This is a genomic window from Candidatus Omnitrophota bacterium (genome assembly GCA_040755155.1).
GTDB lineage: Bacteria > Hinthialibacterota > Hinthialibacteria > Hinthialibacterales > Hinthialibacteraceae > JBFMBP01.
This window is the reverse complement of record JBFMBP010000056.1, coordinates 25217-73570: the sequence shown is the minus strand read 5'-3', so window position 1 is coordinate 73570 and position 48354 is coordinate 25217. Positions and strand designations below refer to the sequence as shown.

Genomic DNA, 48354 nt, shown 5'->3' with positions numbered 1-48354 from the left:
CAAGTTTACTAGAGTCTTATTTTCCCGTACGTTTTTAAATTCGACTTTTCAAATTCGATCGTTTCCGGCGATAGCGTCAAGCGTTTCGAGAAAACGCTTGGCCCAAAAAGAAGCCTTGCAAACTTTTCCGGGATCAATTTTAAGAAGGATATCGAAAGAGTGTTTGCCTTTGCCATAAGGGGCTTTTGTTTTGCATTTGGATGAAGCCTTATGCAATCCATCATAAATATCCTTCTTAGAAATGGCTTCAATTTCGGAATTCTGAGGTAAAGCCGTCTCGTTGAAGCCTTGGCCGAAATAACTTATAAGCGCTTCCTTATCCGCAAGAAACCATGATTCCATACAAACAACCATGAAATGACAATGCTCGTCAGTGGCATTTTCCGGTTTGGTAAATCCATCTCCTGACGGGTTAGCCAAATGCATCCAGGGGGAATCGCTGGCTACGAAATCTTCGCTATCGATCAATAACAAACTGGTTTCCCCTGATTCATTCGAGGTTTTGAAATGATCGTAAGCCGCCAACCTTCCGCCGCAGGCCACGATGCGCGGCATTCGGCCTTTGAATCCGGCCTTTTCCAGAAAAATTCTGAAACTCTGGCGACAGAGCCTGTGAAGCGAATCAGAATCGCCGCCGCCCTCGACGTACAGTTTGATGGTTACCAACGGTTGCCTCCAATCTCGCCGCTGGTCCAAAGGGCGCCGAGACGATATTTTTCGAGCCACGGGGCAAGTTGTTCCTTGTCAAGCCGCTTCATATGGGAGCACCCCTCCAATTTCTCGCAAACCAAGATGATCTCTGGTTCGTCGGTGAAGGCATCCACTAAGTCTGTTGAGTGCGTTGTAACGATTAATTGAGTATTCTGGCTGGCATAACGAAGAGCGTCCGCGATGTGATTGATGAGGTCGGGATGCAAGCCAAGTTCCGGTTCGTCAATGCAAACAAGCGGTGGCGGCGATGGATCGCATAGAATCGCAAGCAGGCACAAATAACGCAGCGTTCCATCGGAAAGACGGGTGGCGGGAACGTTAAATCGATCCTCTTGAACGAATATCTGGACGGTTCCTCCTTCGATCATGACATCGAAGTCCTGAGCTTCGGAATATATCGCCTTGAACATCTCAAGGAGTCTCGATTTGGTTTCCATATTCCGCTTCAAGCGGTTCAACACGAGTCCTAGATTGCGCGCATTTTCTTCAAGCCACAAATTGGGAAGATCCGCAGGCTGCGGCAAGCGAGGCGGCGTATATCGTCCCAATGACCAATCTCGATAGATGCGTATGGAAGCAAGAACCTCTGCCAAACGAGTAATTTCAGGATAGGAATCTGGATCGCGGCGTTGGGCGAGAATAGATTTTTCTGGATCCACATCTTCGCGTCGAAGGGGTCTTGGGAAAGATGTTGCATCGCTGGCGGATTTTACATTAAGGACAGGGTGATTATTCTCGTAACGATAATAGAAATAAGGATCATGATGACCTGGCCATGCTTTAGCATTCTCTATTAATTCGTCCACTATTTCAAACCGCCCAGCATTTTCTGTGAAATCGAAGCGGTATCGAATTAAATTCGATTTGGCTTTGGGAAGTATATCGTCAACAATAATCTCCAAACTCGCGTTAACGGATTTGTCCGATCCCTTCCACAACCAATCTCGCACGCCTCCTCCTTCACGGATAGGTACATTTAATTGACTGGGAGCCGATTGCATTAATGCGATAGCTTCTATCAGATTGGATTTGCCGGAACCATTCGGACCAACAATCAAATTCAATGGTCTAAGAGGAATGGCTTCGCTCTCTGGGCCAAAAGAAAGGAAATTTTTCATTTGAATCTGTTGAATCAACATGCTATCGCCTCCTACTCATCAAATCGTTTGAGGCTAATTCTTTTAGGGAATAATTATCCTTAAGCGTTGAGACTTCGTTTTATAAACTATCCGGCCATACTGCTAGCGATCCCCATTCCTTCGTCATCGTTTCGGAATAGGCGGAGAGGCCGAAGACGCCGCCGGTGTGGATGAACAAGACCTTCGCCCCTTGAGGAATGTCTCCCTTCTCGATTTCTCCGAGAAGGCCGCAAAATGCCTTGCCTGTATAGACGGGATCCAGAATCAGCGCTTCTTGTTGGGCGATGTGGCGGATTAACCGCAGTTGCTGCGAATTCGTGACGGCATAGCCGCCGCCGATATAACCATCAACTAAATGGATGGAACTTTCATCCACATTCGTTTCCAATTGGTATTTTTCAATGGAACCTCGAATATCGCGCAAAACCTTTTCTCGGAAATGCTCCACTGTTCCGCAGACGAGAATTCCGAGAACCTTGGTTTGTATTCTCCGCAAAAGGGTCCCCAGCAGCAATCCCGCATACGTTCCGCCGGAACCGACGGCGCAGACAAGGAAATCCGGATTCCATTGCTGTTCGGCGCATTGTTCGTCAATTTCCGCCGCCGCTTGGACGTAGCCCATCAAACCGACGGAATTGGAGCCGCCGGTAGGAATGACGTAGGGATTTCGTCCTTCCGCTTTCCACTGATCCGCCGCTTGCTGAAGAATATTGTCAATGCGGTTGGAATATTCCTCTTTCGAAATATAACGAACTTGCGCGCCCGCCAGCAGATCGAGTTGCAGGTTGCCCTCCGCCGCCTTCGGTTCGTCGCCCGCCAGGATGAGCAGAGAATCCAATCCGATTTTACGCGCGGCGATGACGGCGGCGCGGGCATGGTTGGAAGCGACGGCGCCGCAGGTGATGATGGAATCGCATCCTTTATTGAGGGCGTCGGCCAGTAAATATTCGAGCTTGCGGACTTTGTTTCCTGATAGCGCCGATCCCGTCAAATCGTCTCTTTTTACGCGAAGATCGGCGCCGAATTCGCGGCTTAATTTTGGCAGCGGCTCGATAGGTGTTGGAATTTGAGCGAGAGAAATTCGCAAGGGGGATTGGGGCATTTTGTCACCTAATAAATAGAAATGGAATTTCGTGGCATCGAATGACGGCGGTTGATGAATAGTAAAATCGGCGGAAAGACTTGCTTAAAAAATAAAACGTCTCCCTTCTCACCGAAGGGAGACGGAATGATGGTTCGATTAAAAAAAGTTCCCAACCGGAAAACGATGGATTATTTGCCCTTTTTGTCTTCTTGTTGTTGGGGCGATTGCGATTTGTCGTCCGGTTTAACGGGTGGTTTGGGCGCTCCTCCGCCTCCGCCGGCAGGGGCTGACGTCTTAGCTTTATTGTTCGGTTGAACATCGGATTTGCCGACGAAGATGACGCCCTCTTCGATTTTCAGCTTGGCGGCGGTAATATCGCCCCTCAATTCAGCGGAACTGCGCAATTCCACCAGTTCGTTGGCAACGATGTTGCCCGTAACTTTTCCCTCGACAATTATACTGCCAACCGCAATTTCGGCCGTCACGTGACCGGTTTTTCCAATAATCAGAATCCCCTCGGACGAGATGTCTCCGTTGAATTTCCCTTCGATCTTAAGCCCATCCTTGAAACGAAGGGTACCTTCGAATTGGGTATCTTCGCCCAAGGTTGTATAGGGATTCTCATCGAAGCGTTTCGGTGGAGCCGCCGGTGGGGATTGTGGTTGACTGGATGGTTGCCCCGAACGTTCATTCCGCAGGATGTCCACAGCCATTTTCCCTCCACTAACAGGTTTTTACGATTTACCCTTATTTGCTTCAAACCGAAAAAAGGCTTTCGGCTCGAATATCGCTCATTTTTGCTTTCCACCATACCAATCAAAACGTCTCATGTCAATTATCATAGCGCAAACAACGCCCTTATTTTTTACTTTTCGTAAGAGATTTTTCCCGCCGATCTTCCAAAATTCCAAAAACGGCAGACCGTCCCGGCAAAAAAGCCCTATGAGGACGATCGTTGTAAGAGTTCGCGGGCGTATCTCTGAGAAGCGGCGGAGTCTTCGCGGCCCAGCATTCTGGCTAGTTCCAGTTCTCGTTCCTTGCCTTTGAGAAGAGTTACGGCGCTGACGAGTTTCCCGTCTTTTTCCAGCTTTTCCACCCGCATATTCCGATCCGCCCGGCTGGCGATTTGGGGAAGGTGGGTAATGCAAAGCACCTGCTTGCGCTTCGCTAGGCTGGCCAGCCGTTCCGCCACCGCTTCCGCCGTTTTGCCGCCCACGCCCACATCGATTTCGTCGAAAACCATCATCGCTACCGGATCCACGCGGCTTAAGGCGCATTTCAACGCCAGCATAATCCGCGAAATTTCGCCGCCGGACGCCACTTCCCGCAAGGGCCGGGCGGGAAGATCGGGAATCGTTGTCACCATATATTCCACGTTATCGGCGCCTTCCGGCCCGTATTCCGCCGGAAGAGGCGCTCCTTCCGCTTTATTCTCCCGAAATTGAACCATAATTTCGAAGCGCGCCTGCTTCATCCCCAAAAATTCCAGTTCGGATGTAACGCTGGCCGAAATATCATTAGCCGTGACGACTCTCGCTTCATGAAGCTGTTGCGCGAGGGGAAAAAGATCGCTTCGGATTCGTACTTCCTCTTGCCGGCATTTCTCGCATTCTTCCTCGAAATTTTCGATTTCGAACAGGTCTTTCTCGATTTTGTCCCGGTAATTCAATACGTCTTGGATATCCGCGCCGTATTTGCTTTTGAGGGTTTTGATGAGAAAACGGCGCTGATGGAGTTTTTCCAACTCATCGGGATCGAATTCTAATTTTTGCGAGTAAGATTGAATCTCGCGGGCGATTTCCTGAATGGAAATCATGGCGCTTTGCCAGGAATCGATGAGAGTGGAGAGCGAAGGATCGAGGCGGCTCATCTCATGCAACAGGCCATCCAGGCGATCTAATTCGTCCAACAAGGAAGGTTTACTGGATTCGCTTTCGTTAAAAGAAGCCTCCAAATCGCCGCAGCATGCGCTCAACCGTTCGGCGTGTTGGATGATGCGCATTCGGGCTTCGATCTCTTCCTCCTCGCCCGGGATTAAACCGGCGGCATCGATTTCCTCCCGCTGGAAACGGAGGGCTTCCAGAAGACGGCGGCGTTCGCGGTCGTCGTTTTCCAGACGATGCAGGCGGTCGAGGATTTGAGTCCATTCGCGGTAGGCGCTGCGGTAGCGCTGCAGCGTCTCGCCGTAATCCCCGAAATCGTCGAGCAGCGGGCGATAACTGCTTTTGTCGAGAAGAGATTGATGCTCGTGCTGGCCATGAAGATCGACGAGCAGCGCGCCGACGGGACGCAAAATTTTTAGCAAGCATTGAGTATTATTGATGAAGATGCGGTTACGCCCTGAGGGGGAAAGGCTGCGAGAGAGCAGCAGCGTCTCCTCTTCGGCGGGAATGCCGGATTCTTCCAAAAGACGCAGGATGGTTTTCGTATTGGGAGAAGCGGGATCGAGTTGAAATTCCGCCTCTACGAAAGCGTCGCGCTTGGCATCGCGAGCCTTATCGGGCGATCCGCGCTCGCCCAGCAGGAAATTCAGCGCATCGGCGATGATGGATTTCCCGGCGCCGGTTTCCCCCGTCAACGCATTTAAGCCGGAATGAAAATCGATCCGGCAATCGTCGATCAAAACGAAATTGGCGATGCGAAGAGAGAGCAGCATGGAAATTTAGTCTCGATTTTTCGATCGGCGCTATTTCAGTTTTTTGGAAGCGTCATTGACGTAGACGTCTTGAATATACTTTCTCGCCCCGCGCGCAAAGTCGACGACTTCTTCTTCGGAAACCTTGAAAAAGCAGGCGGAGCGTCTTCGTTTTTCCGGCGTGCTGAAATTAATCCTATCCCATTCGTACGCGCGTAAAACTTCCAAGTCGAACGGGGCGAATTCGCCGGTCAGAATATACCCTTTCGAACAACCCGAATAAGCGGAGAAATCGAAGTCGGAGGTAAGATAATTTTCCGCGACCGCCGTCTCGTAAAGGCGGGTTTTGGGCAAGGGAGTGGCGATGGAAAAATGGCAATAGACGTCCAATTCCTCCGCGAAAGCGAAGGTGCGGCGGATTTCGTCCCATGTTTCCCCCGGATTTCCAACGACGAAAAGAGCGGCGCAACGAAAACCGAGTTTTTTGGAATAATCGATCTTGCTTTTGATATCTTTCGTCGTAAGCGGTTTTCCCATGATTTCCTGCAATACGCGATCGCAAGCCGATTCTACCGCGAAGACCATGTTTGTAAAACCCGCCTCTTTCATTAAGTCGATCATCTCTTCGTCGAGGCGATAGACGGCGATATTCGCCGCTTTGAATTTCAGATCGAAATGGCGTTCGATAATTTTTCTGAATAATTGCTTGGCTCGATTTTTTTCATAGATAAGGTTGTCGTCATAGAAAACGATCTCCTTGACGCCGTAACGGTCGATCAACAATTCAATTTCCTTAATGACGCTCTCGCAGGATCGGTAGCGGAATCGTTTTCCCATTATGCTTTCCACAGCGCAGAAATTGCAGCCGGCGGGACAGCCGCGAGAGGCGTAGATCTTGGCGACAGGGACGGCGTCGCGAGTGTTGCTAAAACTGAATTTATCGTCAACGTAGGCGTATTTTTCGAATTGAACCAAATCGTACGCCGGTAAAGGAAGAGCATCCAAATCGGAAATATATTCCTGTTGAGGACGAATCGTCGCTGCGCCGTTGGTTCGAAACGCCACTCCATCGAGGCGTTCGGGCGGCGTATGGGCATCGATGCAGCGCAAGAGTTCTTCAAGGACTTTCTCTCCCTCTCCCAGAACGCAATAATCGATGCATTCGTCCTCCATCGCCATTTCCGGAAGCAACGTGCAATATACTCCTCCAAGGATGATGAGGGAATGGGGGAGTTGTTTCTTGATTTCCCGGCTTAATTCCCGGATGCTTTTCGAATATTCGACAGCGAGACAGGTAATGCCGATATAGTCGTAACGCCCGGATTTTATTCTTTCGACGGCGGCGTCAATAGACAGATCGTCTACGTTGGCGTCGAGAATTTCGACATCGTACTTTTCGCGTAAGACGGCGGCGAGCAAACATAAATTGTAGGGGAAAACATCCCAACTTTGCGTTCCGCCCCAACGGCTATTCGGCTGCACCAGCGCCAATCTCTTCATATCTTGTTTCTTTCTTTTTTCGTTTACGGAAAGACGGCGTCTCTCTCTAGTAAAACTCCAAAACGCTAAAAGTAAGGATTCGGCGTCAAATTTCGATTTTCTTTCAGATACTTGAGAGCGTCAAGCGGTCATAGAGTATACGAGATAAACAGCAAGGGACGGCGCCTGTTCTATTCGATCGGCTGACGGCGTTTCGCGGTTGTCTGAATTTTCAACAAGCCTGTCCATTAATTGAGTGATGCGAAGATCATTGAAGGGCATCAACGCGGAGGATCAAAAATCCAGTCTCTTTTGTTAAGAATTTAATTCCCTTGAATATAACTGGTACCTAACTATTATGGGTTTCATGCGCGGATTATGGTATTTTTAACAATGGCATTGGAAAGGGCGGAATCTTTGTTCTCGAAGGCGAGACGCGTTTCTTGTAAACTTATTCCTAAGCCGATCAACGACTGGTGGTATAAACGGAAAAATATATTGGCAGGCGCGGCGCGGAAGTGCATGGAAGCGCCGATGAGAATACGAGCCATCCTCGCCGCTCGGCGCGCTTGTCGCCGTCCCCGCGTTTCTCGATTAGCCGTTCTCGTATCCGATTTTCCGAGATCGCGGGAAGCCAAAATCGCCTATGGATTGCAACAAAATGGGTGGAAAGTGGTTTTGTTGCATAAGGAGGAGCCTACTTTCGATCCAGCGCAGTATTGCGCGGAACATCGATCATACCGCAGTTCTTGGGAGGCATTGTTGTTGGCCTCTCAATATAGTCCCGTTGTTTATCATGTATTTTCATGCTGGAACTTCAATACGGCCGAATTGTTTGTCCGGCATCGTCCCGGAAAGATCGTCTTTGACGATTACGACGTATTGGCGGGGATGGTGGACGAGGAGCGCCTCGAATCGAAATATCCCAAACAACTTAATAAAGAACGATATTGCCTAGAGAATGCGGACGGTTTGTGTTGCCGGAGCATCGAAACGCAATACGCCAAAAGACATCACGGCTATAAGTATTCGGGATCAAGAATTTTTTTCCCCGAAATGTGTTGGAATACGGATTTTCATACTCCAAAGAAAAATGATTTTGATAAGTTTTGCGTTGCTCTCGTGGGGAATCTAAGCATTAATGCGGATGAAGAAATTAATCATCCCAATAATTATCACCTTCAAATGGCGTTATATTTATCCCAATACAGCGTCTATGTTCGAATGTATTGCCCAGTAATCGACAAGAATGAACCATTCCTACAACAGCTTATGCAAACCAATTCGTTCATTTCTCGTCATTGGCTATCCCCGGATCGTTTGATTCAGGATATGTTTTTCTTTTGTCATGGCGGAATGCTATGCTGTCCTTCTGTGGAAAGCGATGCGATGTATAGAAGAACCAAGAGGAATTATGGAATAGGCAACAAAGTATTCGACTTCATCGATGCGGAATTGCCCATTTTTTACGAAAATAGCGGTCGATTCATGGATTGGCTTCTCTATCGATATCGGCTTACTGCGGATCTGAGCGATTTGCTATCGAATCCTTCCGCCGCGGTTTCGCAAATGCAGAATCGATTTTCGGCGAATGCGGAACATATCAAAAAACAGAAACGCCATTTTTCCATTGTCGAACGAATAAAAAGATTGATCGATTTTTACGAAAATGTCTGACATTAATCCCTCGTTCAAAATATTCGATTTGACGGAAGATTGCGCCGAATACGATCGCCTCGCTGCGGGAATCGCCAATAAGAGCGCATTTTTTCTTCCTTCCTACTTAAAATGCGCGCAATTGGCGGATCGCTGTCCCATAAAAATTATGGCGCTTTTCAAGGGCGATCGATATGCGATGATCCCCTATGCCATGCGCCAAATTCGCGATATCCCGCTCTTTCGAGAAATTCCTCAACCCTATCGGGACATAACGGCTCCTCACGAATTTTACTGCGTCGTCAGCAACGCCGATTCTTCCGCCGAACACAATGATTTGGCGAGTGAATTATTCGCTTCCATCGAGCATTATTGCCGAGACCGGCGGATTGTCTCCGAATTCGTCCGATTCGATCCATTTCTAACAGACGCCGAAACGGTCCAGAGGACTCATCTATGCAGAAAAGTCGGCGATAATATATATGTGGATCTAAAAAAAGACATTCAACAAATTTACGACGCTTTCGATTATTCGGTCAAGAAGAATCTACGAAGAGCGCAATCCTCTCGATTATCCTTTCGCCGCGCCGAAAAATGCGCGGAAAATAGTGAAATATTTCGGCTTCTCTACTGGGCCTCCATGGACAGGTTGAAAGCGAACCCTTACTTCTACTTTTCCCACGATTATTTCGATCGGCTGATAATGGAATGCGAGGGATCTTCGCTTTTCATCGTTTCGGACAGCCACCAGCGTCCTATCGCCGCCTCTATCGTTCTCCATCACGACAACGTGTGTTATCATCATCTGACGGGAAGCGATCAAGAAGCGGCGTCGCTGCGGCCTAACGATTTCATGATCTATTCGCTCATACTTTGGGGAATATCGAATCATTATGAGATTTTGCATTTGGGCGGCGGCGCGGAATCGATATGCCGCTTCAAATCGAAATTTTCCAAAGATAAAATTCCCTATTATGTAGGCGCTCGAATCCACGACCAGAAATCTTACGAAACGCTTTGCGAAATAGCGAAGAAAAGTGGGATTTCCCTTACAAATTCTACTTATTTTCCCTTATATCGATTAGGATTGTAAACAAATGGATGCAATAGTCGCTCATACGAAGCCGTCTTTGGACGACAGGGAAATCGCCGCCGTAATGGGCGTGTTGAAATCCAGACTCGTGAACGAGGGATCTTTGGCGAGTCAATTGGTTCGCAGTCTGGTTGATATTGTCGGCGGGTATGACGGCGTTCCCGTCAGCGCGGGAACGCTTGGATTGCATTTGGCGTTAAAATCTCTCGGCGTAGACGATGAAAAGGACGAGGTGATTGTTCCCGATTTCGCCTGCCGATGTCTTTACGATTGCGTGAAAACCGCAGGCGGAACGCCGATTTTTTGCGATATCAATCTCGACGACATTAGTTTGAATATCGACGACGTCCGATTGCGGGCGCATGAAAATACAAAGGCGATCGTATTGCCCCATATGTTTGGTTGCCCTGCGGATTTGCAGGATTTTTTGTCCTTGAACATCCCTCTAATCGAAGATTGCGCCCACTCCGCCGGCGCCGCCTATCGCGGTCAAAAAATCGGATCGTTTGGAGACTATTCCTGCTTCAGCTTCGAAGGAAGCAAACTTCTCGCCGCCGGGGAAGGAGGAGTCGTATTGTCGAATAATCCCCAGAGATTCGAACGGCTGAATAACTTGCGATACGGTCTTAACGATTCTCCCCAATACCATTACCGATTAAGCGATGTCGTCGCTTCCATTGCGTTGGCGCAACTCGAAAAATTGCCCGCGATGATCGCAAAGCGAAATTCCATTGCCATGACCTATATGGAAGAACTGCGCGGACTGGAAATTGACGGAAAAATAACGCTGCCGCATTCGTTCGGCGACCGCGATAGGACATTCTACCGCTTTGTCGTTTTGTGCGGCGAGGAGTCGTCGCCTTTGATCGAATTTTCCGCCCGGAAAGGCGTACTGATCCGCAAGCCTCTTCCAAGCGGTTGCTTGTCGGATCATTTTGGCCATAATATCAAGGAAAATAAAAATTCGCGCTTGCTTTCTGGAAATGGAGCCTCGCTGCCAATTTATCCCGACCTGAACGATGAAGAGATAAGAAGAGTAATAGAGGCGATCTACTCTTATTATAAAAGAGAATGACTAAATTATCATTTTCCCGGACGCGGCGAAACGATCGGCGAATAATCTGCGTTAAAAAAACAGTTCGGGAATTATTCCCGAAATGAAGGAGCGGAAAAATGCACCGTTTAAGTTTCGATAAAGTTTACTATCATTGGGATCATCTTTATCCCTATTTAAAAACTGGCGATTGTTATCCCATTCATATGATTGTCGGTTTGACGAACCTGTGCAATCACGCTTGCATCTGGTGTTATGCTTATGACGCCATATCCAGCCATTATAATGAGAATAATTTCGCCTCGAAGGATATGATTGTCAACTTAGTGGAAGAAGCCGCGCGGCTAGGTTTAAAGGCGATTACCCTCGTAGGCACTGGCGAACCGACGATGCATCCTCATTTCGTCGAAATCGTAAAGGGAATCAAGAACGCCGGCGTTGATTTGGGGCTTTTTACGAACGGCTCTCTCCTGAAAGGAGACAAATTGCAGGCGATTTTGGATACTCACACCTTTATGAGAGTTTCCGTTTCTGCAGCCACCGCCGAAGAACATAATCACATCCACCACTCCGGTCGTCAGATTAACGATTTCGATAAAATTGTAGAAAACGTTAAAACCGCTTTGAATAAACGGAATTCCCATTCCTTCCCCACTGTGGGCGTACAATTTTCCGTTAACCATCATAATTGGAAATCGTTATTATCGGCCTGTAGTTTATGGAAAGAGATCGGAGTGGATTATTTCGAAATTAAACCCGTTTATAAAAATCAGAATGTCGAGGAGCATGAAGAAAATCTGATCCCGTTGGATGAAGTCTTGGAGTTGATGAAAGAAACCCAAAAACTGGAAGCCGAAGGCTTCGCCGTATATGCTAAATACGCGCAGTTTAATAAAGTGGTCGGCGCCCCTGCAAAGAATAATCGAGGATATCAAAAATGCCATGGACAATCTTTTTCTACCTTTTTCGATCCCGACGGCAATCTTTACATCTGCGGTAATTTACACGGCCAGGAGCGATTTTGCATCGGCAATATCCTGAAGGAAGGTTCTTTTGAAGCGGTTTGGAACGGAAAGCAACGCAAAGAATTGTTAGAAAATCTCGATGTCAATCAATGTCCTATCGGCTGCCGGTTGGACCCCCTCAATTTGATTATTGAAGATATGATAAATCCTGACGCGAAGATTCATCCCAATTTCGTATAAGACAAGAATAATGCGCACGATCTATTTTGGCCATAATCCGGGGTATGTTTCGAAATGTCATGAAGAAACCGATTTAGCGGCCGTATTTTGGCATAACAGTACGGGCAATATGGCTGAACGCGCCAAAGAAATGCTGGAATATTGCAACCAGAAAAAAATTATTGCGATTCATCACTTTCGCTTGGACTCGATAATCCATGATATCGTTTCTTCCCTTGCGCCCGATTTGATTGTTATCGGCGAATACCATTTTCTGTTCAAAAAAAACATCATCGATATTCCTCGCTTCGGCGCAATCAATATGCACGGCGCTCCGTTGCCGCGATATCGCGGCGCTCACCCGATTAACTGGATGATTATAAACGGCGAAACCGAGGGCGCCGTTACATGTCACTATATCACAGAAGGATTAGATAACGGCGATATCATTGCGCAATATCCTTTTCCTATTCTCGAAACAGAAAGCGCTTACGATGTGCGTCCTAAAATCGAATCGGTCGGGCAGCGATTGTTGGCGGACGTCTTACGCCGATTCAAGACCGAAGGAAAAATTAACGGCATCCCACAAGATGAAAAAAAGGCGCTTTATGTTCCTCCCCGCAAACCGGAAGATGGATTAATTAATTGGAATCAATCTCCTAAAGATATTTATAATTTCGTTCGCGCGCTCTCGAAACCTTATCCTGGGGCTTTTGCATGGTTGGGCGACAAAAAAATATTCATATGGCGTTTGAAAGTGCCCGGCGAGGAAGCAGATCAATCGGCCATCCCTGGCGCTGTTATGTCAAAAGGGGATGCAGAATTTAGAGTAGCTGTGAAAAAAGGAACCGTAGACGTCATTGATTGGGAAATTGAAGGCCGCGACATTCAAATAAATGATCGCCTAACCGGAAAACATGTTTGCTAAGATATATTTATATTTGGCGGGAGTAAATTATGCACATCGACTTTTTTCAAAAATTACCCGTTACGCAGCGAGGCGAACGCATTCAAAAACGCTTGAATTTGTCTCCTCAAGAAGTCGCCGCATTGAAAAAGTATGGCTATGAGTATTTCGACGGCGAACTGGGATATGGCGGATATTATTATGACGGGCGCTGGAAGCCCGTCGCAGAAGAGATGATCGCCCATTATGGTTTGACACCTGAATCGAATGTGCTCGAAGTGGGCTGCGCCAAGGGATATTTAATGTACGAATTCTTTAAATTGGGAATCCAAAACGTATACGGTTGCGACATCAGCGAATACGCTATTTCCCAAGTTCCATCGGAAATCGCAAAAAATTTTAAAGTCGCAAGCGCTGATTCCTTGCCTTTTGACGACGCTCAAATCGACTTGGTCCTAAGCATCGATTGCATCCACAATCTATATCCGGACGGCGTCGATCGTTCGATTCAAGAAATGATGCGCGTTTCCAAGAAGGATATATTTATCCGCGTTGGCTCGTTTGTAACCGATCATCAATTGGAAACCATCAAAAAATGGGCCGTTACCAGCTTAACCTTTGAAAATACAGACCAATGGTTGGCCCGATTTCAACGCTTACAATACTCCGGCGATTGGTATTTTCGAATAATGGATGAATTGAAATAAAGAAATCTATAAGTGCCTGTATTGGTACTCAATCTCCCCATAAGGATTATGAAACCGCTTCACCCATGAGACTGGAGTTTCCACAGCGCCGCGTAGCGTCCGTCCTTGGCGAGCAGTTCCTGATGCGTTCCGTGTTCCTCCAATTGGCCGTTTTCCAGCACGAGAATCCGGTCGGCGGAGGAGATGGTCGATAGGCGGTGGGCGATGATGACGATGGTTCGTTCTTTCCTGATCGATTCCATCGCCTGGCGGATTTGATTTTCGGAATCGCTGTCCAATTCGCTGGTCGCCTCGTCGAAGACGATGAGGGGAGATTGGCGCACGAGGGCGCGGGCGATGGCTAGCCGCTGGCGCTGGCCGCCGGAAATCGACTGTCCCCGCTCGCCTACCAACGTATCGTATCCGCAAGGGAACTGCATGATGAAATCATGAGCGTGGGCCAAACGCGCCGCCTTCTCGATCTCTTCCTGCGAAGCATCTTGTTTGCCGAAGGCGATATTTTCCCGAATCGTCGTATTGAAAATAAACAAGCCTTGATCGACGAGGCCGATGCAACCGAGCCAGGTTTTGCGATCCAGTTCTCGCAGATCTACGCCGTCCACAAGGATGCGGCCTTGCGTAGGATCGTAAAACCGCAACAGAAGGTTGAGCACCGTCGTTTTTCCCGCTCCGGAAGTTCCCACAATCGCCGTCATACCGCCTTTGGGAATCGCGAAGGAAAGGTTTTTGAGCGCGGGTTCCGTCTTCCCCTCGTAAATGAAACTAACGGCGTCGAATTCTACGGCGTTTTGAAGCGTTGAGACCGGCATCCCGCCTTCGGGGATGTATTTTTTATCGTCTTCCCGCAGAAAATCGGCTACGCGGTTAAGATACGGCAGCGCTTTGGCGATTTGAGCCAAACTATTGTTGATGGAACCGGCGCGAGGCATCAACCGGTACATTACAAAAATATAGACGGCGATTTGCGGGTAGAGGTTTTTGTTGGAGATATCTAAAAACACGGAACAAATCAGAATCAACAAAGCCAGGCAGATCACGGTGAGGGATTCCACCAGGGGAATGATTGTGGCTTCCCATGTTAATCCCTTGCGAGTTTCCGCAATGAAAGAGGCGGTGGATTGGCGATTGCGCTCGATGGCGAATTCTTCCTTGGCGAAGGAACGAATCAGCCTTATGCCTTGATAGTATTCCAGCAATTGAATATTCAAGGCGATAGTCGCTTTGACCAATTCCCGCGCGGCGGCGCGTATATAGCGGATGATCCGATTCAACAAAAACGAGAGAAAGATCAGCGTCGCCGCCGCCAAGAGCGTCATCGGCCAGGAAATCCATAAGAGTACGCTCACGTAGCAAAGAATAATGGTGAAGTCGGAAACCAACAAATTCACGCCGCCCAAAAACGGAACGAACATATCCGCTTGAAAGGCGTAATTGGCCATATCCCCCGCTTTGAAATCCCGCAATTCGCAATAGCTCAAACGCATAAATTGGCGGAAAACCCGTGCGCGCAATTCGCCATTGACGCCGGCCTGCAAGTTCGCCGTCGCCGATTTGGCGAAAAAAATCATGCCGCTCTTCAATATCTGGCTGAACACCGCCAGAAACAGCAATAGGAAAAACAAATAGTCTACGCCAAGCCATTCTTTCCAGCCCAGTAATAATTTGCCAAGACGCCCCGCATCTTGCGAAGTGGAGGCGCTGGCATCGCCGATGCGCACATCTAACGCCAAGAGGAGAAATCCGAGGGTTACGCCTTCGAAGGCGGCGGCCATCAGGTTGAAGAGAGGAGTAAGCGCGAGAAAAAATTTAAATCGGCGGCATAAATCTTTGAGCAAAGCCGCCGTGCTGGGATTGTCGCCGATCAGGCGATAGGCGAGAAAGCAAATCGGCCTGCGCAACAGAGTTCGAAATAGATTTTTCATGCAAAAACCGTTTTGGATGTATAGGACGGCGGCGGAACTCGTTTACTCCGTCCCGCATGGTCTTTTAATAATACGAATATTACGAAGCCGACATGTTGCGAAAATCGGCGATGAATTGATTGACCGCCTCGTCCGTTTTGGGGTGGGCGACCAATTGCGGGAAAAATTTCGGCGGAACGGTTACAATATGCGCGCCTGCCATAAAGGCGTCGTTCACATCGCACAAATGCCGAATGCTGCCCACGATGATTTCAGAATCTACGCCATGTTGGCGGAACGTTTGCGCCGTTTGCTCCACGACGAGGCGGCCATCGTAGCCAACATCGCGAATGCGGTTATAGAAGAGACTCACGTAATTGGCGCCCGCCGCCGCCGCCATTACGGCCTGGTTATAAGACATGCAGCAAGTGCAATTCACCCGGACGCCCCGTTGGCGCATATTGTGTATCACCCGCAGTTCTTCCCAGCCGATGGGAACTTTGATGTTTAACGAATCGTAAGCGAATGTCTGCATGAAATCTTCCGCCTGCCGGATCATTTCCTCCGGATCGGATGTGAAAACTTCAACGCTCAAGGGAACTTCTTGTTTATAACGGCGCAACAAGGCGATCAGTTCGGCGATATGCTGTTTGAAATCGATCTGTTTTTCTTTCGCTAAGATAGAGGGATTAGTAGTTACGCCGGAAACGAATCCCCTCTGCAAAGCCGCTTCAATATCCGATAAATTGGCCGTATCGATAAAGATTTTCATAACGCCTTCTTCTCCTCTTCCAACAATTGCAAAATGAGGGAAACCGCTTCCGGCAAATCGTTCACTCGATAATGAGGATTCGCTTCGCCATTATAATCCCGTTCGATGAGAAACGTCAGACATCCGGCAGCGTTTCCGGCGCCGATATCCCGCCAGCGATCGCCCACCATAAAAGAACGCTTAAGATCGATATCCCACTTGCAGGCTGCTTCTAGCAACATGCCCGGCAGCGGTTTGCGGCAGGAACAGCGGTCTTTGTCTTCATGGGGACAAACGTAAATATCGTCAATCGCCATTTGTTCCTTCAATAGGCGGTGCATGGCATTAAGATCGTTTTGGGGACATACGCCTCGAGCAATCTCCGGTTGGTTAGTGACGACGATCGCCAACAGTCCCGCGCCGTGAAGCTTCTCCACCGCTGCTTTCGCTTCGGGATAAATCTCGAAATCCTCGAAGCGTTCCGGCGCGTGCGCCGTTGCGCCTCGGATGATGGGGCGATTGAGCACGCCGTCCCGATCCAAAAAAACCGCTCGCTTCACGGCGCCGGCTCGTCTTCCGCGCGCCGTATTTTTTCCGCCAGGCAGAACGCCGCTAAATGATGCAGCACAACATGGAAAGATTCGACGTGGGGAGTAGTGTTATAGGGAACGACGACGCAAGCGTCCGCCATATCCTTCATGGGGCCGCCGTCGAAGCCGCTGAATCCAATCGCCGCGCCTCCATGTTTTTGGGCGTAATCCATCGCTTTCAGCAAATTTTGCGACCAATTCCCCGCCTTGTCTTTTCCCGATCCGCCATGCACGCTGAAAGCGATAACGACGTCGCCGGGACGGAAAAAGTTTTGTAGTTGCTCCACGTAGACGTTTTCCCACCCGTCGTCGTTGGTGAGCGCGCTCATGAAGGGGATATTGTCCACAAGGCTGAAAACGCGCATCCGCGGTTTTCCCGGAACAATGGTCATTTTGTTCAGATCGGCGGCGAAATGGGTGGCGGTGCTCGCCGAGCCGCCGTTGCCGACGATGAAGACCGTTTGCTGCTTGCGCCAGGCGTCAAATAGAATTTCTATAGCCCGGTCAATGTCGGCTACGGAGATCGTCTTTGAGATTTGAATGACGCCGTCCAGATATTTTTCGATATATTCTTTATTTTGCATTCTCTGTCTTTACTCCCAACGGCGAGGATGGAAATTGGAATATTCTCTTTTTATATCGTACAAATATTCCCAAACAAGGGAATTGAAATAATGAGTTGCATTTCGTTGCGACTTCTAGCATTGACTGACGCCCATTCTCTCCAACACGATCCCTTCGTAATGGCTTTGAGACAAAACGCCTACGCAATCGATGACGACCGGCCGCTTCATCCGTTCGTGCGCAGCTTGGGCGTCTAAGGTTTGAAACTCCTCCCAATCCGTTAAGATCAGCAGGCAATCAGCGCCCGTCAGAGCTTCGTATTTATCGGCGTAAGCCGTAACGCCTTTCCTTGGTTCTTCAAGACGAACTACGGGATCGTAAATCCGGATTTCCGCTTTTCCTTGCAAGCGGTCGAGAATTTGCAGTGAAGCTGAATTCTTGGTCGACGCCGTCCCTTTCTTGTAAGCCAAACCCCATATGCTGATTACGGGCGAGCGGCTTTGATCGAACACATGTTTTTGCAATTTTCGGTTCACCCAATTCAAGCGATCCCCATTGTATCGAATGATCGTATCGATGAAGCGGGCATCCACGCCATTTTTTTCGCTTAGTGTATTTAGAGTGATGAGGTCTCTTTCGAGATTTCCCCCTCGGATGCCCAAACTGGGCCGGATATAGGCGAATTTGCCGATGCGGCGGTCGAGTTGCAGCGCCGGGACCACTTCCGACCAATTCGCCCCAACCGCTTCGCAAAGATCGGAAAGCGTATTGGCGTAGGTTACCGAACTGCAAAGATAAAGGTTAATAGCCGTCTTCGTCAGCTCGGCGCTTTCATAGATCATTGGCAGCAAGGGGCAGCCGTAGCGTTCCATCGCGATTTGAAATCCCCCTGGAAGAGGGCGCGCCGCGTCTTCCACGCCCAAAATCATGCGTTCGGGCTTGAGGCAGCGCTCCACGGCGTTTCCGATAATCAGCGTCTCCACCCAGTAAATCAGTTCGATGGAGGAATCCGGTTTGAGATCGCGAATCCGTTGGCGCAAACGCCGCGAATAGCCGACAGGAACCTGGCTCATTAAAACCAACGTAGCGTTATTTTTAAGATGAGGAATGGCGCGGTCGATCAAAACGTCCAAAATCGACAAATCGCTTTCGTTCTTCTCATTCGTGGGTACGTCGCGGGAAATGACGACGAGCGGGCATTCCGACAGGAGCGAAAAATCGGTAGAAAATTCCATTTTCCCCCGATGTTGCAGAAATATCTCTTCCAATCCCGGTTCGACGATGGGAAGCCGGTTCTCATTCAAGGAAGAAACTGTCCTATCGTCGACGTCCACGCCGACGATATTCTGTTGGAACGAAGCCCAACAGATGCTGGAAACCAATCCCAAATGCGACAGACCGATAAATCCCGTCATAGGAATGGAGGAATTCATTCTTTCACCTCAAGCGATAATGTCCATTTGCGTTATCTCGCCATGCTAACGCCGCGCGCATCATCCTTTCTTTTTGGCGGCGCTTAAAGCGGCGCTGAGCGGGTCGTTGGGAAGATGCGCCAAATTGATCCGGCGCATGGTGTACAATTCGGAGCGGTTGATCTCTTCGATCCGCTCTTGAAATTCGGGCGCAGACCAAGGATCGAAACTGGCGCTCAGTGTTTTGCCGGTCAATCCGTCCGCCTGTTCGGATAAGAGAAAACGGACGCAAGCTACGGGAATCTCGATGGGAACCGCTCCCGCTTCCTTTTTTTTTAATGTGGCTTCATAATGTTCTTTGCCCGCTTTCTCCGGTCCCGCTTTCAGCGTTGCTTCGTGAATTTCCGTCCATACGAAGCCGGGCGCAACGGCGTTGACCATGATGCCATAAGGCGCCAATTCAACGGCCATGTTTTCCGTCATGCGCACCGTCGCCGCTTTGGAAACGGCGTAAGCGCTGTAATGAGGAAAGGGATTGAAGGCGCCGCCGCCGGAAAAATTGACGATGCGGGGATAGAACGATTTTAATAAAGCCAGGAAGAAGTATTTATTCGTTAGATACGGTCCCAACAAGTTGATCTTGAGGGTTTGGAACCATTCTTCGGTATCCGTTTCGTGCATGGGGCCGATAGAGCCGAACAGTCCGGCGCAGTTGACGACGGCGTCGACGCTATCGGTTTGCGTTGCGATCCATTCGGCGAAATCGGCGACTTGCGTTTCTTCGGAAATGTCGCAGACGCGCCATTGGGCGAGAGCGCCGTCGTCCGTAATTTGCTTCAGTTTTTCCGCCCGGCGGGCGCAGACGAAAAGTCGATGCCCTTCCTGGGACAACGCCCGCGTCAACGCTTCGCCGATGCCCGCGCTGGCGCCAGTGACGACGATATTCATTCGCCGCATCGTTCCGCCTCCTGTTCAAGCCAATGTCGCGCTGCGGTTTGCATACTGCGGTTAATGCGTAGGTCGTTTTCATAAGAACATCGGCCTTCGGCGGCGCAGTGTTCGAATTCCTCAAGGTCTTTGGCCCAGGTGGGATCGGGAGGCGTGGCGGTTTCCTGCGATTCGATCGGCGCTCCGCTTGGGAAAACGCGCGAGCGGATTAGCAATTCGCTTCCACCCCATTTGCAGAGTCCGGAAAGATGCAACGAACCTCTCTCTCCCAAAACTTCGATGGCGAATGTGTTTTTCCAAAAGATAGAACCGAATTCCAGGACGATGCGGCGACCGGGCGCGGCGAGCAAACCGTAGTCGTAATTCTTCGATTCGATGCGGCGCAAATCCCAAGGAAGATAATCAACGCTTAGTTCCCCGAAAAGAAAGCATGTCAAATCGATTAAGTGGCATCCCAAATCGTCCAGAATGCCATAGCCTTCTTCTCTCCAGTTGCCGATGTTGTTTCGGACGGTTCCATTTCCGTAAAGGAGGCGAGCCTTATAGATCGTTCCCACTGCTCCTTCGTCCAGCAGCTTTTTCATGCGTTGAATTAACGGCTCGAAGCGATGGTTGTAAGAAGTATACCATATGGCTCCTGTTTGTTTGGAAAGTGATTTCAGTTCGCTGGCGGCAAAGTCATCGGGAAAGAGCAAGGGTTTTTCTACAAGTACATGTTTTCTCAATTTTAGAAAGTGCGTTAATTGTTCGATTTTGACATGATTCGGTCCAGATAAAATAACGGCGTCGAATTTCTCCGGCGGTGCATCCGCATACTGGCGGAAGTCTGCATCAGGTTGATAGGGATCCGCCGTATAAATACAACGCTCCCCCAACAATGTTTTGCGCTTCTTGCCAATATTTCCCAAGCCGACGATCAAGTAATTCATTAATTTACCGATTTCTCGATGGAGTCCAATTTCTCTTCGATTTGTTGGATAGTAATGGGCGTATTGCCTTTCCGCTCGCAGGCCGCCGCCGCCGCCAAGCTTCCCAACACAGAAGCGATAAGGATATTGTTGGATTGCGCCAACGCTAACGAGCTCACCGCTAAAAGCGTGTCTCCGGCGCCTACGGGATCGACTAAATCGTGGACGAAACTATCCAGAATGAAGAAATTGCGGGGAGATATGCCAAGACCCCGGTAAGCAAGCAGACCTCGCTCTCCCATCTTGAGGATCATGTAACGGCAATTGGCGCGTTCGTAGAGATTGTACGCCAAAGGCCGAATCACGGAATCCTGATCGCCAAGAGCGTATCGCACTTCTCGTTCGTTGGGCGTAATTAGATCGAAATGGTTGAAATCCAGAATATTCCCCCAACGGCTGCTGACTTGGCTATCGGCGGCTTTGAATGAGGAAGCGGGCAATATTTCCCGCATTTCGTTAATCGTTGTGGGGTGAAAAAGGCCATGGCGGAAGTCGCTGAAGATATAAACGTCCGCTTCGCCGGATTGGATATTATCGCAAATTTTCTTGAGATTTTTTTCCGAAATGATGCGGTTGTCGAGATCGTCCACCTGCACCATCCGGTAATTTTCTACCATGAAGCGTTCTTTTAGAACAGTGGGACGCGTCTTGTCGATGACGGGACATGTTTGAATTTCCGCATCCTTCATTTTATTCAAAACGAAATCCTTCACCGCATCGTTCCCCAGCATCGTGGAAAATATCACCCGCGCGCCTAGGCTGCGCACGTGCATGGCCACGATCGCCGCGCCTCCCGGATAGGATTCGGAATACTCTTTTTTAATGCTGAACGTCGGGGCGTCCTGCGCCGCGCCCAGGATAGAGCATTGGGTGTATTTGTCCACGATCGTATCGCCGATGACGTGCACGCGAAAACCAGAAAGTTGGCGCAGTGTTTTGCGGAAATCCGCAAAATCTACGTTTTCCGCTTCCATCAGCACCAAAAGTTTTTCAATAGCCAAGTTAGGAATGTGATGTTTGAGCAGCGCCGTTGATGAATAGACGATATCTCCAGGCGTGAACAACAACTCGCCGCCGTAGGATTCCAGAGCGTTTATCTCTTCCCGCGTTTTGGGGTGAATGCCGTCTTCGGAATATTCGAAACCTTTAGCGAACAGATCAGGTTGGATAAGTCGGATATTCTCGATAGGCGTAGGATTGCGATCAATGACGACGTAATCCACCATCTCCAGTGCGGAAAGATTGGCCGCCCTCAAATCTTCCGGAACAAAAGGCCGGTAAGGTCCTTTGGGGATGTATTCGTCGCAAGTGATGCTGGCGATGAGAACATCGGCTCGCTCTTTTGCGTACATCAGATGGCGCAGATGGCCGGGATGAACGATATCGAAGGTGCCATGACACATAATCGCTTTCTTCTCGCGCGGGAACGGTCCGATCGATTCGCGGATTTTTTCCGGAGTTTTGATTTTGTGTTTGTATTGGTCGAACATAATCTGCCTTAGTATTTAGAACGATTCGCGTTTTATCAGGCTGAGAGATATTTAAACCAATCGGCCGTGGCTTCGCGGATATTGTCGGGATCCCACAAGGGAGCGTTTTTCCAATAATCGATTTGATTCATCATGATGGAAACGCCTTCTTCGAACGTTACCGTCGGCTTCCAGCCTAACATGGTTTGAATCTTAGCAATATCGGCGTAAGTGCAATCCGGTTCACCCGGACGTTTAGGAACGTAAACAACCTCGCCTTTCAACAATTCAACCAACCGGTTGACGCTAACTGGACGGCCTGCTCCTACATTGAAAATCTCGCCGCCGAGCGAAGATTCCGCCGCCGCCAGGCAAGCGCGGGCCACGTCCGCGACGAAGACAAAATCGCGAGTCTGCGAACCGTCGCCCACGACTGTAAACGGCTTCCCCGCCAATTTTTGCTTAAGGAATACGCCAAAAACGGCGCCGTAAGCGCCCGACGTGCGCGAGCGCGGGCCATAGACGTTGAAGAAACGCAAGGAAATCGTGGGGAGTTTATACACCTTGTTCCAATGCAAAACCGCCTGTTCGCCCAAATATTTGCTCAAGGCGTAGGGATATTCCGTACGGATGGGCGCCGTTTCCGGCGTGGGATAAATGTCGGGAATGCCGTAGCAAGACGAAGAGGCGGCGTAGACGAATCGTTTGACGTTATTCCGGCGCGACGCTTCCAAAACGTGAATCGTTCCTTCAATGTTGGAACTGGTATACTCCAACGGACGTTGTACGGAAGGGACGATATCGCCCAACGCGGCGTAGTGAATCACCCAATCCACATTGTCGAATAGGGGAAGAAGAGCGTCGAATCGACGGATGTCGATTTCATGAACTTTCAACCGCGGATTGTTCCGCTGATGTTCAAGATTGGAGGGGCGCCCGGTGCTGAAATTATCCAGCACGGTAACTTCATGCCCTTTTTCCAGCAGCAAATCTACCATGTGGCTGCCGATGAATCCCGCTCCGCCGGTTACGATGCACTTACCCATTGATAATCCCCTTTACTGCAAATTGACGGCCTTGGCCATCTTGACGTTGAAATAGCGGATGTCGGTCATCGAGTTGGGAAATTTTCCGGCGGCGAACGCTCGGCATAAATCTCTCACGGCGTCTTCGATCGTATGCTTGGGAACGAAGCCCAATTTCTGTTTGATTTTCTCCGACGAGATATGGTAAGAGCGCAAATCGTCGGAGGGAGTCGTAATGATCTCCACGCTTCCCCGGCCCGAAACTTCTTGCGAGACGACATCGCGCACGATTTCGGCGATTTCCATGATTGTGTGGTTTTGATAACCCGCATTGAAAATATCGCCTGCGATTATTTCCTTCGGCATTTCCAATAAATCCACATAGAGATCGGTTACGTCATCAATGTGTATGTTGGGGCGTTTTTGGCTGCCGCCGAAGACGGTGATGCGTCCGTTATTTACGGCGTGATTGGTCAGGATGTTGACGCTCAGGTCGAACCGCATCCGAGTCGAATAGCCGCAAACGGTAGCTGGGCGTATCGTCACAGTTGTGAATTCGGGAGATTGATAGCGCGCCAGAATCGGCTCGCATAATCCTTTATATTTATTGTAGTCCGTTAATGGAACCAGGGGATGATCTTCCGTTACATTGGGGGCGTCGCTGACGCCGTAGACGCTGGAAGTCGAGGCGTAGATGAAGCGCTTCAAGCCCGCTTCCTTGGAAATGAAAACCAACGGCTCGAAGGCGTCGTAATTGATCGACTTGCTTAGCGCGGGATTCAGTTCGAAGCTGGGATCGTTCGATACGCAGGCCAAATGAATCACGGCGTCGCAGCCGGAAAGAGACGAACGCAATAAGGCCTGATCGCGGATATCGCCTTTGATCTGTTCCAGGTTTGGATTGCCTTTCACTTCATCGAGGACGTCGTCCCCAAAAATATAGAGATCGAGTACTTTAACTCCATATCCTTTTTGCAATAACTTAGGAACCAGCACGGCTCCTACATATCCAGCGCCGCCCGTTACTAAAACCTTTTTCATCGAAACGCTCCTTTAATTAATAACACATGTTACGCAATTCCATTCCCTCGCCCTCTGGGAGAGGGCAAGGGTGAGGGATTTTAAAGATAAGTAGGGTGGGCTAAAAGCGAAGCGTAGCCCACCATTCTTTCAAATGATTGGAATTTTCCATTGTCAAGCAAAAAATCTCTCGATTTCCTCCACGACGAACGATATTTGTTCCTCGGTCAATTCCGGATAAATCGGCAAACTGAGGATTCTTTCGCATTGCCGTTCCGTGACGGGAAAATCGCCTGGCTTATATCCCAAATATTCCGCTGCCGGCTGCAAGTGAAGCGGCGTTTTATAGTGAATCCTGGTTTCGATTCCCCGTTCGTCAAGATAACGCGCGAGTTCGTCTCGGCGATCGGTTTGAATGATGAACGTCTGGTAGATGGCGTATTCGTGCGGCTGGTCCGTAGGAACCCAGACGACATCTTGCAACTGTTGGCGATAGAAATCGGCGACTTCCCTCTGTTTTGCGATGCGCTCATCCAAATGACATAATTTTGCGGAAAGAAAAGCGGCTTGCAGCGCGTCCAAACGGCAATTGGGACTCCAGAAAGCGCAGTTATAAAAAACGTCTGTTCGCAAGCCATGATTGCGCGCCCAGCGCAGCTTTTCCGCTAGTTCTTCGTTATTGGTTGCAACTACTCCCGCATCTCCAATGGCGTTTAAGGTTTTCAGGGGATGCATGCTGAAACATCCGGCGTCGCCGAAAGAACCGACGCGCTGGCCGTGGTATTTTGCTCCAACCGCTTGAGCGCAATCTTCGATGACGAAAAGGTTATACCGCCGCGCGATTTCCAGGATGGGACGCATATCCGCCGGGCGTCCGGTAAGATGTACGGGAAGAATCGCCTTGGTTCGCGGCGTAATGGCCGCCTCCAGAAGCTCGGGATCTATGTTGTAATCTTCCCCCACGTCCACAAGAACCGGACGCGCGCCCGTCAGCGCGATGGAGGATGCGGAAGCGAGAAACGAGTTGGGAACGGCGAGCAATTCATCGCCGGGACCGATTTCCAACGCCCGCATCGATAAACAGAGGGCGCTGGTACCGTTATCCACGCCGACGGCGTATTTGACGCCGCAGTATTCGGCGAACCGTTTCTCAAATTGGTCTACTTCCGGACCAAATATGAACTGTCCATGATCCAAAATCCGTTCCAGGGCATCCAATAATTCCTTCTTGAACGGCTGATGTTGAAGAGGTAAATTAACGAAAGGAACTCGCAAGATAGAAACCGCCTGTTGACAATATATAGGTTATCGATCCAAAGAATCCACTTTCTGCGCAATCATCCAATTGGACAAAGGAATGCCGCGATGCCATGATTTCGCCTTGGCGTTTTCGCCGATCTCGTATAATAAATATTTCCCCATATCGCCGATTTGGCCGGTTTGTACGACCCTCAAACCGGCTTTGCGAGCCATCAGAAGATAGGCGTCGCGTCCAAAACGCCAATAATCCGGGTCCATATGACCGTCAATAGCCACATAGGGACATAAAATAAAAACAACTCCTTGCAGTCGCAGAAGCCTTTGAAAGTTTTTTACCATCGCCAAGGGATTTTCGCAATGCTCCAAAATGCTTATGCAAAGAATCGTATCGAAACTTTCGGGTGGGACCGGCAGTTCTTCGGCGCAAAAATCCCCGGCGATATCCACAGGGGAGCGGAAACCCATTTTCTCCACTTCGCCGGGATGTAAATCGCTGATTAACACTTTCCCAACAGACGGTAACTGGTAAATCCACTCGTGCAATGCGCGGGGAGTGGACATATCTAAAACAGTTCCTCGAATCCGTTCGCGATTCGCGTAAAGCCATTGCTCTACTGGAAGACTTCCATAAGCTTTGTTTTTCTCGTAAGGACCGATAAATGATGCATCCGGATGTAATCGCCGCAACCGTTTATGCGCTCTTTCTCGATAAAAATTTCCTACTATTTTTTGAAACGAATAATAAACGGAATTATAAATATCAATGAGGAAACGCTTCATCTATTCCCTTTCGATGGTTACGGGGATATTCATAAACTCGATAGACAGTCAACTTTTCGGTTCCCATTATACTTCATCTTAGTGGATTCGAAAGACTCGGAAAAATGAGAATGATCTATTGTCCTCATTCCTGAAAGAACCAATCGGCGACCGGCGTTCCCGCCTCCAGCCGTATCTTGGCAGATGAAACGGGAGAGCGTCTTCCCGCCGCATCGGCGATTTGCAAATATACGGTTTTTTCTCCCTCGCCGGGCGGCAGGCTCCATTCCGCATTGGCGGAAAAGGGAATCCATGCGCCGCCCATCGCCGGAGTATTTGCAAGGCGCATTTTCCAGGACGAGGCGGCGTTTTGCGCCATTATTTGCAAGTGGATGTCGCGTTGTTTCGCCGTTGCTGCCCCATTCTCGATAGTAAACTGGGTAATCGCCGGTCCATCGAGCATTTGCGGCGAAACGATCCAATCCAAATCCATCTCGTCGTTATCGGCGAAATTTTTCAACGATAAAGACGCAGGCCGTTCTTGCGTAATTTTTACGGAATGTCCTGGCAGCCAGACCGCCGCCTGAGCGCCAGGATCGCTTTCGTCCGGCGCCGCTTCGCCCCAAGCGACCTGATCGAGAATGAACTCGCGGCGCGGCTGACCTAAGCTGGCGATGGGGTATAGCGCCAGGATTTCCCGCTCCGGCAATGGTTCTTCGATTCCCAGATCGTCCAGCCACCAGGATATCGTCTTTCCCGGCGCTAGCGATCCTGGCGGCAGGGCGAGCCAGCGATTCGCGTTAACGAGATAGAGGCAATACTCTTCCGTATGGATAGCGGTTGTTTGATATCTCGATAAAGAAAGCGTCACTCGTTCTTGCGCCGGAGAGAGGCCGGATACGTCTACTTGCGATAGACACAAGCCCGCGGCGAAAGCCTGCTTGGCGAACGGCAGGATTTTGACGTCGTCCACCAATCCCTGGAAGCCGTTGCTGTTCAGGCCGATGAATAGGGAGCGTTGATTTTCAACCATGCGGGCGCGGCAGCTGCTTTCCACGATGCGCCGGTTATTGGCGTAAACACAAACGAGTTCCTCGCCCGAATCGTAAGTTCCAGCGAGATGAATCCATTGATTTCTCTTTAACTGGGCTTCGATCTCTTTCCGGCCATAATAGACGCGGTTTTCAATGTCGAAGCGATGCGGCATAAAACCAGGTTCCATGACGTCCCAAGTAAACGGCCCATAACCCAGCAGCAAATTATAATTGAATTGATCCGCGTCTCCTTTGGTCAGAATTACCGGATTGCCTGTCGTGATGACGTTCGGACTGATCCACGCTTCCACTGTAACCGATCCTGTCAGATGGAGCGAATCGTCATGCGGAAATTCCACATAGGAATTACCGCTCAAGGAAACAGCCTGGCCCAAGCGTCCATCCACCCGCTTAGCGGCTCCGCGTAATTGGCCTTGGCGCGCATAACCGCTGCTATCCATCGCCGCCGCTCCTGCTTCGTTGAACGTCAGAATCAATTTCGGTTTAGAATCAACGATTTGCAGAGAGAAGGCTTGCGTTATTCGTACGCCCTTTTTGCTTTGTGCTTCCAGGACAACATCGAAACGGCCTTCCTGTGCGGGTACGCCCCGCAATTCTCCCGTCTGCGAATCAACGGATAACCAAGAGGGAGCATCGGCCAGCGAATAGGCGATGGCTTGGTTTTGCCGGTAATCTACGGCGACGCAGCGATATAGGTACGGTTCGCCGATGATCGCCTGGTAAACGGGCTTGGAGATGAAGGCGATGCCTTGATCGCGGTTGATCCATGCGGATAAATCCTTCAGGCGCTGCGCAACGTAGGTTTTAAGAAAACTGACGGAACTCGCGTTCAATTGCAGAGCCTGTCTTGCGGCTTCGATCCGCTGGTTCATCGACTCCTGCGAAAAGAGCGTATTCATCAGTCTGTCAATTTCACGATAGTACTGCGATCCCAAAAGGGGATGGTTCAACATCATATTGATCGTGGGAAATTTGGTAGATCGGATATGAGTGTAAAGTTTGCGGTAATTCAAATCGTTTAGATTGGACGTATAATTGAATGTCCCATTCAAATCCCAGGCAATGACCTCGAATTGCCTCGTGGCGGGATTGTCGTACAAAACATAGTTTTGTCCATGATCGGTATACGGCGAATCCCAATGCGCAACGCAGGCGGAAACAGCCATCCAAAGAATGAAATTATCGGCGTTTAACACGGAATAGACCTTGTCCAGATAATCCGGATCCCACGGATTGGCCTGCGATAACGCCTTGCAGAATTGGATTATGTCGCTGAAATCGTCTTCTTCCTCGTTGGTTTGCTTGATATAACAATGGCGGTACAAATCGGGATCGTCGCCTATATAACGCCATGTCGCTTTGTTTTGCGGCGTTCCATCGAGCGTGGTCTTGTAGAGATTGCCATCGTCGCGCTGGAAATATTGTCGGCGTTTCAGAAACTGGCCGTCAGGATTTTCGATGGCGACGCGATAGGGCGTTCCCGCTCCCGCCTTGCCGTTGATATGCAGACGCACGAGTTCGCTTTCCAAATTGGGCAGCCCCGCATCCTGATACAATTGATAACTTAGATACTCCCGCAGGATCGTCGACGCATCCGTTCCGTTGAAATTCAAACGCCGGATTTTGCCGCGATAGAGTTGGCTGGGAGAAAAGCGAATTTTGAAGCGGCCGTTTTGAACGCGCGAACGCCCGCGATGACGGACTTGAACGTTGTAATATACTTGATCCCCATCGTAAAACGTCGCGGGAAAGTAAACATCGGTTTGATATTGCGCCAGAAACTGTTGATTGACTTCCGGCCGCATGGCCAGCCGCAGAATCGATACCCGTTCGTTGGGCAGCGCATTTTCGTATACGGTTAAATAGGGTTGATCCTTCCCTGCTTCGGGAAAGAGAGATGCCGAGCCGCCGTCGTCCTTCGCTTCAATATAAAAACGCAATATCGATCCCGCGCTGGCGCCGGGAGTTTTCGCGCCGTAGATTCCGTCTCCGGCTTCGCCGTCGCCATGTTGGCCGTCATCGGCCATTGCCGCCTTTTGATAAACGGTTCCGTTGTTCCATCCATAATACAACGCCGCCGATGCGATCGTTCCATCCAAATCGATCATCTGCGCCGTTACGGTTACGGATTGGTTGGGAGCTGGTATTTTAGGAGAATGATCGAGCGCGAAAATCACGGGAGGCAGTTTGTCGATATGCGCCGAGTTGGCCGCTCCCGGTGTTCCCATTTCGACGGAAGCCGCCCAAGCTATTGGCAGCCCCGGCGGCAGCAAGGCGTTGCGCCGTTCCAGCGAAGCGCCGCCGCCGTCCGCCATTTCTGGCCAGGGCGAGCGGTCGTCGTATTCCACCGCTTCGATAAGCCGGTTTTGCGCATCGTAAAACCGAACCGAATCGCCCCCATTCGCAAAGTTAAACGTCAAGCCGCCGGCCGCCGGAAGAAATCCGTAAGTCTGGTAAAAATCTTCGCTATCGTTCGATATGACGGCATAACTATTGGCGAGAATAAACGTTCCGAAGGGGATAACGAATTGATGTGAATCCAGGTTGTCCTTGAGCGTCCAGCCGGATAGATCGATGGTCTCATGAGTTGGATTGAACAACTCAACATATTCCAGCGGGCTGACGGATGCGTTGTACATAATTTCGTTGATAACGACTTGTCCGTAAAGGCTGGAATTCGCCGCCATGAAAAACGCAATAAACAAGAATCCTTTTCTCGCCAAAATACAAACTCCTTCCGCTCATTCGAGCGTTCTAACAACAAGAATCCCTGGCAGAACGATATCATAAGATGGCCATTTATTAAAGAAATTCGATGATATTTCTCCATTCGCAAACCGCCGTTGACGTCTTCCGCCCTGCGCAAGTATAATAAAAAGCGTACAAGATCGCTGGGGGTGGGCCTGGCCCGGCCCTGAGAATCCCGCGAGGGGTACCCCTGAACCTGATCCGGTTAGTACCGGCGGAGGAAAGCGACGTTGCGGCTTGTTTTACGAATAGGGTAAATTCTCGCCTTGATTCAGCCCTTTCTGCGAAACTCTATCCTTTCCCGCCGCTAGACGCGCTGCGCCATGCGTTGAATCGCTAGCCGCATCCGCTTGATTTCAATCGAAGGAGTAGGTCCCATGATGGAATTCGATCGCCGCCCCGGCGCGCCGGGGGAAAACGTTACCCAGATGCATCTCGCCCGGCAGGGCGTTATCACTCCGGAAATGCGCCGCGTCGCCCAACGGGAGAATCTCGATCCCGAACTTGTACGTTCCGAAGTGGCGCGCGGGCGTATGATTATACCCGCCAATGTCAATCATAAGCGCCTCGATCCGATCGGCATCGGCATCGCCGCATCCTGTAAAATCAACGCCAACCTCGGCAGCTCGCCCGTTGCTTCCGGCGTCGAATTGGAAGTGGAGAAGATGAACTGGGCTATCCGCTACGGCGCCGATACAGTCATGGACCTGAGCACCGGCGGCAACCTGACGGAAATCCGCCAGGCCATCATCGACAACTGCCCCGTTCCCATCGGCACGGTTCCCACCTACGAAGCCTTGACGAAAGTCGATAGCGTGTCGGATTTAACGGAAGACATCCTGCTGGAAACGGTGGAAAGCCAGGCCAAGCAGGGAGTGGATTATATGACCATCCATGCAGGTACGCTATTGCGGCATCTTCCCCTGACGCTCAACCGCGTAACGGGCATCGTCAGCCGCGGCGGTTCGCTGATGGCGCGTTGGATGGCTCACCACCAGCGGGAAAATCCTTGGTATACGATCTTTGACGAGTTATGCGAAATCTTCAAAAAATACGATGTGGCTTTCAGCCTCGGCGACGGACTTCGCCCCGGCTGTCTCGCCGATGCCAGCGATGCGGCCCAGTTCGCCGAGTTGGAAACGCTGGGCGAATTGACGGAGCGCGCATGGTCGCACGACGTGCAAGTGATGGTCGAAGGGCCGGGGCACGTGCCGCTCAATCAAGTGGAAATGAACGTGCGGAAGGAAATGGAAGTTTGCCATGAGGCTCCGTTCTATCTATTGGGACCGCTGGTGACGGACATCGCCCCCGGCTACGATCATATCACCTCTGCTATCGGCGCCGCCGTGGCAGGTATGGCGGGAGCGGCCATGCTTTGCTACGTCACCCCGAAGGAACATCTCGGCCTGCCCAACCTGGAGGACGTAAAACAAGGCTGCATCGCCTATAAAATCGCCGCCCACGCCGCCGACGTGGCGCGAGGACGCCCCGGTGCGCGGGACCGCGACGACGAACTTTCGCGGGCGCGCTATGCTTTCCAATGGGAGCGGCAATTCGAATTGTCCCTCGATCCCGAAACGGCGCGCGCCTTTCACGACGAGACGCTGCCGGAGGAAAAACACAAAAAAGCCGTCTATTGCTCCATGTGCGGCCCTAAGTTCTGCGCCTATAACATCTCCCAGGCCGCTTTGCGGGAAGAAACGGTGAAATTGAAGGAAGAACTGGAGGCGGACGCCATGTCCTTAGCCGCGGGAAAATAATCCAAAAACAGCGATTATCTGTATGGGTGGGCTACGCTTCGCTTTGAGCCCACCCTACACTGTTTTGTCCCTGACGGCGGGAAAATAACCGACGCCGAAGATGGGCGCAACGGTTTACGCGAGGCCGTATTTCTTCTGCATTCCCTTGATGAACGCGATGCCTTCGCGTACGAGCGTATCTCCATCTTGCGCCAGCCGCCTCCATACCCAGGTATTCATGTTGCCGGTGCACTCGACGAAGGACTCCAAAGCCGCGCATCCTTGATAATTCATTTCCCCTAAGGCTTTGAAAAGGCCGTCCCAATCCACCAGGCCGGTTCCGGGTATTCCTCGGTCGTTTTCGCAAAGGTGGATGTGAATCAACTTGTCGCCCGCGAGTTTGGCGGCGCCATAAAAACTTTTTTCCTCGATATTCATGTGATAGGTATCGAGGTGCACTTTGACGTTGGGTTCGCCGATCGTCTCGATCAGTTTGATCGCTTGCTCGCAGGTGTTGACGAGATAGGTTTCGTAGCGGTTCACCGGCTCCAATCCGACTTGCACGCCGAAATCTTGAGCGAAGCGGGCAACTTCGCGCAACGCGTCGGCGGAATATTCCCATTCCTGCGGCGTCGGAGGCTTTACTGCCGCCTTGACGTGCTGGGAATAGATGACGCCGGAAAAATTCGCCGCGCCGATGTCATGCGTCGCCTTGACGCACGCTTTTAGATAATCCACGCCTTTGCGCCGGATGCCTTCGTCCCTGCTGGTGATATCCGTATCGCCTAATAGCACAGTGGATGTGCAAGAATCGAGTCCTGCGCTTTCCAAGCGCGCTTTGACGGCCTGGGCGTCGAACGTTTCCAGGCACATCAAAGGGATCTCGATAAAATCCAATCCCAATTCCTTCACCCTATCGATCAAATCCAGCGTATCGTTGCTCCATTGGGAGCACCAAGCGTAAGCGTGAATGCCGAATTTCATGACGAACAATCCCTTCTCTTGAGAATGGACGCCAAGGTAATATGGCGTCATCCAAGATAAGACAGGATTCGATCGTTGACAAGGATAAGCGCGGCGAATTGACGACGCCTAATGAGGGAACGGATATCTTATTGTTTGAGGCTCTTGCAAAAGTGATAAAATCCGCTTTTAAATTCTCCCCCCAAGCTTGGGGGGAGTTAGAGGGGGGTTGTTTTTATGGACTTAAAACAACCCACTCCTAAATTCCCCAGGCTTGGGGGAGAAATAATAGAATTTTGCATGAGGCTCGTTTGTTGGAAAATAGGCCGTTCTGTAAAACCGTTCAAAGTATTTATTCGCCCGGCCGAATTTACGATTCTATCCGCTGCGAAATTTCAAATCTTGACATTGTCGCATTGGCGTAATATTCTATAAAAACGAATGGAAAATATCTCTTTCATGATCTCTTTTACGAGCTTTTAGTCCCCACTGGATAAGCCGAAAAGTCTCCGGTGGGGTTTTGTTTAATAAGTATTGAATGAGAAATCCGGGAATAATATTGTGCCGAACGAACCAGATCAAAAACGGGCAGTAGCTTTTTTCGATGGACAGAATCTCTTTCTTTCCGTCAAGTACGCTTTCGGCTATACCCATCCCAATTACAATCCCCTCGCTCTCGCCGAATCCATCGCCAACTCGCAAAGTTGGAGTCTCTCGCAAGTCAACTTCTACACGGGGATGCCTAGCTATTCGGAGAATCCATTTTGGAATAATTTTTGGATTGCAAAACTTGCCGTTATGGAATCGCGCGGCATCCACACGTATTCCCGGTTATTGAAATATACTGATGAATCGGCGACGCTTCCCGACGGAACTTCCGCTTCCATACGCATTGGCCGGGAAAAAGGAATCGATGTTCGCATTGCGTTGGATATCGTTAGAATGGCGCAGGAAAATCTCTACGATGTAGCATTGATCTTTAGTCAGGATCAAGACCTTTCCGAAGCGATCGATGAAGTCAGGAACATCTCCCGATATCAAAGCCGATGGATTAAAGTCGCCTGCGCTTTTCCCTTCAGTCCTTTCTCTGGAAACAAATGTGGTCTAGAAAGAACGGATTGGATTAGAATCGAAAAAGAAACATACGACGCCTGCATCGATCCCATCGATTATCGCCCGAAAACCAAAACATGAATATGCATGCCCTACGCTAGAAACATGCTGATGGAATGGTTTCCTCAATAAATCCTATTCGATCATGAAGAATGATGGGAATGGCGGCGCGCCGCCCACGCTCTGCGTCTCTCACCCGCGGATATTCAAGCGCGGGCGTTCCTGAGGGCTTTCCGCAGCGGCTTTCGCCGGGCGGGCGTAAGGATTTCTCGCAGGCGGCTTAACGGGAGATTTGGCCGTCGTTTCCGGCTTCTTCGCCGTTTCGGTCGACAGCTTTTGGGAAGAAGCGGGCAGGACGGCGGGCGCTGAGGAAGAGAGCGGCTTTCCGGCGGCGTTTTTCTGTTCGCTGTTGAAAATTTCCACCGCCTGAATCCAGCCGCTGCGCAGGTCTTCGATAATGGGAAGCAATTCGTCGATGATCGCTGCATTTTGCCGGATATTGGCCTGCACCAGCCGATGATAGATAAAATCGTAAATGCGAAGTAGATTGGCGGCGATCTCCCCCCCTTTTTCCAGATCGAGGGCGATCATCAATTCCACGAAGATGCGTTGGACTTTCGTCAGTTCCTGGTGGGATTTTTCAATGGCGCGTTCGGCGATGGCTTTTTTGGCGAGGTGCAGTTTTTTGACGGCCCCCTCGAAAAGCATCAGCAAGAGTTGCGGTTGGCTGGCTGTGTCGATTTGCGTTTTGAGATATTGTTTATGCGAATGCGCTAAATGGGCCGCCACCGGGCAAACTCCTTCTGCTTTTTTCCCTGAATCGACCGATCGTCAAGCATCGGCGGAATCATTATACCATCATTCGGCTGCGAATCGAAACGTTTTTTATCAGCTGCTGCTTCCGCCTAGTTGCTGCGTAAGATATTGACTCAATTGTTGAGACTCGGAGAGCGTCGATTCCAAAGCCGTAAACTGCTTGCGCAGGGTTATTTCCATAGCCTCCGCTCTATCGTTATAACGTTCGATCTGATCGTTATACATATCGATGCGGTCTTGGATGGATTCGGTCCGGGCGTCCATTAAACCCGTGCCGTAAGCGCTGAATCGCTTCACGATCGCGCCGAAACTTTTGGCAAAGCCTACATTGGCCGCTGTAAGTAGATTCTTCACGAGATCGGGATCTTGATTCAATGCGCTTTGCAATTTGGTCGAGTCGAACGACAGCGTCCCATCCGAATTCAATGAGATTCCGATGCTGGCCAAGCTGGTTGAACCGCCGTCGTAAATGCTGGCGCCATTGATATTGTTGCTGTATATGGAATACAACAATCCCAAATCGTTGGCAGTGGTGGCGCCGTTCACTTCTTCCACCTTGAATTGCCCCGTCCCGCCGGAATTGTCCGTCAGGTTGAAACCCGTTCCCGCCGAATTTACGGAAGCTGTTACTTTGATGTCTTTATTCGTATTGATAGCGTCAAGAATATCTTGTACGGTTTCCGCTCCCGTAAGATCGAATGTGGCGCTGGCGCCCAGCCGGTTGGTTATCTTGATGCTGCCAAGATCGATTCCCGTTCCGTCGTTCAAATCGGAGACTTTGGCGCCGGGCATATTCGGGATCAACGAGCTGATCCCCGCCGCCAACGAACTCGACAAATCGCGGATGGTGGAATCGCCGAAAAGAACGCCTTTCGTACCCTCTTCCGGATCGAAAGCCGTATACTCGGCGATCATATTCGCCAGACTGTTATACGCCGTAATGAAACTGTCGACGGTTTCGGCGACGTTGGAATAGTCTTCCGTGATGGAAACGGTGGCGTAGCTGCTGCTTTCCTCGTTCAGAGAGAGCGTTACGCCGTCAATCAAATCGCTTACGATATTGGATTCGCGGTTGACGGCGACGCCGTTATAAGAAAACTGCGAGTTTTCGCCCTGCTGATCGTAATTCTTGAAACTGTCGTCCAAAAGGCCCAACGTCTTCAGGACGTTATTGCTGTCCGTGAAGATGGAATCGCCCGCCGCCGTCGAAAGTCCGGATGCGCTGGTGATCTCCAAGCGGGATACGCCGCTCACCGTTATCACGCGGGCCGATACGTCCGATCCCGTTTCCGCCGCCGCCGCGTCGTTGATTTTTTCCACGATATCGTCGAGCGAATCGGAATCGAGGTCTATATCGACGGAAATCGTATTGGAGCCGTCGCCGTCCTGGATTTGGATGGTGGATGTTATGGTTGAACCCAGATTCATGAGATCGCCCACAGATGAAGTAGTGGAAGTCAATCCTGCGCTCTGAACGCCGGAAACGACGCCTAATTCGAATAGAACGTTGTCCGAATCTTCGAAGCGGGTGGGGATGCCCGTTTCGCTGGATATGACCAGCCGTTTTTTGCCATCCTGCTCCGTGGCCACGCTGGCGGAAATATTCGCCGAAGCGCCCGTGGAGGTAGAATTGATTTTGTCCGCGATTTCCTGCAGCGTGAGCGCTCCGTCGGCGTTCCCGTCCGTATTGGCGTTCAAATTGACAGTGAGAGTATTCTGTCCCCCCGCATCGGTGACGGTGAAATTCTTATCGATGAAACTAAAAGTAACCGTATCTTCAAAAGCGCTGCTGATCGCCCCCGTCGTATCCGCGTTGACGGTGTAATCGTAGCGTGAATCGCTGACGGTCAAGCCCAGCGAGGAGAGAATATTCGCATTGCCGACTTCCCGCATCTCGATCTTGTTAACGCCGGTGGATTTAGCGTTGATGACGAGTTTGTTTTGATTGGGAGCGATTTGGATCGTATTGGCTTTTACGCCGGCGTTGGCCGCATTGATTTTGGCGGCTAAGGTCGAAAGCGTGTCCGTATCGGTGAGCGAAACGGTTTTGCCGTTGAGAATGAATTTACCGCTTAATCCGAGTTCGTCCGACGTACTAACGAAAAGATCGGATGAGACCTGTTCAGCCTTGGCTAGGTTATCCACCCGGAAAGAATACGATCCCACTTCCGCGGCGCTGTTGGCGGAAACGGATAGGATGGATTCGTTTGAACTTTTCGCTTCCTTCCCGTTGAATAAAGAAGCGGTTCCGATGCTTCCCGTGGTGATTTCAAGACTGAGGAGATTGGCGTTAACCGTCTGGATGCCGGCCAATTTCTCTGTCTCGGTCGTAATCCGCTCTTCGATCTGCTCGATAGGACCGCGTGCGTAACGATCCAACAATGATTCGATCAATTCCGTGGTGTTGAATCCGGATATCAGACCGTCGATCCCTAAAGTGCTCATCGTTTCTCAAACCTTCCTAATTAATATAGGAAAAAGTAAACGTTTAGTTTCTGTGGACACAGCATGGTTAGTCCCAAAAATCGGTTCAATCCATTTCTTTTATTATCGGCGGCGCAATTCAAATGTTAAGCAATCTTTGGGCGAATGCTATCCGCACCGGAAAGCAAGGTTTAAAGGAAAAATTTTCCTGCGATAGCGCCCTTTCTCGCTAATTCATAGGATTCCCATTCGAATCGATTTGCTCTTAATAACCTGGATTTATTATGTTTATCAAATCAGCGGCGAAATACGCCTATTCGGAGACGGAATCCCTTCATATTAAGACAATAAGCAAAAGAGAGTCCAAAACAATGGGATAGAAGTGGGCTATTCCTGGGGAAAAGGGGAGGGAGAAAAGCGGATATCCAAAAAGGATGGGTATGCTTTCAAGCTTTGCCGTCGATTACGAATCCGCGCATCCGGCTCAGTTTTTCCGAAATTTCTCTCAACTCTTCGGAAGGAATTTCGCGAATCACCTCATTGGTTTTCGAGTCAAGGATCATGATCGCCGTTCTTCCCGTCTGTTTGTCGACCTGAAATTTCAAGCGGCGAGAAGCGGCGCCATTGGATTCCTGAAAGTTTTGTTCAAGCGCAGGTTTCGGATCGGCGTTTCCCGGAATCCGGCGTCCCCCATTCTCGTTATTGGAGAACGTTGGATTCGCCCGGTTTTCAAGAACAGCTTCCGATTTCGCTTCATCGAAAGAATCGGAGGAAATCGTCTTGCGATAGCGGCGATCCGCTCCAGCGGCGCTAAGCAGTCTATCTACGTTTGATATGGGAGTAATGTCCATGGCTGTTTCCTCCTTTCGGTTTTTTTGTTTGATGACTTTAGATCAACCTTTGTCAGCCAAATTCTTTTTCGATCGTTTGGGAAGCGGAGAAGGGAAGCGGAGAAGAATCCCTCTCCGCTTCCCCATGCGCTTCGGGTTATATAATTTCTTCCTACTAGCCAAGCAACGACAAGAAGCCCTGGCTCTGGAAGTTTGCTTGCGCCAAGACCGAGATGCCCGCTTGTTGCAGAACTTGGTTCTTGGTGAAGGCCGTTGTTTCGCGCGTCAGATCGGCGTCGCGGATGCGAGACTCGGAGGATTGCAAGTTCTCGTACGAGACGCTCATGTTGTTGATGGCCGCTTCCAGACGATTGGTCGACGAACCGAGAATCGATCGCGTTTTATCGACCTGGGAAAGGGCTTCATCCAAAATGCGAATCGCTTCGTTGGCGCCTGTCAGCGTACTGACGTTGATATTCGCCACAGCCCGTCCGCTGCCGCGTCCGAAGCCAAGGTTTTCCGCCGTCATATCGCCGATCGCCATCTTGAAGTTCTGGTCGGCGAAAGCGCCGATTTGGAAATTCAAGGAACTATTGGATGTGGACACGACGATGGTTCGTCCGGCGTCGGGCAGACCGTCGGTTCTCTTGGTAACGTCAACGATGGAATCGAAGTCGACGGTGACGAAGCGGGATGGCCCCTTATTGCCGCCGGAGTTGCCGTCGACAAAGACCACGTCCTGGTCGCCCGCCCTGAAATCGACCGCTGCGCCGCCGTTTAAGGTTCCTCGGAATTCCGCCGGAGTCGTTTCCAACTTATCCGTACCGGAGGTGAAGTTATTGCCGACGCGGAAGGTAACTTGCGATTGCGGTATGCCTTCTTTCGTCGCTTGGGGACCGTAAAGAGTAACAGTATCGCCCGCTTCGGCGCGAACGGCTTCGCCGCCGTTAACCGAGAAGGTGGCCTGTTCCGCAAATCCTTCCAGCGTCATAACGCCGTCGTCTTGAATCGTGTAATATTCCGTCGGAGTGGCATCGGTACGGTTCTGGAACGTCAAGGTGAAGGTCATTTCGGAATTGGACCGGCCAATGTCATCGACCAACATCAAGGTTCCCGTAGGAGTGTAAGTAAAGAGGGCGTCTTCAAACCGCGTTTGCACGCCGTCCGTTACTCCCGCGCCTGCCACATAATCCCGCGAGCGGTAATTCATTTCTTGAATCAGACCGGAAATCGTAGAGAATTCGAAGTCGTTGAAATCGGTATCCGCTTCTTGCAACTCCACATTTGTGGCAGGATCGACGTAAGTAAACCGTCCTTCAAACGTCGTACCGTCCGCGTTTGTGCCTTTCAGAACGATCACATCGTTATCGCGAAGGGTTTGGCCGCCGGTGTAGACGTTTTCCACAAAGGAGCCGTTGATAACCAGCGTGTTATTCTGAACGGTTCCGCCCAATGTCGTCGTTCGCACGATTCGAGCGCCGTTTCCGTCCAGGAACTTGACGGTGCTTTCCACTCTCTTCTGTTGCGCGGATTGGACGTCCTTGACTTCGATCGAGAATTGGCCCGCTTGGAAGGTCGAACCGGTGATGGCGGTGACGGCGTTTCCTACCTGGCCGCCGCCTGTCAGAGCAGAATCCATGCCGATGGCGCCGGAACGAGTAACGCCGTTGGAGCGCGTGATCAGATTACCGCTCCGGAATATCGTCATGTCGATGCTGGACTGGTTAATATAATTGCCCTCGTTGTACAGCATCAAACGTCCGCGGTTGTCGCTCGCGGCGCCGCCGAGGGTTACTGTGGTGCGGTATGCCGTAGGAACGCTGGCGGCTGTCGGAACGCCAAAGAGGGCGACTTCCGCATTATCGATCGCCCGGTTGATAGCGGCGATGATGTCTTGCGGATTTTCCGAAGAAGCTCCCGCCGCCGTGCCTAGCGCCGAAGTAGCGGCTAGAGTCAACGCTCCGCTGAACTTGGTTACGCCGTCCGCGAGAACGCCGCTGAACATGATAACGTCGTTAGCGTATACGGAGACGCCGTTCAAATACAGACCGGAAGCCACTGTATCCGTCGTCACAACGGCGGCGCCGGTGAAGTTGCGGCCTTGGCTGAACATCGCTAAACTCACGGCGATATCCGTCTGGTTGCGAATGCCGGTGTTCATCACCTGGTTGGCGCCCACGGCGTCGCCCGCTACGATCTGAGAGGTAGCGTTTTGGGTTCGGATGATGTTAAGGAACGATTTGCCGTTTACCAGCGTACTGGCCACGGGAGAAGCGTCAATCTCGATGCCGACTTCTTCTTGCCCTTCGATGTTTTCCGTCTGGATGGAGAAGTCGCCATTCAGCAAGTAACTGCCGCCGTAGCGTGTGGTTTGCGCAATGCGCGTGATTTCGTCGATGTTTTGGAAGACTTCGTCTTGGATCGCCAAACGCGCTTTTTGGTCGTTAACGGAAGTATTGGCGGATTGAATAGCCAACGTGCGGATACGGTTAAGACGAGAGGTGGTCTCGTCCAACGCGCCTTCCGCCACGTTGATTAAGTTGATGCCGTCGGATGCATTGGTTACGGCTTGATCCAGACCTTGAACCTGGGTTCTCAGCCGGTTGGCGACGCTCATGCCGGCGGCGTCGTCGCCCGCGCGGTTAATTCGAAGTCCCGAAGACAATCTTTCGATGGATTTCGACAGATTTCGTCCCGTCTTGTCCAAATTCCGGGACGCATTGATGGCAGAAATATTGTTGACAATTCTGGAAACGCTCATTCTTCTTCCTCCTTGAATCTCTCATTCAGGCATCCCTGCCGAATGTTGCGGCCCTAGTGCGAGTAAAGCCGCCGTAGAGTATTTTGGGTTGCCTTATCTTCGCGATGGGGAAGCGTTTTCAGCGGGTGCGAAGCGCTGAAGGGCGCAGCGGCGGGTGCGAAGCGCCGCAGGCTTGTTAACGCCTGGATTCCATTCGTGATAAGATAAGTTTTATTCTGTCCATTACGTTTTCCGACCCGTTCTCTCCAGGGAGTAAGCCTGGGACGCCTGACGGCGTTGACAGGTTTATGTGATTTTCTTTACGAACCGCTCCTCCCTTCCCGATTTTTCTTTAACATTTTTCGATAAATGCGTATTTTCAAACTCCCAAAATGTGAAAAGTTCGTAAGCAAATATCGTCGAAAATCGCAAAACCTTGAGTTTTCTTAAGGAGAAATAAGGCGATTTTTTCCTATTTACGATAAAAATATGGAAAATTATTCCTTTCGGCGCCCTTTTACTTCGAAAGAGAAAGGTTAATAACTCATGTTGCGCGCCTGGGAGCGCAGGCGTCCCGCCTGCACGATGGAGACGCTGTCTCAGAACGGCGAATAGGCTTTATATCGGTTGCGTTTTCGAATCGCGAAAACACGAAATAACTCGAATTCCGCGAAATATTCGAATCGCGGATATCGTAGATTCTTTTGGATTTCACGGAAAAATCTTTCATACTACCTAATTTCTTGCGCCAACCATTTTTTTCTTTTTTTCGTGTTTTTCTTTTTCATTTCGAGTTTTCGCGATTCAAACGACGATAGGATGAGATTCCGTTAAATTCCCATCGCGCGTAACATGAGTTAATAAGAAAAAAAGAAGGATGGCGATTAGGGGTTTAATTCTCTGGAATAACGGTATCTGCCGAATCGCGAGCGTCATCGTCCATTTTCTCTTCCTGGCGGCGGATTAGCCGATTGGCGAAGAAAAGAATCGTAATGATGAGCGGACAATAACTATGCCACCATAACGCCGTTCCGATCGTCGCGATTCCAATCATGGCCGGGTAGGCGGATTCCTCGTTTTTTTTCCATAACGAAACGATCAAGCACAAAACGCAAGTCAAAAAGACGCTGCCGGGATACCCTAGAAAGTGGATGATCGAATTATGGGCGAAATAGCGCTCGGTAAATCGCGGGATGGTATGCAAATACTCGACGAACCAGGGAACGTAAACCACCGCCGGAAGGACGCCTAATGCGCTTCCCAGCAAAGCCGTCCAACCATAAGCGATGGCGACGAAGGGAGCGAGCAGGATGAACGTGGGTTTGATCGCGGCGGCGAGACCTACGGCGAGGCCTTTATAAAAAGGCTTCTTACCCAAGCCTATCGCCAAAATCCCCGTAATGACCGGCGTAACCTGGCCGTAATGGAAAGCGTCGTAAGCGGGGATCCAGAAAGCAGTCAGAAGTATCGTCCACAATGCCCAGACCGGCAAGCGGCAAACCCATACGCGGCGATTCCGATGATCGTCCATATCCCATATCCCGTGCGATGATCGAAGAAACTTAAAGGCAGCAAGACAACCGCCAGCGGCGGGGGGTAAATGTACCACCAGCCTTCGTAATAGGGGGAATGACCATGCCGGATGGAGTTGGAGGCTCCGATATAGTAGGCGTAATCGTTTCCCGGAGCGCCGGAGCGAACCACCCAGGTTTGGGTATAAGCGAAGGCGAGGAGAAGAAGTATGAGAAAGATCGCCAGAAAAAGGTTCGTCTCGACGTATTTTTTCTTCATTCCGTTTCTCTCGATGGACGGCCAATTCCCTTCGATCGCGCTTGAGCGCCTTCCCTGCGGTTCAAACCGTTCGCCCTCTATGAGGATATCATCGCAGCGGCGTTTTGCGAATGCGTTGAAGAGCAGCTCGAAAAAATATAAGGCTTTTGGCATTCTAGGGCTTTATTTCGTTTGAAATTCTCACTTCTCCACTTGGGAGAAGGTTAGGGTGAGGGAGCTATTGCAAAAACGCAACTATTAAATTCAATTGAAATGATCCACTAGTGCGCCGTTCGATAAATGGATACGGCGCCAATTCGGAAAAAACGATCACTCGCCTATAATGACGAGCGCCTCCGCTGTTAATTTTATATAAAATCGGAATCAATGGGCAGAAAGGGGCGTCCTTTTTGGACCGAAATCATACAACGCCTCATCCATGGGATCGCAAAAGCGATTTGAGGCTCCTTTGGCGATCGCCGTTGTTTAAGGGAGCGCTCATTGTTCTGCTTTTGATTATTGGTTTTGCGTGGCTCTTGGCGGAAATCAAATGGTCCAGCGCCGTTTCTCCGCCCGGTTTTGATCGTTTGCGAAACAACCTCAGCATGATTTTATTCTCGTTTCTCGCCTTATTTTCCCTATCTTTATCCGGCGCCATTCTTTACGAAGGGTGGAAACAATCCCGGTGGGATAACCAAGACGCGCTGGTTTTTTACGGGGGGCTGGTTTTAGGAACGATTTTTCTGCTCGCCGGATTTCAGTTTTTCCTTTTCGGCGAACTGCGATGCAACAGCCCAGTTATTTTCTATGGCATGAAAAGCCTGAATATCGTTCTCTTGCTGCTCTTTTTGACGGTTGCGCTGCGTTATGAGTGGAAGGAGAGAAGGAGGGAGCGGGGAGAATAAAAACCGATGAAACCATCCAATACGAAATTCAGCCTCTATTGTTTTTTCTCACGAAACTGCCATAGTAATGGGCGACGCATCCTTAATCCCTTAATGAACAAGTCTTATGAGGCCGCATGAACGACTCTTCTTCCCGTTTCGATCGATTCGTCCTTATCGCCATCCTCGCCGGCATCGTCTTGGGCGTTTTTAGCGGTTGGCTTGTTGGACCTCCGATGGCGTCTCTTAAGTTTCTGGGCGATCTCTTCATGAACGCCTTGAAAGCCGTGATTGTTCCCTTAATCGCCGCCTCTATGATTGTGGGCATAACGGGATTGGGCGACGTCCGGCGCCTGGGCCGCATCGGCGGCGTAACCATTACTTATTACGCCCTTACTACGGCGATCGCCGTCATGATCGGGCTGGCTGTAACGAACGCCCTTAAACCCGGTCTGGGAGCGCCGATTGCCGGAGCGGCGGCGCCCGATTTGATCCATAATCGCGAATTTTCCTTTATCGATCTTCTTGTGGAAATGATCCCATCCAGCGTTTTCGGCTGCATGGCGGACAACCAAGTTCTTCCCTTGATCGTATGCTCGCTGATTTTCGGAGGCGTCTTGACGACGTTGGGCGAGGAGGGGGAGCCGTTGATCCGTTTTTTCGCAGGCTTGAACGCTGCTATGATGAAAATCGTTCAGCTTATCATGATCTATGCGCCTATCGGTATTTTCGCCCTGATCTCTTCCACCCTTGGCGAGAAGGGCGGCGGAAGCGCCGCTTTGGAGGAAATCGCCAAGATCGGGAAATTCGTCGTTACCGTGGTTTTGGGATTGAGCCTGCATGGCTTCCTCGTTTTGCCTCTGATTTTATTTCTCTTCGCCAAACGCAATCCTCTCGTTTATTCTTTTAATATGTTAGGCGCTCTGACGACGGCTTTTTCCACCGATTCCAGCGCCGCCACCCTGCCCATGACGATGAAATGCGCCGAACGCAACAACCGCATCTCGCCCCAGACCTCTTCGTTCGTTCTGCCGCTAGGCGCTACCGTCAATATGGACGGCACCGCTTTGTATGAGGCGGCTGCAGCGCTTTTTATTGCGGAAGCTTATGGGATATCTCTCTCTTCCTTGCAGCAAATCGTCGTCTTTCTTACGGCGACGCTGGCCTCGGTAGGCGCAGCGGCGATTCCTCACGCCGGGTTGGTTACGATGGTGATGGTTTTGCAAGCGGTGGGGCTGCCGTTAGAGGGAATCGGCCTGGTCTTTACGGTGGACTGGTTCCTGGATCGCTGTCGCACGGTCATCAACGTTTGGGGCGACGCCGTCGGCGCGGCCGTCGTGGATAGGTTCGTCCCGCCGAAACATGAGACTCCGCCGAATTGATGACAATTTTTTGCAAATCCCCCTTTTACTTCCATCTTCCGTTTTGATTGGAATACGGGATAATGCCTTTGGAATGATGAATGATGAATGATGAGCCGCCACACCGAGGAAATCAGCGATAGCAGAAAGAAAAAGGACAGAGTAGCCTTGGCTCGGCAGGAGCCACGCCCTCTCTTCTTGTTCGAAGGTGAATTGCGGGAGGGCGAATCTCCGTTTTCCCCCCTGTGTCCGGCATCGCGGCATGTCATTTCGAGGGAGCGCAGCGACCGAGAAATCTTCAACCCGCGTGTGGAAGGATTTCTCGCTATCGCTCGAAATGACAGAGTCGCAGCATGACAGAGCCGTGATGAGCCTGCCAGCTTTCTGTTTTCTTTGGAGTGATGAATGATGAATGATGAATGATGAATTAAAACAACGAATATCATGTGTTGCGCAGCCTTTAATATCGCACCATCGGAAAATCGTTCATGAGAGGCGTTGAGGTTTCCAAGATTATGCTCCTTTCGAATCGCGGAAACGCTCGAATACCGCGATATTTTTTCTCCCAGCCTTGAAAGGCTGGCTATTGCCAAATGCCCCTTTAAAGGGGCAAACGGTAATAGCCCGCTGTTTCAACGGCGGGTTTATATAAATGGATTCCATTTTCGCGTTATTCGATCACTTGTAGATATGGAATCTGGAAGCGCTAAATATTCATCACTCATCACTCATCATTCATCATTAAAAAAGGTAAGGAACCGCGATGAATTCTATAAAAACGATATTTTGGTCTTTAGGCGTTGCTATTTGCCTTCTATTCTTAAACCAATGCGGCGGAAACTCCCCCGACTCTCTTTTCAACAGCGGATTGCGCGCGATCCAGGATGAGGATCCCATCGGCGCGTCTCTCAATTTCGACAAATTCATCAGCCAATATCCCGAAGACGAGCGCATTCAGGACGCCTATTTCCTGCTGGTGCGATGCTACTACCAAATGAACGATTTCGCCGGCGCCCGCAAGGTTTTGGAAGAGATGAAAGAGAAATTCAATACGCCGAACATTCGTTTTTTGTGCGATTTTGAAATCGGACGCACCTTCTTCAATCAAGGAGATTTCGATCGCGCCGCCACCCAATTTTCCAGCATCACCGACGCCACTTCGAATCCTAAAATCCGCGTCGACGCTTACAGCTATCTCGCATCCGTCTACGCCAAGCAAATTCAACCGGCCTCGCCGGAAGCGCCAGCCAATCCCATCCTCGCGGCTTCCGCGGAAGTGGCGTTCAATACCATCTTTCAAATCGCCGAGAAAGATGTAACTGACGCCACGGAATCCATGAATTACAAACTGCGCGCCCTCAACGGCGAGGCGGACGTTTATAAATTGATGAACGAATTCGACAAGGCCCGCAACGTTTATTCCCAGGCGTTCGGCATCGTCAAGGAAGGCACAGGCATCGTCGGCATCGAAGCGGAACGCCAAAACGAAATCTTGCAATGGGCGCATACCTGGGCGGAGGCGGGCGATTTCATTTCCAGCGCCACCATTTACGATCATCTTCTCGGCAATCCCTACGTTCTGCCCGCGTTGCGGCCGGAATTGATTTATTACAAAATCCAAAGCCTACACCGCCTGTTCGATGAAGACCGGGAATTGTCTCCCGAAGAGACGAAAGTGCTCGTTTCGGAAAATCTGCGGCTGGTAAATAACGAGGATTATTCCAAGACCGACCGGGGCCTCGCCGCGAGAGTGGAAATCGCCTCCCTGGTGAAAGACTCCACGCCGGAGATGTCGAATAAATACCTGGACGAAGCGGTGGAAATGTTCCGAAAGATCGTCGAGGAGCCGCCCTCTCCCAAAAGGATGATCGAAGCCAAGTTTCAAATCGCCGGCGCCTACATCGAAGTACGGCAATTCGACAAGGCCAGGCTGGAAATCAATAACATTAAACAGGAACACAAGGATAATCCCGTCGCAGTGGAAAATGCGGACTCGATGCTATACTACATAAGGCAGCAGGAAGCGAAGATAGCGAAAGAAACGCAAGCCGCCAAAACCGAAGCGGCGCCTTCCGGAGAAGCGCCAAGCGCAACGAGTCCATGAAGAAAATCTTGGTTTTCAATCCTCCCACAGATCTGTACCGGAGGGATAACCGATGCCAAAACCGGGTGGAAGATCAGACGGTCAACGTCGTCTTCCCCCCTATGGAGCTTCTCTATTGCGCCGCCGTCCTCGAACGGGGGGGACATGAGGTTCATGTCCGCGACTATCCCGCAGTAAAGGCGGATTGGAAAACCTTCGAAGAAGATTTAGCTTCTCTGCATCCCGATATTACTCTATTTACCTGCACCATAGCCACACTGGAAGACGATCTGGCCGCGGCGGAAACGATCAAGCGGCTCCTGCCCAACGCCCTGACGGCGGCAAAGGGGGAGCCGCTTCATTATATGGATGAAGAGATACTCCAATCCACGCCCAGTTTGGATTTGATCCTGCGCGGCGAGGCGGAAGCCTATATCGCCGATCTCGCGGACGGCAAGCCTTGGGACAATCTTCCTGGCGTTTCTTTCCGCCGCGGCGCAAACATCGTTCGGACGGTTGAAGGCGAAACGCATCTCGAACTCGACGCCCTTCCCTTTCCCGCTCGCCATCTGATCGACAATGCCCTCTACCGCAGTCCGGAAACGCGCCATCCATTGACGACGATCGTCGCCTCGGCGGGATGCCCTCACCAGTGCATTTTCTGCTCCGTTCCCGCACTGACGGGGACGAACGTCCGTTTTCGCTCGCCGGAAAGCATCGTCATGGAACTGGAAGAATGCGTCCAACGCTATGGCATCCGCGAGTTTCTGTTTCACGCCGACACCTTCACCCTGCGCAAGGATTGGGTGATTGCGCTCTGCCGCCGGATCGTCGAAAAAAAACTGGACATCCGCTGGGGCTGCAACAGCCGAGTGGACACCATCGACGAAGAACGCCTGCGCTGGATGAAGCAGGCGGGCTGCTGGGTTGTTGGCTTCGGCGTGGAGAGCGGCAACGACGAACATTTGAAATGGATGAAAAAGCGGGCGACGGCCGCCCAGGCGCGGGAAGCGATCCGGCTTTGCCGCCAAACGGGCGTCCGCTCGCATGCTTTTTTTGTTTTTGGATTCCCCTGGGAAACGGAGCAGTCGATCCGCGAATTGATCGCCTTCGCTGAGGAGTTGGACCCCGACTTTTTCGATTTCAACGTCGCATTTCCCATTCCCGGAACCGAACTGGAGCGCTTGGAAGCGCAAAAAGGCTTAGTTGTCCGGGAACGGCGGCGTTCGGGCGGCTACGCCGTTGGCGCCGTTGCCACAGAAACGCTCTCCACCGAGGAACTGGAGAAATGGCGCCGCCGCGCGCTTTGGAAAATGTACTTGCGCCCACATTACATTCTGCGTACGCTATGGTCCGCCGGTTCGCCCAAAACGGCGTACCACTATCTTTGCGCCGCATTTAACCGTATACGAAATTTACTAGCCTTTTCCCGTAAGCGCCGAACGGAATCCATTCATCAGGCGGGCGCTGCGCAATAATCCGGGCGATATTTTTTTTAATGAGGCAACTTAT

At 50.6% G+C, this 48354-nt stretch carries 38 protein-coding genes and 1 riboswitch; of the genes, 12 read left to right on the top strand and 26 right to left on the bottom strand.

The window, feature by feature from the left end; genetic code table 11:
* Positions 1–48: 48 nt before the first annotated feature.
* The 6 genes from AB1656_07465 to AB1656_07440 all read right to left on the bottom strand — a co-directional run bounded on the left by AB1656_07465 (position 49) and on the right by AB1656_07440 (position 7069).
* Positions 49–666: a DUF4276 family protein gene (locus AB1656_07465; GenBank protein ID MEW6235210.1), complete on the bottom strand. Its 618-nt coding sequence runs from the start codon at positions 664–666 to the stop codon at positions 49–51.
* Positions 660–1850 carry an AAA family ATPase gene (locus tag AB1656_07460; GenBank protein ID MEW6235209.1) on the bottom strand — a complete coding sequence of 397 codons (1191 nt, stop codon included), beginning with the start codon at positions 1848–1850 and terminating at the stop codon, positions 660–662. The genes AB1656_07465 and AB1656_07460 overlap by 7 nt, the downstream gene beginning before the upstream one ends.
* A 79-nt stretch (positions 1851–1929) precedes the next feature.
* Complete coding sequence (locus tag AB1656_07455; GenBank protein ID MEW6235208.1) at positions 1930–2952, bottom strand: D-cysteine desulfhydrase family protein; 1023 nt, start codon at positions 2950–2952, stop codon at positions 1930–1932.
* 170 nt (positions 2953–3122) lie between these two features.
* Entirely contained in the window at positions 3123–3647 is a 525-nt protein-coding gene (locus AB1656_07450) for a polymer-forming cytoskeletal protein (protein ID MEW6235207.1), read from the bottom strand.
* Positions 3648–3874: 227 nt separating this feature from the next.
* On the bottom strand, positions 3875–5590 hold the full coding sequence (gene recN, locus AB1656_07445) for a DNA repair protein RecN (GenBank protein ID MEW6235206.1): 1716 nt from the start codon (positions 5588–5590) through the stop codon (positions 3875–3877).
* A 30-nt stretch (positions 5591–5620) separates the two neighbouring features.
* Positions 5621–7069, bottom strand: a complete 1449-nt coding sequence (locus tag AB1656_07440) for a radical SAM protein (GenBank protein MEW6235205.1) — start codon at positions 7067–7069, stop codon at positions 5621–5623.
* Positions 7070–7582: 513 nt separating this feature from the next.
* On the opposite strand from AB1656_07440, the gene AB1656_07435 reads away from it, so the two are divergent.
* From AB1656_07435 to AB1656_07410, 6 genes are all read left to right on the top strand, one after another.
* On the top strand, positions 7583–8725 hold the full coding sequence (locus AB1656_07435) for a hypothetical protein (protein ID MEW6235204.1): 1143 nt from the start codon (positions 7583–7585) through the stop codon (positions 8723–8725).
* Positions 8718–9797 (top strand): GNAT family N-acetyltransferase, encoded by a 1080-nt coding sequence (locus AB1656_07430; protein ID MEW6235203.1) that lies wholly within the window; start codon positions 8718–8720, stop codon positions 9795–9797. The genes AB1656_07435 and AB1656_07430 overlap by 8 nt, the downstream gene beginning before the upstream one ends.
* A 4-nt stretch (positions 9798–9801) precedes the next feature.
* Positions 9802–10872 (top strand): DegT/DnrJ/EryC1/StrS family aminotransferase, encoded by a 1071-nt coding sequence (locus tag AB1656_07425; protein ID MEW6235202.1) that lies wholly within the window; start codon positions 9802–9804, stop codon positions 10870–10872.
* Positions 10873–10970: 98 nt separating this feature from the next.
* Entirely contained in the window at positions 10971–12056 is a 1086-nt protein-coding gene (locus tag AB1656_07420; protein ID MEW6235201.1) for a radical SAM protein, read from the top strand.
* Between the two features lie 10 nt (positions 12057–12066).
* On the top strand, positions 12067–12963 hold the full coding sequence (locus tag AB1656_07415; protein ID MEW6235200.1) for a methionyl-tRNA formyltransferase: 897 nt from the start codon (positions 12067–12069) through the stop codon (positions 12961–12963).
* 29 nt (positions 12964–12992) lie between these two features.
* The gene (locus tag AB1656_07410) at positions 12993–13649 is read left to right on the top strand and encodes a class I SAM-dependent methyltransferase (protein MEW6235199.1); all 657 of its coding nucleotides are present in this window, start codon (positions 12993–12995) and stop codon (positions 13647–13649) included.
* A gap of 59 nt (positions 13650–13708) precedes the next feature.
* Here the strand turns inward: AB1656_07410 and AB1656_07405 are convergent, their stop codons facing one another.
* The 13 genes from AB1656_07405 to AB1656_07345 form a co-directional block, all read right to left on the bottom strand.
* Positions 13709–15571 carry an ABC transporter ATP-binding protein gene (locus AB1656_07405; GenBank protein MEW6235198.1) on the bottom strand — a complete coding sequence of 621 codons (1863 nt, stop codon included), beginning with the start codon at positions 15569–15571 and terminating at the stop codon, positions 13709–13711.
* A 79-nt stretch (positions 15572–15650) separates the two neighbouring features.
* Positions 15651–16322, bottom strand: a complete 672-nt coding sequence (locus tag AB1656_07400) for a transaldolase family protein (protein ID MEW6235197.1) — start codon at positions 16320–16322, stop codon at positions 15651–15653.
* Positions 16319–16861 (bottom strand): HAD family hydrolase, encoded by a 543-nt coding sequence (locus tag AB1656_07395; protein ID MEW6235196.1) that lies wholly within the window; start codon positions 16859–16861, stop codon positions 16319–16321. Before AB1656_07395 ends, AB1656_07400 begins: the two co-directional genes overlap by 4 nt.
* Positions 16858–17475, bottom strand: a complete 618-nt coding sequence (locus tag AB1656_07390) for an SIS domain-containing protein (GenBank protein ID MEW6235195.1) — start codon at positions 17473–17475, stop codon at positions 16858–16860. The genes AB1656_07395 and AB1656_07390 overlap by 4 nt, the downstream gene beginning before the upstream one ends.
* A 114-nt stretch (positions 17476–17589) precedes the next feature.
* Positions 17590–18888, bottom strand: coding sequence for a nucleotide sugar dehydrogenase (locus AB1656_07385; protein MEW6235194.1), 1299 nt, complete (start codon positions 18886–18888; stop codon positions 17590–17592).
* Between the two features lie 60 nt (positions 18889–18948).
* Positions 18949–19824: an SDR family oxidoreductase gene (locus AB1656_07380; GenBank protein ID MEW6235193.1), complete on the bottom strand. Its 876-nt coding sequence runs from the start codon at positions 19822–19824 to the stop codon at positions 18949–18951.
* Complete coding sequence (locus tag AB1656_07375; protein ID MEW6235192.1) at positions 19812–20744, bottom strand: Gfo/Idh/MocA family oxidoreductase; 933 nt, start codon at positions 20742–20744, stop codon at positions 19812–19814. Before AB1656_07375 ends, AB1656_07380 begins: the two co-directional genes overlap by 13 nt.
* A complete protein-coding gene (locus AB1656_07370) occupies positions 20744–22273 on the bottom strand; it encodes a PfkB family carbohydrate kinase (GenBank protein ID MEW6235191.1) in 1530 nt (509 codons plus the stop codon). The genes AB1656_07375 and AB1656_07370 overlap by 1 nt, the downstream gene beginning before the upstream one ends.
* A gap of 35 nt (positions 22274–22308) precedes the next feature.
* Entirely contained in the window at positions 22309–23298 is a 990-nt protein-coding gene (locus tag AB1656_07365) for an SDR family oxidoreductase (GenBank protein MEW6235190.1), read from the bottom strand.
* A 12-nt stretch (positions 23299–23310) separates the two neighbouring features.
* Entirely contained in the window at positions 23311–24318 is a 1008-nt protein-coding gene (locus tag AB1656_07360; protein ID MEW6235189.1) for an SDR family oxidoreductase, read from the bottom strand.
* A gap of 153 nt (positions 24319–24471) precedes the next feature.
* A complete protein-coding gene (locus AB1656_07355; GenBank protein ID MEW6235188.1) occupies positions 24472–25572 on the bottom strand; it encodes a DegT/DnrJ/EryC1/StrS family aminotransferase in 1101 nt (366 codons plus the stop codon).
* 30 nt (positions 25573–25602) lie between these two features.
* Entirely contained in the window at positions 25603–26244 is a 642-nt protein-coding gene (locus tag AB1656_07350) for a methyltransferase domain-containing protein (protein MEW6235187.1), read from the bottom strand.
* Positions 26245–26461: 217 nt separating this feature from the next.
* Entirely contained in the window at positions 26462–30094 is a 3633-nt protein-coding gene (locus AB1656_07345; GenBank protein ID MEW6235186.1) for a CotH kinase family protein, read from the bottom strand.
* Positions 30095–30254: 160 nt separating this feature from the next.
* Positions 30255–30359, top strand: a riboswitch (TPP riboswitch).
* Positions 30360–30496: 137 nt separating this feature from the next.
* Here AB1656_07345 and thiC point away from each other — a divergent pair.
* On the top strand, positions 30497–31879 hold the full coding sequence (thiC, locus tag AB1656_07340) for a phosphomethylpyrimidine synthase ThiC (GenBank protein ID MEW6235185.1): 1383 nt from the start codon (positions 30497–30499) through the stop codon (positions 31877–31879).
* A 114-nt stretch (positions 31880–31993) separates the two neighbouring features.
* Here the strand turns inward: thiC and AB1656_07335 are convergent, their stop codons facing one another.
* The gene (locus tag AB1656_07335) at positions 31994–32893 is read right to left on the bottom strand and encodes a sugar phosphate isomerase/epimerase family protein (protein ID MEW6235184.1); all 900 of its coding nucleotides are present in this window, start codon (positions 32891–32893) and stop codon (positions 31994–31996) included.
* A 489-nt stretch (positions 32894–33382) separates the two neighbouring features.
* Between AB1656_07335 and AB1656_07330 the strand changes: the two genes are divergently transcribed.
* On the top strand, positions 33383–34015 hold the full coding sequence (locus tag AB1656_07330) for an NYN domain-containing protein (GenBank protein ID MEW6235183.1): 633 nt from the start codon (positions 33383–33385) through the stop codon (positions 34013–34015).
* 111 nt (positions 34016–34126) lie between these two features.
* On the opposite strand, the gene fliS is transcribed toward AB1656_07330, so the two are convergent.
* The 6 genes from fliS to AB1656_07300 form a co-directional block, all read right to left on the bottom strand.
* On the bottom strand, positions 34127–34723 hold the full coding sequence (gene fliS, locus AB1656_07325; GenBank protein ID MEW6235182.1) for a flagellar export chaperone FliS: 597 nt from the start codon (positions 34721–34723) through the stop codon (positions 34127–34129).
* 99 nt (positions 34724–34822) lie between these two features.
* Complete coding sequence (gene fliD / locus AB1656_07320) at positions 34823–37195, bottom strand: flagellar filament capping protein FliD (GenBank protein MEW6235181.1); 2373 nt, start codon at positions 37193–37195, stop codon at positions 34823–34825.
* A gap of 425 nt (positions 37196–37620) precedes the next feature.
* Entirely contained in the window at positions 37621–38025 is a 405-nt protein-coding gene (locus AB1656_07315; protein MEW6235180.1) for a flagellar protein FlaG, read from the bottom strand.
* 154 nt (positions 38026–38179) lie between these two features.
* A complete protein-coding gene (locus tag AB1656_07310; GenBank protein ID MEW6235179.1) occupies positions 38180–40765 on the bottom strand; it encodes a flagellin in 2586 nt (861 codons plus the stop codon).
* Between the two features lie 871 nt (positions 40766–41636).
* The gene (locus AB1656_07305; protein MEW6235178.1) at positions 41637–42275 is read right to left on the bottom strand and encodes a glycosyltransferase family 87 protein; all 639 of its coding nucleotides are present in this window, start codon (positions 42273–42275) and stop codon (positions 41637–41639) included.
* Positions 42203–42688: a glycosyltransferase family 87 protein gene (locus tag AB1656_07300; protein MEW6235177.1), complete on the bottom strand. Its 486-nt coding sequence runs from the start codon at positions 42686–42688 to the stop codon at positions 42203–42205. Before AB1656_07300 ends, AB1656_07305 begins: the two co-directional genes overlap by 73 nt.
* A gap of 308 nt (positions 42689–42996) precedes the next feature.
* On the opposite strand from AB1656_07300, the gene AB1656_07295 reads away from it, so the two are divergent.
* The 4 genes from AB1656_07295 to AB1656_07280 all read left to right on the top strand — a co-directional run bounded on the left by AB1656_07295 (position 42997) and on the right by AB1656_07280 (position 48320).
* A complete protein-coding gene (locus AB1656_07295) occupies positions 42997–43419 on the top strand; it encodes a hypothetical protein (GenBank protein MEW6235176.1) in 423 nt (140 codons plus the stop codon).
* 116 nt (positions 43420–43535) lie between these two features.
* Positions 43536–44780, top strand: a complete 1245-nt coding sequence (locus tag AB1656_07290; GenBank protein ID MEW6235175.1) for a dicarboxylate/amino acid:cation symporter — start codon at positions 43536–43538, stop codon at positions 44778–44780.
* Between the two features lie 742 nt (positions 44781–45522).
* Complete coding sequence (locus tag AB1656_07285; GenBank protein ID MEW6235174.1) at positions 45523–46863, top strand: tetratricopeptide repeat protein; 1341 nt, start codon at positions 45523–45525, stop codon at positions 46861–46863.
* Positions 46860–48320, top strand: a complete 1461-nt coding sequence (locus AB1656_07280) for a radical SAM protein (protein ID MEW6235173.1) — start codon at positions 46860–46862, stop codon at positions 48318–48320. Before AB1656_07285 ends, AB1656_07280 begins: the two co-directional genes overlap by 4 nt.
* Positions 48321–48354 lie beyond the last annotated feature (34 nt).

Coding starts and splice junctions, on each gene's coding strand:
- thiC (MEW6235185.1), top strand. CDS start 30,497: ATGATGGAATTCGATCGCCGCCCCGGCGCGCCGGGGGAAAACGTTACC.
- AB1656_07285 (MEW6235174.1), top strand. CDS start 45,523: ATGAATTCTATAAAAACGATATTTTGGTCTTTAGGCGTTGCTATTTGC.
- AB1656_07450 (MEW6235207.1), bottom strand. CDS start 3,647: ATGGCTGTGGACATCCTGCGGAATGAACGTTCGGGGCAACCATCCAGT.
- AB1656_07410 (MEW6235199.1), top strand. CDS start 12,993: ATGCACATCGACTTTTTTCAAAAATTACCCGTTACGCAGCGAGGCGAA.
- AB1656_07455 (MEW6235208.1), bottom strand. CDS start 2,952: ATGCCCCAATCCCCCTTGCGAATTTCTCTCGCTCAAATTCCAACACCT.
- AB1656_07385 (MEW6235194.1), bottom strand. CDS start 18,888: ATGAATTCCTCCATTCCTATGACGGGATTTATCGGTCTGTCGCATTTG.
- AB1656_07390 (MEW6235195.1), bottom strand. CDS start 17,475: ATGCAAAATAAAGAATATATCGAAAAATATCTGGACGGCGTCATTCAA.
- AB1656_07305 (MEW6235178.1), bottom strand. CDS start 42,275: ATGGACGATCATCGGAATCGCCGCGTATGGGTTTGCCGCTTGCCGGTC.
- AB1656_07435 (MEW6235204.1), top strand. CDS start 7,583: ATGAGAATACGAGCCATCCTCGCCGCTCGGCGCGCTTGTCGCCGTCCC.
- AB1656_07460 (MEW6235209.1), bottom strand. CDS start 1,850: ATGTTGATTCAACAGATTCAAATGAAAAATTTCCTTTCTTTTGGCCCA.
- AB1656_07430 (MEW6235203.1), top strand. CDS start 8,718: ATGTCTGACATTAATCCCTCGTTCAAAATATTCGATTTGACGGAAGAT.
- recN (MEW6235206.1), bottom strand. CDS start 5,590: ATGCTGCTCTCTCTTCGCATCGCCAATTTCGTTTTGATCGACGATTGC.
- AB1656_07400 (MEW6235197.1), bottom strand. CDS start 16,322: ATGAAAATCTTTATCGATACGGCCAATTTATCGGATATTGAAGCGGCT.
- AB1656_07370 (MEW6235191.1), bottom strand. CDS start 22,273: ATGTTCGACCAATACAAACACAAAATCAAAACTCCGGAAAAAATCCGC.
- AB1656_07420 (MEW6235201.1), top strand. CDS start 10,971: ATGCACCGTTTAAGTTTCGATAAAGTTTACTATCATTGGGATCATCTT.
- AB1656_07310 (MEW6235179.1), bottom strand. CDS start 40,765: ATGAGCGTTTCCAGAATTGTCAACAATATTTCTGCCATCAATGCGTCC.
- AB1656_07375 (MEW6235192.1), bottom strand. CDS start 20,744: ATGAATTACTTGATCGTCGGCTTGGGAAATATTGGCAAGAAGCGCAAA.
- AB1656_07290 (MEW6235175.1), top strand. CDS start 43,536: ATGAACGACTCTTCTTCCCGTTTCGATCGATTCGTCCTTATCGCCATC.
- AB1656_07280 (MEW6235173.1), top strand. CDS start 46,860: ATGAAGAAAATCTTGGTTTTCAATCCTCCCACAGATCTGTACCGGAGG.
- AB1656_07380 (MEW6235193.1), bottom strand. CDS start 19,824: ATGCGGCGAATGAATATCGTCGTCACTGGCGCCAGCGCGGGCATCGGC.
- AB1656_07300 (MEW6235177.1), bottom strand. CDS start 42,688: ATGCCAAAAGCCTTATATTTTTTCGAGCTGCTCTTCAACGCATTCGCA.
- AB1656_07440 (MEW6235205.1), bottom strand. CDS start 7,069: ATGAAGAGATTGGCGCTGGTGCAGCCGAATAGCCGTTGGGGCGGAACG.
- AB1656_07405 (MEW6235198.1), bottom strand. CDS start 15,571: ATGAAAAATCTATTTCGAACTCTGTTGCGCAGGCCGATTTGCTTTCTC.
- AB1656_07365 (MEW6235190.1), bottom strand. CDS start 23,298: ATGGGTAAGTGCATCGTAACCGGCGGAGCGGGATTCATCGGCAGCCAC.
- AB1656_07315 (MEW6235180.1), bottom strand. CDS start 38,025: ATGGACATTACTCCCATATCAAACGTAGATAGACTGCTTAGCGCCGCT.
- AB1656_07425 (MEW6235202.1), top strand. CDS start 9,802: ATGGATGCAATAGTCGCTCATACGAAGCCGTCTTTGGACGACAGGGAA.
- AB1656_07360 (MEW6235189.1), bottom strand. CDS start 24,318: ATGAAAAAGGTTTTAGTAACGGGCGGCGCTGGATATGTAGGAGCCGTG.
- AB1656_07335 (MEW6235184.1), bottom strand. CDS start 32,893: ATGACGCCATATTACCTTGGCGTCCATTCTCAAGAGAAGGGATTGTTC.
- fliD (MEW6235181.1), bottom strand. CDS start 37,195: ATGAGCACTTTAGGGATCGACGGTCTGATATCCGGATTCAACACCACG.
- AB1656_07415 (MEW6235200.1), top strand. CDS start 12,067: ATGCGCACGATCTATTTTGGCCATAATCCGGGGTATGTTTCGAAATGT.